Source organism: Lutibacter profundi (assembly GCF_001543325.1).
GTDB classification, from domain to species: Bacteria; Bacteroidota; Bacteroidia; order Flavobacteriales; family Flavobacteriaceae; genus Lutibacter; species Lutibacter profundi.
Map to the genome: position 1 here is coordinate 2812672 of NZ_CP013355.1, position 57671 is coordinate 2870342.

A 57671-nucleotide genomic window follows, 5' to 3' on the forward strand; every position below is an offset into this window, starting at 1 on the left:
TTTAAGGCAACCTTCCGAATGGAAGAACTTCCTTTTCTACCTGTTCCTTCATATAAAAAGCCATTGTGAAAGGCTAAGCCCTGGGTATAGGCGCTTTTATCATGTGGATAGGTGTTTATAATTTTGTAGGTGTAAATTTCTGGCGCTGTATCTGCCATAAAATAAATAGGTTTACTAATTTTTTTAGTTTTATTTTCATAAAAAATAATGGCAGTTATAGTGTGTTTTCCAAGTTTGTAATTATTTACTTTTAAAGAAACAGTATTTTTACTGCTCTGTATTTTTTTTGAATCTATTGAAAATTGAACCGAATCAATTGGCTTACTCCCTTTTTCAGAGATAGAAATTGTTAGTTCTTGACTTGATTGAATTTTTTTAGGAGTATTTAAAACAAATTTATACTCACTTTTGCATGATAGAAGGAATGTAAATATGAATAAACTAAAAAATGACTTATATAACATAATTTTAAAATTGTATTTTATGAATTTTTATGTAAATAAACTAAAATATTTGTTTGAAGTTTCAAAAATATAGTTAAATTTGCAGTCTTAAAAATAAAAATAGCATTAAAACGAGTTTACAATGAGAAAAGGTATACATCCAGAGAATTATAGAATGGTAGCATTTAAAGATATGTCAAACGAAGATGTGTTTTTAACTCGTTCAACAGTAAACACTAAAGAAACGCTTGAAGTAGATGGTGTTGAATACCCTTTAGTCAAATTAGAGATTTCAAGAACTTCACATCCTTTTTACACAGGCAAAACTAAGTTAATAGATACTGCAGGACGTATTGATAAGTTCAAAACTAAATACGCTAAGTTTAAAAAATAGTTATTTAGGTAATAATATTTAAAAACTCTACAATTAATTGTGGAGTTTTTTTATGCAATAGATTTGAAATTTTATTGTAGAATAGGAGTTGTGGTAATTGTTTTGAAAATATAGAAATGTTACAATAAAAAAGCCCATTGTTAACAACGGGCTTTAAATTATACTATAAACTATGTTTATGCTAACATAGTAACCGGATTTTCAATAAATTGCTTTAAGGTTTGTAAAAATGCAGATCCAGTTGCGCCATCAACTGTTCTGTGGTCGCAAGCTAATGTTACTTTCATAGTGTTTCCAACAACAATCTCTCCATTTTTAACAACGGGTTTTTGAATAATTGCACCAACTGATAAAATAGCAGAATTTGGCTGGTTTATAATGGAGGTAAATTCTGAAATACCAAACATACCTAAATTAGAAACTGTAAATGTGCTTCCTTCCATTTCTGCAGGAGTCAATTTTTTTGTTTTAGCTCTTAGAGCCATATCTTTCACTTCATTTCCAATTTGAGTCATACTTTTTTGATCAGTAAAAGGAATCACAGGTACAACTAATCCATCTTCAACAGCAACAGCAACACCAATATTAACATAGTGATTAACACGAGTTCTATCATCAAACCACTGGGAATTTACTTTAGGGTGTTTTTTTAATGCCATTGCACTTGCTTTTACTATAATATCATTGAATGATACTTTGGTGTCAGGGAGTTCGTTTATAGCTTTTCTAGAAGCTATAGCGTTATCCATATCAATATCAATCATTAAATAATAGTGAGGAGCCGTAAATTTTGATTCGGCCAATCTTCTAGCAATAGTTTTACGCATTTGCGAATTAGTGCTTTCTTCAAAACTTTCTTCACCTGCAATTGGCAAATTACTTGTAGCAGTTGTTACAGTAGGAACGTAGTTCTCAATATCACGTTTTATAACTCTACCATTTTCACCAGATCCAGTAATTGAATTTAAATTAATTCCTTTTTCTTTGGCCATTTTTTTTGCCAGTGGTGAAGCAATAATTCTTCCAGAATCACTAATTTCCTCATTATGAGTTGGCTGAGTGCTAATAGAAACCTCTTTCTTAGGTGTGTTAATTTCAGGTTTTGGCTGTTCTTCTTTTACAGGTGTACTTTCTTGTTCAGAAGTTTTAACTTTAAAATCTTCAATTATTTTATTAATATCTTCACCTTCCTCACCTATAATGGCTAATAAAGAGTCTACTGGTGCAGTTTCACCTTCATTTAAACCAATGTATAAAAGTGTACCTTCATTGAAAGATTCAAATTCCATGGTGGCTTTATCTGTTTCAATTTCAGCTAGAATGTCGCCTTCTGAAACTTTGTCACCAACTTTTTTTAACCATTGAGCAACAACTCCTTCAGTCATTGTATCACTTAATCGGGGCATTGTTATAATTTCAGCCATTTATCTATGTTTTAAAAAAGGATAATCTTCTTGCTCGTATACAATATCGTACATTAATTGCTTATCTGGGTATGGAGATTCTTCTGCAAATTTTTGGCATTCAGCCACCTTCTCTTTAACCTCTTTATCCCATTCTTTTATTTCATTTTCAGATGCATATTTTTTCTTCTTGATAACATCTAAAACCTGTGTTATTGGATCAATTTTACGATATTCATCAACTTCATCTTTAGTCCTGTATTTTTGAGCATCACTCATTGAATGACCTCTATAGCGATATGTTTTTATATCTAATAACGTTGGTCCATCACCTCTTCTAGCACGTTCAATTGCTTCTTCCATAGCTTCAGCAACTTTCACAGGATTCATTCCATCAACAGGCCCACAGGGCATTTCATATCCTAAACCTAATTTCCAAATATCTTCATGATTTGCTGTGCGTTCAACAGAAGTCCCCATAGCATAGCCATTATTTTCACAGATGAAAACTACTGGTAATTTCCAGTTAATTGCCATATTGAAAGTTTCGTGTAAAGAACCTTGACGAGCAGCTCCGTCACCAAAATAGGTAAGTGTTACACCATCTCGTTCAAAATATTTATCAGCAAAAGCTAATCCAGCTCCTAATGGTATTTGACCTCCTACAATTCCATGACCACCATAAAAATTATGTTCAGGTGAAAAAATATGCATAGAGCCACCCATACCATGAGAAGTACCAGTATCTTTCCCTAGTAATTCTGCCATAATTCGTTTGGGGTCAACTCCTAAACCAATAGGCTGTACGTGGTTACGATATGCGGTAATCATTTTATCGTTCTTTTTCATAGCGTGTAACGCACCTGCTAATACAGCTTCTTGCCCATTATATAAATGTAGAAATCCTCTAATTTTTTGTTGAATATAAAGAGCTGCTAATTTGTCTTCAAATTTTCTCCAGAAGAGCATATCTTTGTACCAATTAATATAGGTTTCTTTCGTAATTTTTTTCATCTATTATATAATATAAGATTTGTAGAATTGCAAAAGTACTGTTTTGAATTTTAGAATAAAAATAACTAGTATTTTTTTTACTACAATGTTTTCGTAGTGCTAAATGCTGAAAATTAAATTATTATTAATAACTTTATATGTTTTATTAATTTAATTATCATAAATATATTAAAATAGTTGGTTTATTTTAGAAAATATTATTTTAGAAAAGTAAGCCTATAAATAAAAAAATTGAAAATCTATTCAGTTATAATGCTAAAGGTTAAAGCTATACTACCGTTGTGGGGACGACAATTGCTTTAATTGCTTATACCTGATAGTTTTCTGGTTGTTGTTATTTGTAAAAGAATTACAATAATATTATACTACCGTTGTGGGGACGACAAATATTATTACTTTTATTTAATTGCATAATTAGAAAAGAAAAGTCTCGAGATTTATCTCGAGACTTTTCAATTTTAAAAGCTATTTTTTATTTTACTTATAAATAATCTTCAATAGGGTTGCAGGAACATACTAAATTTCTATCTCCAAAAGCATCATCAATTCTTCTGACTGAAGGCCAAAATTTGTTTTCTTTTAAGTAAGGGAGTGGAAAAGCAGCCTTTTGTCTTGTGTATGGGTAGTTCCATTCATTTGAAGTAAGCATCTCTTGCGTATGTGGCGCATTTTTTAGTACTGAGTTTGTGTCTCCACTTTTCATTTCATTTATTTCACTTTTGATAGCAATTAATGCATCGCAAAAACGATCCAATTCATTTTTATTTTCACTTTCTGTTGGTTCAATCATAAGTGTTCCATGCACAGGGAATGAAACTGTTGGTGCATGATATCCAAAGTCCATTAATCTTTTAGAAACGTCTGTCACATCAGCTCCTTTCTCTTTAAATTCCCTAAAATCAACAATCATTTCATGAGCGGCAAATCCATTTTCACCTGTATATAAAATTTTGTAATGTTTTTCTAATCGTGCTTTAATATAGTTAGCATTTAAAATAGCGTACTTGGTTGATTGTTTTAAGCCGTTTGCACCCAACATTCTAATGTAGCTATAAGATATTAGTAATACCAATGCAGACCCCCAAGGAGCAGATGAAATTGCAGTTGTAGCTTTTTCTCCTCCAGTAGGTATTATTGGGTTGGATGGTAAAAAAGGAACCAAATGTTTGGCTACACAAATAGGACCAACACCTGGTCCGCCACCACCATGGGGAATAGCAAATGTTTTATGTAGGTTTAGATGGCAAACATCTGCGCCAATACTAGCAGGATTGGTTAAGCCTACTTGAGCATTCATATTTGCGCCATCCATATAAACTTGCCCGCCAAATTCATGAATAATTTTAGTAATTTCTTTTATTGAACTTTCAAAAACTCCATGAGTTGAAGGGTATGTTACCATTAAAGCGCCTAAACTATCTTTATATAATTCTGCTTTTTCACGTAAATCATCTACGTCAATATTTCCTTTCTCTGTTGATTTTGTTACAACAACTTTAAACCCTGCCATTACAGCAGAAGCGGGGTTTGTTCCATGAGCTGAGGAAGGTATTAAACAAATATTTCTATGTTTATTTCCTTTTGATTCATGAAAAGCTTTGATAACCGTTAAACCAGCGTATTCTCCTTGTGCACCAGAGTTTGGTTGTAATGATGTAGCTGCAAAGCCAGTAATTTCATTGAGATAGGTTTCCAAATCTGTAATAACTTCTTGGTATCCTTGCGCTTGCTCAATTGGTACAAAAGGATGCATATTACCCCAATTTGGCCAACTCAACGGAAGCATTTCGGTTGCTGCGTTTAATTTCATGGTGCAAGAGCCCAAAGAAATCATAGAGTGTGTTAATGATAAATCTTTTAGCTCTAGTCTTTTAATGTAGCGCATCATCTCAGTTTCTGAATGGTACTTTTTGAAAGTGTCATTTTCCATAAAAGGAGATTGCCTTGTTAAATTTTTAGGAATAGAATTTTCAGCTATTGAATTTGAACCTATATATTTTTTATCTTCTGCTTCTGCTAAAACGGAAATAATTTCATGAATGTCTTCTAAATTAGAGGTTTCATTGATTGAGATACTCACCAAATTAGGTGAAGGATAGAAAAAGTTAATTTCTTTTTTTTCTGCTATTTCTTTAAGTTTTACAGTATTAGAAACTTCAATCGTTAAAGTATCAAAAAAGGCAGTATTTAATTGTTTTATATTTAATTGTTTTAATCCTTCGTTTAAGGTGGTAGTTAATTTCTGAATTTTACTTGCAATATAAATTAATCCCTTTGAGCCATGATAAACGCCGTACATACCAGCCATTACAGCCAATAATACCTGTGCAGTGCAAATGTTTGAAGTTGCTTTTTCTCGTTTTATATGCTGCTCACGAGTTTGTAAAGCCATACGTAAAGCACGATTACCATCTTTATCATGTGAAACACCAATAATTCTTCCAGGTATTGCACGTTTGTAAGCTTCTTTAGTAGCAAAATAACCAGCATGAGGCCCGCCGTAACCCATTGGGATACCAAATCGTTGAGTAGTGCCTATTACAACATCAGCACCCCATTCTCCTGGAGGGGTTAATATTGTTAGACTTAATAAATCTGCAGCTACAGCTATTTTTGCATCAACAACTTTTGCTTTGTTAATAAAAGTAGAATAATCATATATTTGACCATTTTTAGAAGGATATTGAATAAGTACTCCAAATACAACTGATGTGAATTCGAAATTTTGGTGGTTACCAAAAACTAATTCAATACCAAGTGGATAAGCTCTTGTTTTTAAAACATCAATGGTTTGTGGTAAAACTTCATTAGAAACAAAAAATTTAGTTGCATTTTCTTTTTTTTGGGCTCTTGTTCTTGAATTGAATAACATTAACATAGCTTCAGCTGCTGCTGTACCTTCATCTAATAAGGAAGCATTTGCTAATTCCATTCCTGTAAGTTCCATTACCATTGTTTGGTAATTTAATAAGGCTTCTAATCTGCCTTGTGAAATTTCAGCTTGGTATGGGGTGTATGAAGTATACCATCCTGGGTTTTCAAGAATATTACGCTGTATTACTCCAGGTAAAATAGTTGGGTGATAACCTAAACCAATGTAATTTTTAAATAACTTATTTTTATTAGAAAGTTTTTGAATATGTGTTATATACTCAAATTCACTAAATGGTTTTGGTAAATTTAAATCGTTAGTTAATCGAATATTGGTAGGAATTGTTTTATTAATTAAATCATCTATTGAATTTACTCCAATGGTTTTTACCATTTCCTTCACCTCATTTTTTTGAGGGCCTATGTGTCTTAAAACAAAAGAATCTGTTTTCATCTATGTAATTTGTATAAATATATTAGTGAGTTCAAAATTACTGAAAATTCCATAATTAAATTGGCATATTTATTATTGAATTCTAATATTTTGTTAACCATAAAATAAGTATATGTTCAAATAACTACATTTGTGAAATGAATTTGTTAAAAAAAATAATTGATTTCTATATTTTTAGTAATATTCATGTTTCTTTAGCTGGATTTTTTTTAACCAAAATTACCCTCGTTAAATTTGGAATTAGTGATAATTTAGTGCCAATATTTGTTGCACTTTCCATTATAGTATCTTATAATTTTATACGTTTTTATGAAATAAAAAATAGCCGACTAAATTGGTTTAGAGATTGGTTTTTTAGTCATCAAAAAGAATTATTAGTAGTAAGCATTTTAGCTATTTTAGGGCTGAGTTATATTATTTTATTTAGCAAATTTAATTTGAAATCACTAATAGTACTTGCGCCATTTGCTCTTATGACTTTTTTTTATGTAATACCGTTATTTAAGGTAGGGAAACTAGAAATTTCCTTTAGAAATTTCCCTTTTATTAAAATATTTAGTATTGCAATTGCCTGGGCGGGAATTGTAGTTCTTTTTCCATTGTATGAAGCTAAGTATACTTTTAATTTCAATGTTTATTTAGAATTTATTCAACGTATTTTATTTGTGATAGTAATATTACTTCCTTTTGATATTAGAGATGCGAAAGTGGATTCAGCAGCGCTAAAAACAATACCTCAAATTTTTGGAATAGTTACTTCAAAAGTGATAGGGTATGTTTTATTAATTGTGTTTATTGGTTTAGAATTTTTAAAAAAAGAAGATTCTTATTTAGATATTCTTATCATACTGTTGATTTCAATGATAACTGCTTTGTTTTTAAGGTTTTCATCTCCAAAAAAAACAAGGTATTACACGAGCTTTTGGGTTGAGCTAATCCCTGTTGTGTGGTTTGGGTTAATGCTGCTATTTTTTGAGAATTAAATAGTTTTATATAGGTAATAAATAGAATAATTTTTTTAAATTTATTTAAAAAATCACCTATAATAGTTTTCTTAAAATGAAATGAAGAGAAGAAGACATATATGTTTTAAAAGAAAATAAACAATTGTTTCCTCTAGTATATTTTATACAAGTAACTAAAAAATAAAAAAGACTGCCTTTTCAGACAGCCTTTTTATAGAATGAGATAAATTATTATTTCAATAATTTATTAATTTTTTCTTTTTCTTCTTCAGCCAAAGCCCCATCAACCAAAATTCTACCACTATGCTCATCAGTAATAATTTTTTTACGACTAGCAATTTCAACTTGTCTTTGAGGAGGTATTGTAAAAAAAGAACCTCCGGAAGCGCCTCTCTCAATAGATACTACTGCTAAACCATTTTTTACACTTGATCTAATTCTATTGTAAGCTTTTAATAAGTGATCGTCAATTAGTTTAGAGTATTCTTTAGATTTTTTAAGTAGTATTTCTTCTTCTTTAATAGTATCTCCCATAATGTCGTTTAATTCATCCGACTTATGTTTCAATAATTCTTCTTGTTTTGCTATATTTTCTTTCGTGGCAGTAATTACTTCTTTTTTTTGCTCAACCTTAGCTTTATATTCTTTAATTCGTTTTTCAGCTAACTCAATTTCAAGTTCTTGATATTCAGTCTCCTTACTTATTGAATTAAACTCTCTGTTATTACGTACATTTTTTTGTTGTTCGGCGTATTTTTTAAGTAAAGATTTAGCCTCTTCAATTACAGATTTTTTATTAGAAATTTCACTTTTTAAGTTTGTTACATCTTCATTTAAATTTGTAAGTCTTTTATTTAAACCCACAATTGCATCTTCTAAATCTTCAATTTCTAATGGGAGTTCACCTCTTACATTTTTAATTTCATCAACTCTTGAATCAATTAATTGTAAGTCGTAAAGAGCTCTTAATTTTTCTTCAACAGTAACTTCTTTCTTTTTAGCCATATTATAAGTAATAAATTGGATTTGTGTTTTTTCGTGATAAAATGATTGCAAAATTAGGAAATTTTTTTGTAAGTATATCAACTAAAAGATTTTTTGTGAACTGTTCGCTTTCATAATGTCCAATATCTGCAATAACAAGTTTGTTTTCGGCTTTGTAAAATTCATGATATTTAATATCAGCAGTAATATATACATCAGCTTTTTTGTGAATTGCATTTTTAATAGCAAAACTACCTGAACCACCTAATACGGCAACTCTCTTAATAGGTTTACCAATTAATTTAGAGTGTCTAATACCTTGTGCATTCATTGTTTTTTTGAGGAATTTAAAAAATTCAATCTCACTTTTTTCTATGGGTAATTCGCCTATCATTCCTATGCCTATTTCTTGATGCAAATTGTCTAAGGAAACAATATCATAGGCAACTTCTTCATAAGGATGCACTTTAAAAAGTGTATTTAAAATTTGTTGTTCTTTGTGTTTTTCAAAGATAACACTTATAAATGTTTCATTTTCTATATGAGTTTCTCCTTTTAAACCAATTGTAGGGTTAGAATCTTCATTTCCTCTGTAAGTTCCATAACCGTCAGTATTAAAGCTACAATTGTCATAATTTCCAATACTGCCAGCTCCTTCTTTGAAAAGAGCCAACCTTACTTCTTCAGCATTTTTGATAGGAACGTATGTAGTTAATTTTTTTATAGTATGTTTTTGAGGAATTAAGATTTTTTTATTTTGCAGGCCTAAAACTTCACAAATTTTAGCATTTACGCCTTGAAAAGAATTGTCTAAGGCAGTATGCATTGAATAAATAGCAATGTTATTTTTAATGGCCTTTATTACAACTCTTTCTACATAATTTGATCCAGTTAATTTTTTTAATCCTGAAAAAATAATAGGATGAAAACTTACAATTAAATTACAATTGTTTACAATAGCTTCATCAACTACATTCTCTAATGTGTCAAGTGTAACCAATACTCCCGTTACTTCGGTACTATAATCACCAACTAATAAGCCAACATTATCAAAGCTTTCAGCATAATTTAGTGGAGCAATTTCTTCAATAGAAGTTGTTATGTCTTTAATTTTTATCATAAAATAAGGTATTCTTAAAGCAAAGGTAAATTTAACAGAGTAAAGTTAAAGTATTTAAATAGAAATTTAATAATTTGTTTTGTATTTTCGCTTTTAGTGAATTTTTTACGACAAATAGCATATCCACTTTCTGTATTGTATGGTATAATTACAAGTTTCCGTAATTTTTTATACAATAAACATATATTTAAGTCTACAGCATTTAAAACTCCAGTAATTGTAGTTGGAAATTTAAGTGTTGGAGGAACAGGTAAAACGCCTCAAATAGAATATTTAATTAGATTATTAAAAAATGAATATAAGATAGCTGTTTTAAGTAGAGGCTATAAAAGAAAAAGTAAAGGATTTATTATTGCAGATAAAAATACTACAGCTGAAATAATTGGAGATGAACCTTACCAATATTATAAAAAATTTGAGGATATAATTGTTGCTGTTGATGTAAATAGAACAAATGGAATACATCTTTTAGAGGAACTAGAAAACCCACCAGATATTATTTTATTAGATGATGCATTTCAGCATAGAAAGGTAAAAGCAGGTTTGAATATTTTATTGACTTCATATAATAATCTGTATGTAGATGATATGTTGTTACCAACAGGGAATTTACGAGAAAAAATCAATGGAGCAAAAAGAGCTCAAATTATTATGGTAACAAAATGTCCTAGTGATATATCAAAAAAAGAACAGTTAAATATTACTAAAAAGTTAAATCCAACCAACCAACAAACACTATTTTTCACAACTATTGAATATAATAATAAATTAAAAGGTTTTTCTACGTTTAACTTGGATGAATTAAAAAATGTTGAATTGCTGTTAATAACAGGAATTGCAAATCCAACACCTTTAATAGATTATTTAGGGAGTAAAAAAATTAAATTTAAGCATTTGAAATACCCAGATCATTATCATTTTAAAAATAAAGATATTGAAGTTATAAATGAGATGTTTCATGCAATTCAGTCAAATAAAAAAATAATTTTAACAACAGAGAAAGATTATGTTCGTATCTTTGCCGAATTGCGAAATTTGGTTTTTATAGAAATAAAAACAAAATTTGTGAATGGAAGTATAGATTTTGATAAAATAATAAAGAATTATGTGGAATAAAGTTCAGGAGACGGTTAAATTCCTTCAAGAGAAAGGAGTTACAAAACCAGATTATGGTATTATATTAGGTACAGGATTAGGAAATTTAGTAGAAAAAATTAACATTGAAATTAGTATACCTTATAGTGAAATACCAAATTTTCCAGTATCAACAGTTGCAGGTCATTCCGGTGAATTAATTTTTGGTAGTATTGGAAGTAAAAAAGTTGTTGCTATGCGAGGTAGATTTCATTATTATGAAGGATGGCGTATTGAACAAACTATTTTTCCGGTACGTGTAATGAAGTTTTTAGGAATAGAAAATTTAATTGTTTCAAATGCTTCTGGAGGTGTAAATCCAGATTTTAAGGTTGGAGATATAATGCTAATTACAGATCATATAAATTTTATGCCAACGCACCCTTTGCATGGTGAAAATGATGAACGTTTTGGACCTAGATTTGTTGATATGCATGAGCCATATAGTAAACAAATGATTGCTAAAATGGAGGAAATAGCTATTAAATTAAATATTCCAATTAAAAAAGGAGTTTATTTAGCATTGCAAGGGCCTACTTTTGAAACTCCTGCTGAATATAAAATGGTTAAAATTTTAGGTGCGGATGCAGTAGGAATGTCTACAGTACCTGAGGTTATTGCTGCAAAACATTTAGGGATGATATGCTTTGGAATATCTGTAATTACAGATTTAGGTGTAGAAGGGAAAGCAGAAGCAGTATCACATGAAGAAGTTCAAAAGGCAGCTAAACTTTCTGAGGGTGCTATTGGTAGATTGGTAGCTGAATTTATAAAGTTTTAAAAACAAATAAATAACATTTTTAAAATCTGCTTTTAGCGGATTTTTTTATTTTATAATTTATTATAATATAAACTTTTAACTATTCCATCTGCAAGTCCAATTTTAGGAACAAATATTTTAGTTGCACCACTCCATTTCATAGCTGATAAGTATATTTTTGTGGCAGGTAAAATTACATCAGCCCTATCAGGATTTAATCCTAATTCTGAAATACGTTGTTCATAGGTCATTTGTTTTAAAAAGTGATAGTGTGCTTTCATATAAATTAACGAAAGTGGTTTCCCCATTGCTTTTCCTGAAAGTTTAAATATTTTATTAATATTCCCCCCAGAGCCAATGAGTGCAAGGTTTTTTAGGTTTTTAGTATTTTCTTTTATCCAAATTTCAATTTCATTCCAAATCTGTTTGGCTTCATTTTTACTGTAATTTAAAATCCTAACAGTCCCAATCTTAAAAGATTTTGAGTTTATAATTTCACCATTTGAAAATAGGGTAAATTCAGTACTTCCACCTCCTACATCAACGTATAAGTACGGTTTGTCTTTTTCAAGAATAGTTGAAATGTCAGTTGAAAATATAATAGCAGCTTCTTCTTTCCCTTCAATAATGTTAATTTTTATAGTAGTTTTTTTGAAAATTTCATTGGCAACTTCAACTCCATTAGATGCTTCTCTCATAGCTGAAGTTGCGCAAGCATAATATTTTTTTACACCATGAACTTCCATTAGTAATTTAAAAGCATCCATTGCTTTTAAGAGCCTATTTTTATTTTCTTCAGAAATTTTTCCTTTAATAAAAGCGTCGACCCCTAACCGAATTGGTACACGTACCAAAGCAGATTTTCTAAAGCTAGGTTTGTTACTATCTTTCTCAGTAATTACATTTGTAATTAATAGTCTAACAGCATTAGAGCCAATATCAATTCCAGCAAGTTTTTCAATTTTCAAAATAATGCTATTTATAATTTTTGGGAAATTCAGTTAAAAATGTTTGTCCAGATTTAATATTTTTCCAATGGTTTGTTTCAAATTTAATTCCTATTACACCGCAGGTTGAAACATGATTTAACAATTTATCTCCAAATTTATTCACAAAATCACTTATGCCATGGTCATGACTAAAAATTATTGCAGAATCAAAACCATCATCTAAGGCTTTTACGGTTTTAATTAAATAACCATCGCTAAAATTATATAGTGATTTACTTATTTTAATATTTGCAAGCGGATAATTAAAGGTATAGCTAAAAATCATGGCTGTATGTAAAGCCCTGTTGGCACAACTAGCTATAAATACATCGGGGCAAGCAATTTTTTTTTGTAAAACTCCTGAAATTAAATAGGCATCGTTAATACCTCTTTTTTTTAAAGGCCTGTCAATATCTTTAATACCTTCATATTCCCAAGAAGATTTTGCGTGTCTAACTATATAGAGTGTTTTCATTTGGTATTAGTTGAGGTTCAAATATAAAGAATTAAGGAGCTAATCGTTCAATTTTCCAGTTAAAATCTTCTTGTAGGGTGTACCTAATTCTATCGTGCATTCTATTTGGGCGCCCCTGCCAAAATTCTATACTTTTTGGCTTTACAATATAACCTCCCCAATGTGGAGGTCTTGGAATTTCTTTATGTTCAAATTGTTTCTCAAATGAAGCTAAACGATTGTCTAAAAATTCACGTGAAGGAACTACTTCACTTTGGTTTGATGCCCAAGCACCTAATTTACTTCCATCGGGTCTAGATTCAAAATAGCCATCAGATAAATTTGCAGCAATCTTTTCAGCTTTTCCTTGAATAATTACTTGTCGTTCTAAATTATTCCAAAAAAAAGATAAACAAACATTAGGATTTTTTTTAATAGATTTTCCTTTGTCACTATTGTAGTTCGTGTAAAAAATGAATCCTTCCCAAGTATATTTTTTTAAAAGTACAACTCTACTTTTGGGTGTTCCAACGCTATCAATTGTTGCAATTGTCATTGCATTTGGTTCAATATTACCTCCAAATTCTTCAACTTCATAAAACCATTTTTGAAATAATTCTATAGGATTTTCTGGAACTTCTTTTTTTGAAAGTTCTTTCTTTTTATAGATTTTTCGATAATTACTTAAATCTTTCTCCATATAACAAAAATAAAAATTATTTGTTGGGTTTTCTAATTAAATACAGTCCAATAAAAGTTAAAAGCCCATTTATTATTAAAAGTTCATATCCAAATATGTAACCATTCAAAAAATTAGTAGAATAAGCATTTGTAAAATAACTTACCATAACAGAGAGCACTGCTACAATCCAAACATATTTATCTTTAATAACATATGTTGTGAAAATTCCAAAAGAAAACAAACCTAAAAGAGGACCATAAGTATAGGAGGCTACTTGCAATAAGCTACTTATAACATTGTCTTGTAAAAGGTATTTAAAAATAATAATTATAATAATTAACAAAATAGAGATTAAAACGTGGGTTTTTTTTCGAATATATTTTTGTTTTGATTTTTCTATATTGTTAATATCTAAAAAATCAATACAAAAAGAGGTTGTTAAGGAAGTTAAGGCGCTATCAGCACTTGAATAGGCTGCAGCAATAAGCCCTAAAATAAACACAATACCAATATGAGTGCTTAAATTATTATTCAAGGCAATTTCAGGAAATAACAAATCGGTTTTAACATTGCCTTCAACAATAGGAATTGAAATATTAAATTTTTGTGCGTATATAAATAATAAAGCGCCTAAAATTAAAAATATGAAATTCACAATTATAAGTATAAAACCAAGTGAAACAACATTCCATTGGGCTTCTTTGGTGTTTTTACAAGTTAAGTTTTTTTGCATCATATCCTGGTCTAAACCAGTCATTGCAATTGCAATAAACATTCCGCCCAGAAATGATTTTAAAATGTATTTTTTGTCTTTAAAATTATCAATAAATAAAATCTTACTGTATTTATGGTATTCTTCAGAGGTAAACATATTAGATACAGACCAGTTTAACTTATTTAAAATGATGTAAATGGTTGCGAAAACAGCAAAAAGCATTAGTGAGGTTTGAAAAACATCTGTCCATACAATTGTTTTAATACCTCCTTTAGAGGTGTAAATCCAAATTAGTAAAACCGAAAAAATAACGGTTATTTCAAAAGGAACATTCCAAAAATCAAATATAAAATATTGTAGTACAGATACCATCAAAAATAATCTGAATGATGCAATTAAAATTCTAGAAATAAAGAAGAAAAAAGCACCTGTTTTATGAGAAGTTGTACCAAACCGTTGTTTTAAAAACTCATAAATTGAAGTAATTTTCAGTTTATAATATATAGGAATTAGTACATAAGCAATTACAAAATAGCCAAACAAATATCCAATAACAATTTGCATATAGCTAAATTGAGAACTTTGTACTAAACCAGGTACTGATATAAATGTTACACCTGAAAGAGAGCCTCCAATCATGCCAAAAGCTACTACATACCAAGGAGATTTTTTATTGGCGTTAAAGAAGGTCTCATTAGTGTCATTTTTACCCGTGAAATAAGATATTAGAAGCAGTATGCAAAAATAAATTGCAACCAAAGAAAGTAAATAAATAGGCTTCATTTATAGTTAAATGTATTTGAAATAACAAAGAAACTAAAATTATTGAGAATATCATTTCCTAATTGTACATTTGCGAAATGAATTTTTCTTCAAAACTACTAGAAAATGCTGTAAATGAAGTATCTCAATTGCCAGGTATAGGTAAAAGAACTGCTTTGCGATTGGTATTACATTTATTAAAACAACCAACTTCACAAACGCATCAATTATCAAAATCATTAATTAACTTGGTTGATGAAATTAAATTGTGTGAAAAATGCCACAATATTTCAGATGTTGCTATATGTGAAATTTGCGTAAATCCATCAAGAAATTCCGAAATTATTTGTGTTGTAGAAGATGTTAGAGATGTAATGGCTATAGAAAATACAGCACAATTTAAAGGGTTGTACCATGTTTTAGGAGGTAAAATATCACCAATAGAAGGGGTAGGGCCTCAAAATTTGACAATAGAAAGCTTGATTGATAAAGTGCAGAATGGTAATGTGAAAGAGGTAATATTTGCTTTAAGTTCTACTATTGAAGGAGATACAACTAATTTTTATATTTTTAAACAATTAGAAAAGTTTGCAATTAAAACGTCAACAATAGCACGTGGTATAGCAGTTGGTGATGAACTTGAATATGCTGATGAAATTACGTTAGGAAGAAGTATTGTAAATAGAATTCCGTTTGAAAAATCTATATAGTTTATGGATTTATCTGTAATTATTGTAAACTATAACGTTCAATATTTTTTGGAGCAATGCTTATTAAGTGTTCAGGCAGCTTCTACAAATTTAGATGTTGAAATTATAGTAGTTGATAATAATTCAACAGATGAAAGCTGTAAATTAGTATCTGAAAAATTTGCAAAAGTTCACCTTATTAAAAATAAAATAAATTTAGGATTTTCTAAGGCAAACAACCAAGGCGTTGAAATAGCAGAGGGCGAATTTATTTTAATTTTGAATCCTGATACTGTGGTAGCAGAAGATACTTTTACACAAATTTTAAGCTTTGCAAAAACAAAACAAAACTTAGGAATTTTAGGTGTTAAATTAATTGATGGATCAGGGAGTTTTTTGCCAGAAAGTAAACGAGGCATACCAACTCCAAGAGTTGCGTTTAACAAACTTTTTGGCATTTCGAGTAAACAAACAGGGAAATACTATGCAACACATTTAAATGAAGATGAAACTGGAGTTGTTGATATTTTGGTTGGTGCATTTATGCTGTTAAAGCGTACAGTTTTTAATGAGGTGAATGGTTTTGATACCGCTTATTTTATGTATGGCGAAGACATAGATTTGAGTTATAAAATTTTAAAAAAAGGATATCAAAACTATTACTTTTCTAAAACGCAAGTAATTCATTATAAAGGCGAGAGCACTAGAAGAGATACAAAATATTTAAGATATTTTTATAGAGCTATGAAAATATTTTACAGTAAACATTTTAAATTGAATCGTATTTATGATTTTGCAATGAGTTTTGGAATTGAATTTTGGTTTTTGCTAAAATATTTGAAATTTATACAATTTAAAGAGGAATCACAGCTAACGTTTAACGTGCTTTATCTTGGAAGAAACAAATTGATAAAAAGTTATTTGGGTAAAAAGTATTTACTAATTAATGAAGAGTTAATGGGTAATTTCAATCAAATAAAAACAATAATTAAACAAAAAAAAATAGATACTATTATTTTTGATAATGAAGTTGTTACTAATAAAAAAATAATTACACATTTTGAAGCTTTAAAAGGTGAAAATGTAATTTTTAAAATACATCCTAAAAGCACTAATTTTTTGATTGGAAGTACAAGTGTTCAAAAAAGAGGGCTTGTAGAAATAATTAAATAATATGCTATTTTTCAATTCTAATTCTTGCGTCTACTGCTAAAATTTCTTTCGAATTTCCTAGTAACGGATTTAAATCTAATTCAACAATTTCTGGTGCAACACTCACTAGGTATGAGACCTTTGTAATTATTTCGGCAAATAAAATTGGATTAACACCTTCTTGGTTTCTAACTCCTTTAATAATTTTATATGATTTTAAGTTTTTAATCATTTCGGTAGCTTCATTTATAGAAACAGGTGCCAATGATGAACTTATATCTTTGATAACCTCAATAAAAATTCCACCTAAACCACATAGAATTAAATGTCCAAAACTGCCTTCTTTTTTAACTCCAATAAATAATTCAATCCCTTTTTTCATAGGTTGAATTAACACAGCTTTGGCACTTCCAATTTTCATAATTTTAGAATAGGAATCTAAGAGTTTATCAATAGAATTTATATTTAAAATAATACCACCAACATCACTTTTGTGAATAGAGCCAACAATTTTCATAACTACGGGTAATCCAAGTTTTTTACTTGCTAAAATGCATTCTTCTTTTGAATTACAAATAACTTCATTTACTACTGGAATTTTAGCTGCAATTAATAACTCTTTAATTTGTTGAGGCGGTAAAAAACCATTGGTTGAATTTTCAATAATCCTTCTAATTGTTTTTAAATTAACTGTAAATGAGTTTACATCTTTAATAGCAGTATTTGTAGGGTTCAATGTTTTAGCTAAAGCATTTCCAAATAAAACCTCATCAGGAAACATTACATTTCCTTTCGAAATGAAATAATCAATTTCTTTTTTTACATTCACAACTGATGGTAAAACTGGAAAAATAGGTTTATTACAAGTCCTCATTTTTTTATGAAGTATATCATAAACATCGTATACTTCAAATAAACCCGGACTACCAAAAATAACCACCATTGCGTCAATTCCTGAAAATTTATTTTCGCAATAATCAATAATGGTTTCTAATTGTTCTGCATTTCCTGTTGCTAAAAAATCTATAGGATTTGATACCGATGAGCCTAAATATAATTTAGAGAGTAGCTCATCGCTATCTTTACCACTAATTTCGGGTACATTTAGTCCGTTTTTCGACAACGTATCAGTGAGCATTACAGCAGGCCCACCAGCATGTGTAATTATGGCTATGTTTTTACCTTTTAATGCAGGAAGCATAAAAATGGAGGCAACTGTAATTAATTCATTTCTACCATAACAACGCACAATACCCGCTTTTTTAAACAAGGCATCAACAGCATTATCAGAATTAGCTAAAGCGCCTGTATGTGAACTTGCGGCTCTACTTCCTGCTGATGAACTCCCTGCTTTTATAGCGGCAATTTTACAACCTTTTTGAATTAAAGATGATGCGTGTTTTAATAATTTTTTAGGGTTTTCAATACTTTCAATATAGAGTAATTTTACTTTAGAACTTTTTATATCATCAAAAGTATTATCTAAATGTTCTAGCACTTCCTCAACACCAATTTGAGCGGAATTACCAACAGAGTAAACACTAGAAAAAGTAAGACCAGTTGACATAGCAGCTTCAATAATAAAAACGGCAGTTGCTCCAGATCCAGAAATAAAATCTACTCCTTTTGAATTTAGTTTTGGTATTGGCCTTGTAAAAACTCCAACATAATTTTGATTTATGAAACCAATATTATTTGGTCCCAAAAGTGTACCTCCAGCATTATTTATTTCGTTGACTATTTCTTGTTCTAATTTTTTTCCCTCCGCATCTTTTTCACTATAACCTGCTGAAAAAATAATAAATCCTTTCGTGTTTTTTGTGTGTGTTAGTATTTTAGTTGTTTCTAACGTAAATTTTGCAGAAATAGCAATTATAGCTAAATCAACTTTAGGAATTTGAGAAACTTCTTGGTAACACTTTATGCCTTGAACCTCAGTTTCTTTAGGATTAACAGCTATCAACTTTCCTTTAAAATTATGTTCAATTAAATTTTTAAGAACACTTCCACCAGGAGTTTGAATATTATTTGATGCTCCAATAACAACAATGCTTTTTGGATTAATTAGGTTTTTGTGTAACATTTATAAAAATACTTGCTAAGATACGGTTTCAGTTGCTATTTCTTTTCCTTTATTAAAAGCGTCTATATTTTTAGTTACAATACGATCTCCTTTGCGCTGAAAAAGGGTTTTAATTGCTTGTTTTAAACTTTCTTCACTTAATGGAATAATTGATGAAGCAGCACCTAATAAAACGATGTTTGTAGCTTTGGAATTACCTAAGTCTTTGGCTATTTTTTTTGCATCAATTAAAATATGATTAGGGTATGATTTTATTTCAGTATATAACTCTTCTAACTCAGGATAATCAGTAATATTTAAAAAAGGATTTGAATCAGTTATCAAATATCCATCTTTTTTTAAGAAGGGTAAATAGCGCAATAATTCCATAGGTTCTACAGAAATTATCATATCTGCTTTTCCTTGTGGAATTAAATCGGAATAAATTTTAGTGTCTGAAATTCGAACATGAGACTGCACTGCTCCACCTCGTTGACTCATACCGTGAACTTCAGATTGTTTTAAATGTAAGTTAGATGCTAATGCAGCTGTGTCTAAAATTGCAGCAATAGTTAAAATTCCTTGTCCTCCAACTCCTGCTAATAATATATTTGTTTTCATTTATTACAGTTAATTTAATGAAACGTTTTTTATTTTTTTTAATTTGTCTTTCTTTTCTTTTGGTAATTGAACACATGGGCGTTGAGAAATAATTACTGAAACACCGTTGTAATTAAGTTCTTCACGAATTAAATCTATATTTTGATCTAAATTTTTATGAAGGGGAGTTATTACTTTCAAGTGATTTTCTTCAACACCTAATCCTCTGCAAATATCAATCAGCCTTCCAGAAGCTGAGGAATCTTGTGCACCTGTCATTGCAATGGCAGAATTGTCTGAAATTATAACCGTTATAGGTGTTTTTTCAATAACAGCGTTTAACAAGCCAGTCATTCCAGAATGAGTGAATGTTGAATCTCCAATAATTGCAATTGAAGGATGTATACCGGCATCCGCAGCGCCTTTTGCCATTGTAATAGAAGCTCCCATTTCTATAAGTGCATCTATGCTGTTATAAGGAGGTAGTGCACCTAAGGCATAGCAGCCAATATCACCAAAAACTTGCTGACTTTCTGTTTCTGTTTTTAATTTATTGATGGCATCAAATAAATCGCGATGGCCACAACCTACACATAATTCAGGAGGTCTTCCTGATACTACTTTTGGAAGATTTTCGTCAATTACAATATCAAATCCCAGTGCATTTGCAATATTGTCTGGGTTTAGCTCTCCAACACGAGGAATAGCTCCACTTAAGCGTCCAATAACATTTCTATTTTCACCTAAAAAATCGGAGATAGCTTCTTCAATAAAAGGATAACCATCTTCTAACACCAATATTTTTTTACAAGTATTGAATAATTTTTTGATTGGTTTTTTAGGAATTGGATATTGTGAAATTTTTAGAATAGGGTAAGGGCATTTACCACTTTCAAAATTTTCCATTAAATAGTTATAAGCTATTCCAGAAGCTATAATTCCTAAAGAAGTATTAGGACCTTTAATAAATTCATTGAAATAGCTATTTTCGGAGTTTTCGAGGATATCAGATTGAATATTAACTAAATAGTTGTACCTATTTCTAGCGTACATTGGGATTAATGAAAATTGAGTTGCATTTTTTGGTAGGTGAATGTTATTTTGTTTTATGCTATTTCCTACGTTAACTCCAGCTCTTGAATGTGATAATCTGGTTACCATTCTCAATAAAACAGGTAAACTATATTTTTCAGATAAATCAAAAGCATATTTTGTAATATCATAAGCTTCTTGTTGGTTAGAAGGTTCTAACATAGGCACCATAGCAAATTTTCCATAAAAACGAGAATCCTGTTCATTTTGTGATGAATGCATAGAAGGATCATCGGCAACTACTACAACTAAGCCACCATTAATGCCGGAAACAGACATATTCATAAACACATCAGCAGCAACATTTAATCCAACATGTTTCATAACAGCCATAGCTCTTTTACCTGCGTATGACATGCCAAGAGCTGATTCCATTGCTGTTTTTTCATTAACAGACCATTGTGAATGAATAGTGAGTTCTTTAGCTAATTTTGAACGTTGAATGTATTCTGTAATTTCTGTTGATGGAGTTCCTGGATACGCATAAACACCTGATAACCCAGCATCAATGGCTCCTTGTGCTAAAGCTTCATTGCCTAATAGAAGTTTTTTCATAAAATTCTAGTTTATATAATTGTCTATATTGTGTTGTAAAATTAATTAAATATTTTCAATTTTTGTATGATTAAAGTCATACATATAACACGTAATATATTGACAAACAGAATATTATATCAGCAATAGAATATGTAAAAAATTATAGATTAGAAAGGTGTTTAAACTTTTTTTGTAGTAAATTAATATTAAAAGTAATAAGTTTTTAAGAATTTGTTATTTGAGAAGTTTTGAGCTTAATTGTTGTCCCAATTATTTTTATTTCTAATATTTTTGTATAATTTAATTCCTAGCATTAATAATATAGAAACACTAACAATACCAATAACTCCAAAAATCCAACCTAATGAATTTTTGAGTATCACTAAAAAAACACAAGCAAATAAAATAATTGTAGCAACTTCATTCCAAATTCTTAAGGCAAATGAAGAGTATTTTAAATATCCTTTTTCAATTTGATTGTACATAATTTGACAAGTCCAGTGGTAGGCAAAAAGTAAAGCAACAAACCCTAATTTAATGAGCATCCAGTTAGTTTGTAACCATGCAGGTTGTAAAATTAATAACCAAATGGCAAAGCCTGTAGCCAAAATAGCAGAAGGCCATGTTATAATATACCAAAGCCTTTTTATCATTAACTTATATTGCTTTAATAATATATTTTTTTCTATTTCAGGTTTTTCTTCAGCTTCTTTATAATAAATAAATAATCTAATAATATAGAATAAACCGGCAAACCAAGTTGTAATAAAAATGATGTGAAGTGATTTTATGTATAAATATGTCATAATTTATTAGGAAAGATATTTAAAGTTCAAAAATACCAATAATTAAGATAAAATAATGCTACGGGTTCAATTTTATAAAAATAGCGTATATTATAGAATCTAACTAAAATTATAACATAACTTTGCAACGTCAACGAGGGAATAACATATTTTAGAAAAGATATGAAATATATTTCGCGTACTGTTTGGGTTTTATCGCTTGTTAGTTTGTTTACTGATACGGCAAGTGAAATGTTGTATCCAGTAATGCCAATTTATTTAAAATCTATTGGTTTTTCAATTGTACTTATAGGAATTCTTGAAGGTTTGGCTGAAGCAGTTGCTGGGTTAAGTAAAGGTTATTTTGGTAAGCTGTCAGATCAATCGGCTAGGAGAGTCCCTTTTGTTCAAATTGGTTACACTTTTAGCGCAATTTCAAAACCTATGATGGCTATTTTTGTGTATCCACTTTGGATTTTCTTTGCAAGAACTTTAGATCGTTTTGGTAAAGGTATAAGAACCGGAGCCAGAGATGCAATTCTTTCAGATGAAGCTACGCTAAAAACCAAAGGGAAAATATTTGGGTTTCATAGATCTATGGATACTTTAGGAGCAGTTTTTGGACCGTTGTTTGCATTACTTTATTTATATTTCTATCCAAATAATTATAAAACACTATTTTACATAGCGTTTATTCCTGGTATTTTAGCTGTGATTTCAACCTCTTTTCTCAAAGAAAAGAAAACGAAACTTCATAAAATAAAAAAAGCAGTATCTTTTTTTTCATTTCTAAACTATTGGAAGGAAAGTCCGGTAGTTTACAGAAAAGTTGTGATAGGGCTTTTATTTTTTACACTATTTAACAGTTCAGATGTGTTTTTGTTGTTAAAAGCAAAGCAAGCTGGTTTAAGTGATACGCAGGTTATAGGTGTTTATATCTTTTATAATTTAATTTATGCATTAAGTGCATTTCCGGCAGGAATTATAGCTGACAAAATTGGTTTAAAAAAGATGTTTATAATAGGTCTTGTATTTTTTGCAGTTGTTTATTTAGGAATGGGATTTAGTACAAATCTATACATTATTATGGGATTGTTTTTGCTATATGGCATCTACGCGTCTGCAACAGAAGGTATTTCAAAAGCTTGGATTAGTAATATTACTTCAAAAAAAGATACTGCTACTGCAATTGGTACTTATGCTGGATTTCAAAGTATTTTTACAATGTTAGCTAGTTCTTTTGCCGGACTTATTTGGTATAAATTTGGAGCAAATACATCTTTTTTTGTAACCAGTTTTGCAACAAGTATAGTTATAATTTATTTTATTTTTTTAAGAGAAATTAAAAGTAAAGGCTCAATATTAAATTAATTTTTAGAATTCCAATTATTTATCCATTTAGATAGTGTTTTCGCCCACTGGTTATTATCATTCAAACAAGGTATTGTAGCAAAGTGTTTCCCACCATTTTGAATGAAAGAATGTTTAGCTTCTATACCAATTTCTTCTAATGTTTCCAAACAATCAGAAACAAATGCTGGAGTAACAACAGCCAAATTTTTAATGCCATTTTTTGCAAACTTATCAATAGTTTGGTCTGTATAAGGTTGTAACCAAGGGTCACGTCCTAATCTAGATTGAAATGAAGTGCTAAAAGTGTTTTCTTTTAAATTTAACTGTTTTGCAACTAGTTTTGTTGTTTCATAACATTGATGTCTGTAACAAAATTTGTGAGCTTCAGAAGGAGTATTACAACAACTATTGTCTATTTTACAATGAGATTTTGTGATATCTGATTTTTTAATATGTCTTTCAGGAACCCCATGGTAAGAAAAAAGTAAGTGTTCAGGTTGTAGAATATCAAGTTCCTTTTTTATACTGTTACTTAAAACTTTAATGTAACTTTCATTATTGTAAAAGGCAGGAAGATGAGTTAGTTTTATATGAGAAAAATGTTTTTCAACAATTTTATTTGCTAAAACAACAATTGTTTCAGTTGTTGCCATAGCAAATTGAGGATATAGAGGAATTAATAAAATCTCCGTAATACCTTGATTTGCTAATTTTTCAATACCATTTTTTATAGATGGATTTCCGTAACGCATGGCTAATTCAACAGGTAAATCAGTTTCTTGCTGTACTTTTTTTAGTAACCTTTCAGAAAGTACTATTAAAGGAGATCCTTCTTTCCACCAAATTTTTTTATAGGCTTCAGCAGATTTTTTTGGACGTGTGTTTAAAATGATGCCTTTAACCAATAGGAAGCGTGAAATATAAGGCAAATCAATCACGCGTTTATCCATTAAAAATTCACCTAAATATTTTTTCACATCTTTAACTGATGTACTATTTGGTGATCCTAAATTTACTAGTAAAACTCCTTTCATTAATATTTATGATTTTGCAAATTGTTTAGGTGTGATTTCAAATTTTCTTTTAAAAGCAGCAATAAAATGACTTGATGTACTATAGCCCAAATATAAAGCTATTTCATTAACGTTCAATTGTCTTTCTAGTAATAATTTTTTTGCTAATTCCATTTTGTAATTAAGTAAAAAAGTAAATACAGGAACTCCATAAAACTCCTTAAATTCAGTTTTTAACTTTTTAATATTTAAACCAACTTCCTTTGCTAATTGAGGTAGAGAAGGAGGGTTATTCATTTTCTTAATAATAAGTTGTTTAGCGTGTTTAATTTTACTGGCAGTTTCTTCATTGGCAATATACGGACAAGATTCGTTTTCACTTTCAGAAGTTGAGGAGAAATAATAACTTAACAGTTCAAATACTTTTCCTTTTATATAAATTAATTTAAGTAATTCAGGTGATTGTTTAAGGGTTAGCTGACTTAAAATTAATTTAATAACAGAACTTATTTTTTTTGGTTCTATAATTGGATTTCCAGTTTTAAAGCTACTAAAGTTAAAAAGAAAATTTCCTTCAATTGAAAATAAAGAATGGAAATATTCGATAGAAATTAAAATTACAATTAATTCAGAGTCAGGAGGTAAATTAAAAAAAACATTCATTTCATTGTCTTTAAAGTATACCATACTTGAATTACCTGAGTCTAAATTTATAGCGCAGTGTTCTAAGTTAAAAGCTATTCTACATGTTTTGTTGTTGCAGAAAAATAATTGAATGTAATTATTCTTTAATTGTATCGTAAACAAATCGTTAGATAAAGATAAGTTATTGAATTTTAACACCTTAAAGGTTTCTTCTTCATTGAAAATACAGTGTGTACTTTTGTCGATGTTTTTGTAATTGTTTAAACTTGTCTCCATAGGTTGTTTTTGTTAAAAAAGAGCATTTGTTGTCTGTGTAAAAGTAATGAATAAAAGTTAATACATAAAAGATTATTAATAATTAATGATATTTGTCATATTAATTAATCCTTTATACAGTGTAAGTTTATTTGAGTTTTTAGAAATTATTTAGATTTACAATTGTTTAAAATACACAATACAAACTTATGGCGACAATAAAAGTACTTTTGTCGATATTATGTCTCTAAATATAGTTGTACTTTTGTCGATACTTATTGGTAACAACATTTTATTATGAGTCATGAAAACATGCCTACAAAATTATACAACGTAGGGTTAAGTTATAAAAAAGCAGATGTAAAAGTTCGCGGCGAATTTAGTATTACAAAAGAGAATCAAAAATTATTATTAGAAGATGCAAAAGAAAAGGGTATTGATGGCATTTTTGTATTGTCTACGTGTAATAGAACAGAGATAACAGGCTTTGCAAAACATCCGTTCGAGTTAATTAGTCTTTTAATAAAATATTCAAAAGGTAATGTTGAAGAATTTATTAAGGTTTCAAATGTTTATAAAAATAAAGACGCTGTAAAACATTTGTTCAATATTGGAACAGGATTAGATAGTCAAATTTTAGGTGATTATGAAATAGTAGGCCAGTTAAAAGAAGCTTTTAAATTAGCAAAAAAAATAGGCACTATAAATGCTTATTTAGAGCGGTTGATGAATTTAATTTTGCAAGCCAGCAAAGATGTAAAAAATAATACTAAATTAAGTTCAGGAACAACTTCAGTTGCCTATGCTGCAATTCAATACATTATTGATAATGTAGCGAATTATAATACTAAAAATATCCTTATCTATGGTTTGGGTAAAATAGGTAAAAACACCTTCAAAAATTTAATTGAATACACCTCTAATAATCATATTACACTTATAAATAGAACCCTAGAAAAGGCAGTTGAATATGCTAAATTGTATCCTGAAATTGAGATTGCAAATTATAGTGAATTAAGTGAGCAAATTCATAAAACGGACATTCTAATTGTATCTACAGGGTCTGATATTCCTACAATAACAAAAAAACATTTAAAAGAAGGGAAGCAATTAGTAATATTAGATTTGTCAATGCCTGAAAATGTAGAAGTTTCAGTAAAAGAAAACCCAGAGATTACCCTAGTTAATGTTGATGAGCTATCAAAGATTACACATAAAACAATTGAAACTCGCAAAAGTGAAATTCCTATTGCAGAACAAATAATTGAAAAATATAAAGAAGAATTTAACAGTTGGATATCACTTCGTAAATTTGTACCAGCAGTTAATGCTTTAAAAGAATCTCTTCAGGCTATTCAGCATGATGAAATTGATTTTCATACAAAAAAAGTTAAAAACTTTAATGTGGAACAAGCAGAAATGATTACATCAAGAATTATTCAAAAAATAACAACGCAATTTGTTAAGCATTTGAAAGACGAAGAAACTTCTGTTGATCAAAGTATTAGTGTTATAAGTAAAATGTTTCATATTAATGAACTAAGTTTAAATGAGAACGATTAGAATTGGGACTCGCTCGAGTCAATTAGCACTATGGCAAGCAAATACAGTAGCAAAACAATTAGAACATTTAGGGCATACCATAGAAATAGTAAAAATAGATTCTATTGGAGATAAAGTTTTAGATAAACCACTGTATGAGTTAGGAATAACAGGTGTGTTTACTAAAAATTTGGATATAGCCCTTTTGAATGAAAAAATAGATATTTCTGTAAATTCTTTTAAAGATGTTCCAACAAAATTACCAGAGGGGATAGTACAGGCTGCAGTTTTAAAAAGAGGGGATTTTAATGATGTATTGATTTTAAAGGAAGATGAAAATTTTTTCACAAAAAAATCGGCAATAATTGCTACAGGAAGTTTACGAAGAAAAGCGCAATGGTTGTATAGATATCCAAATCATACCATTACAGGTTTGAGAGGAAACGTAAATACACGTTTGCAAAAATTAGAAGATAATAATTGGGATGGAGCTATTTTTGCAATGGCCGGATTGAAAAGGCTTAAGCTACTACCTTCAAATGAGAAACATATTAAATTAGATTGGATGATACCTGCACCTGCACAAGGAGCAGTTATGATTTCAACTTTAGCAAAAGATGAAGAGTTACTTGAGATTTGCAGTGAATTAAATGATGAAAAAACAGCCATTTGTGTTAAAATTGAACGTAAATTTTTAGAAGTTTTAGAAGGAGGTTGTACAGCTCCAATTGGCGCTTTAGCTATGATTTGGGATGATGTTATAAAGTTTAAAGGCGTTTTATTTAGTCCAGATGGAAAAAATAAAATTGAATTTTATAAAGAAGTTGAGGTAGATAACGCAACTGATTTAGGAGAATATGCTGCTAATTATATATTGGAAAGAGGAGGTAAAAAATTAATGCGCAAAATTATTGTTATAGATAAGGACATTAATGTGTATTCTACCAAAAACTTGTCTCTTAATCAACAAAAAAGTTTATCGCCTAAAATAGGAGTTTCTATGAGTGACTTTATTGTCACTAGAAGCAATAGGTTAAAATCTGTTATTGTTAAAAAAACCATTGAAAATGTAATAATTACAAGTCAAAATGCTGTTGATGCTTTATTGGATAGCTTTATACCAACAGAATTAAATTTTAAAAATATTTATTGTGTAGGTAAAAGGACAAAACGGCTAATTGAAAGAAAAATAGGGAAAGTAACCCATGTTGAAAATTCGGCAGAGAAACTAGCAAACTATTTAGTGAAAAATGTAGAAGAAAAAGAAATAACTTATTTTTGTGGTAATAAAAGAAGAACGGAGTTGCCAACTATTTTATCTGGGAGTAATATAACTCTACATGAAATAGAGTGTTATCAAACGCAATTAACACCTAGAAAAGTAGAAGATAAATACGATGGGATTCTTTTTTATAGCCCAACAGGAATTGAAAGCTATTTAAAAAAGAATACATCAAATAAAAGTGTAGCATTTTGTATTGGAGATACAACAGCTTCGTATGCAAAAAAACATTTCGAAAAAGTAGTGGTTGCAAAAATTCCATCAGTTGAAAGTTTACTTAAGTCTGTTAATGAATATTTTCAATAAAAATATTCCTATTATATTTAATGAAAGCTTAGTTGGAATGTAATAAAATGAAATAAATAAAATTATGAATAGAACAAGACGTCTTCGTAAAACAGAAAATATTCGTCGTTTAGTAAGAGAAAACAAACTTACAATAGACGATTTAATTTATCCTTTATTTATAGAGGAAGGAGTTGGTATTGAAACTGAAATAGTCTCTATGCCAGGAATTAAACGTTTTTCGTTAGACAGAATTTCTAAAGAATTAGATGAAGTTGTAGCTCTAGATATTCCGGCAGTATTACTTTTTGGAATCCCAGCTAAAAAAGATGAAATTGGCTCTGAAACTTGGAATGACGATGGTATAATGCAGCAAGCCGTTCGATTTATTAAGAAAAATTACCCAGGTTTATATGTTATTACAGATGTTTGTTTTTGTGAATATACAAGCCATGGGCATTGTGGTATAATTCACGATAATGATGTTGATAATGATGCTACTCTAGTTAATATAGCAAAACAAGTAATTTCCCATGCAAAAGCAGGTGTTGATATGGTGGCGCCTTCAGGAATGATGGATGGAATGATTGAAAGTATTCGTGAGGCTTTGGATAATACCGGTTTTTCAAATCTTCCTATAATGTCTTATGCTGTAAAATATTCTTCAGCTTTTTATGGCCCATTTAGAGATGCAGCAGATTCAGCTCCAACATTTGGAGACAGAAGAACCTACCAAATGGATCCTTCAAATAGAGATGAAGGTATGCGTGAAGCAACTTTTGACGATCAAGAAGGAGCAGATATATTAATGGTAAAACCAGCCTTATCATACTTAGATATTATAAGAGATTTAAAAAATAATTTTGATAAACCAATAGCCTGCTATAATGTAAGTGGTGAGTATGCAATGATAAAAGCAGCCGCAGAAAAAGGATGGATTGATGGTGAACGTGTAATGATGGAAAGCTTATTATCTATGAAAAGAGCTGGAGCAGATATTATTATTACCTATTTTGCCAAAGAAGCTGCTAAATTATTGTTGAAATAATAGTAGCTTATAGAGTTTGTTTAAAGTTGATCACTGAGCGGAGTCGAAGTGATTATTGTTATAGAAGTTAATCTCGGCTCCGCTCAATCACCAAAAATAAAAAAATGAAATTAGAAAAATCGATAGAATTATATACCAAAGGAAAAAAGCACTTGGTAGGTGCTGTAAATTCACCTGTAAGAGCATTTAAATCGGTTGGAGGAGTACCCTTGTTTATTGACAGGGCAAAGGGTAGTAAAATTATTGATGTTGATGGGAATGAATACGTAGATATGGTTTTATCGTATGGGCCAATGATTTTAGGTCATAGAAATAGTGTTGTTGAAAAAACAATCAAAAAATACTTAAAAAAAGGCTACTCTTTTGGAGCTTCAACCAGAGGCGAAATTATTTTAGCAGGAATGGTTTGTGATGCTTTTCCGGGAATGGATAAAGTTCGTTTTGTAAATTCTGGAACTGAAGCTGTTTTAAGTGCAATTCGTTTGGCAAGAGCATTTACAGGAAAAAATAAAATTATAAAATTTGCTGGTTGTTATCATGGTCATTCAGATGCTTTATTGGTTGCTGCGGGTTCTGGTTTAGCAACATTAAGTATACCTGGAAGTAAAGGTGTGCCTGAAGATGCCGTTAAAAATACATTAATAGCTGAATTTAATAATATTGACAGTGTAGAACGTCATTTGGCTGAAAACAAAGATATTGCAGCAGTAATTTTTGAGCCAATTGCTGGAAATATGGGGGTTGTTTTGCCAACTCAAGAGTTTATTGAAGAGTTAAGAGAGTTAACTAAAGCAAGTGGCGTTTTGTTAATTGCCGATGAGGTAATGACAGGCTTTCGTTCAAAATTTGGAGGCGCCCAAGAATTGTTAGGTATAGAGGCAGACATAACATGTTTAGGTAAAGTTGTAGGAGGAGGTTTTCCTGTTGGTGCTTATGGAGCAAGGAATGAAATTATGGAAATGGTTTCACCTTTAGGAGAGATGTATCAGGCAGGAACTTTATCGGGTAACCCAATAGCCATGTCTTGTGGTATAGCGACATTGAAAGAGTTAAAAAAGAGAAATCCTTACGAAGATTTTGAGAAAACTGCTGCTTTTTTAGAGCGTGTTTTATTAGATGCAGCTAATGAAAACGGAGTTGACCTTCAGGTAAATAGATTTGGATCTATGATTAATCCTTTTTTTACAAAAGAAAAAGTTGTTGACTTTAAATCGGCTCAGACGAGTGATGTTAAAAAGTTTAAAACATTTTTTTGGAAAATGATTGAAAATGGCGTGTTTTTACCACCATCACAGTTCGAGTCTTGGTTTCTGGCAACAGCAATGAGTAAAAGAGATATATATAAAGTGAAATCGGCAATACAAATTGCAATGAAAGCAGTTGCTAAAAAATTTAAAAAATAAGATGTCAAAAATAAAAAACGATTTATTTTTAAGAGCCTTAAAAGGTGAAACGGTTGAGCGACCTCCAGTATGGATGATGCGTCAAGCAGGAAGATACTTGCCAGAATTTATAGCTATTCGTGAGAAGTATGATTTTTTTACACGTTGTAGAACTCCTGAATTAGCTTCAGAAATAACAGTACAACCAATTCGAAGATTTGGAATGGATGCTGCAATATTATTTTCTGATATTTTGGTGATTCCACAAGCCATGAATATTGAAGTTCAAATGAAGGAAGGAATAGGTCCTTGGCTACCAAACCCTATTCGTTCTCAAAAAGATGTAGATAATGTTATTGTTCCTGATGTAACGGTTGAATTGAAATATGTGATGGATGCCATTAAAGTAACAAAGCAAATGTTGGATAATGAGGTGCCACTAATTGGGTTTGCGGGTTCTCCTTGGACAATCTTATGTTATTGTGTGCAGGGACAAGGTTCAAAAACCTTTGATAAGGCAAAAGAATTTTGTTTTACACAGCCAATAGCAGCACACCGTTTATTGCAAAAAATAACCGATACAACCATTGCTTATTTAAAAGAAAAAGTAAAAGCAGGCGTAGATGTTGTTCAACTATTTGATTCTTGGGGAGGAATGTTATCTCCAGTAGATTATCAAGAATTTTCTTGGAAATATATCAATCAAATCATCGAAGCATTAAAAGATGATGCTCCAGTAATAGCATTTGGAAAAGGCTGTTGGTTTGCATTAGAAGAAATGTCTAAATCAAATGCTGCTGCTTTAGGTGTTGATTGGACAATTACTCCACAAATGGCACGTAAATTAACCGGGAATAAAATCACTTTACAAGGTAATTTTGATCCAGTACGTTTATTATCACCTCCAAAAGTGATTAAACAAATGGTTAAAGAAATGATAGATGATTTTGGAAAAGATAAATATATTGTAAATTTAGGACATGGTATTTTACCCCATGTGCCTTTAGAAAATGCAAAGGCATTTATTGATGCCGTTAAGGAATACAACCAATAAAAATGAATACTACTAGCTTAATTCAAAAATACAATATACCGGGGCCAAGATATACAAGTTATCCAACTGTACCTTTTTGGGATAAGGAAGGAATTGCATTAGAAGATTGGAAAAAAACAGTGAAAAAATCTTTCGATGAAAGTAATGAGACAGAAGGGATAAGCCTGTATATTCACCTTCCATTTTGTGAGAGTTTATGTACATTTTGTGCATGTCATAAGAAAATTACCAAGCGTCATGAAGTAGAACAACCATACATTGAAACTGTTTTAAAAGAATGGGATTTATATTGTGATTTATTGGAAGAAAGACCAAAAATTAGAGAAATTCACTTAGGAGGAGGTACACCTACCTATTTTTCTTCAGAAAATTTAAAAAAACTTATTGATGGGGTTTTTAAAAGGGCCGATAAGTTTACAGAATTTGATTTTAGTTATGAGGCTCATCCAAATCTAACTTCTGAAAAACAACTACAAACATTGTATGATTTAGGCTCAAGAAGAAATAGTTTTGGTATCCAAGATTATGATCCTATCGTTCAAAAAGCCATACATAGACTTCAAAGTTTTGAACAAGTAAAAAAGGTGAATGACTTATCTCGTAAAATAGGTTATGAATCTATCAGTCACGATTTAATTTTTGGATTGCCATTTCAAACTGAAGAAAGTATTAGAAACACCATTAAAAATACAATTGCACTAAAGCCAGATAGAATAGCATATTACAGTTATGCTCATGTGCCATGGATTAAAGGTGTTGGGCAACGTGGTTTTGATGAAAATGACTTACCAAAAGATAATGAAAAGCGTTATTTATATGAATTGGGCAAGCAATTATTTTTTGACAATGGTTATGTTGAAATTGGAATGGATCATTTTGCATTGCCATCAGACTCACTACATAAGGCGATGGAAAGCAGAAAGTTACATCGTAATTTCATGGGGTACACTGCTGGTAAAACGGAATTGATGATTGGTTTAGGAATGTCATCAATAAGTGATTCATGGTATGCTTTTGCTCAAAATGAAAAAACAATAGAGAATTATACGGAAAAAGTAAATCAAGGAATTATCCCTATTTTTAAAGGTCATTTATTAACAGAGAAAGATTTAATTATTAGAAAACACATATTAAACCTAATGTGTAATTTAGAGACTGAATGGAAGATAGGATTAGAAGCGAAAGTGAAAAATGAAATTGTTAATCGTTTAAAACCAATTATAGATGATGGTTTGGTTGAGGTTACCGAAAACAAAGTGTTTGTAAATGAAAAGGGAAGAATGTTTGTACGGAATATATGTATGGCTTTTGACCTTAGGTTGATTGAAAATAAACCAGAGACTAGAATTTTTTCAATGACGATTTAAAATATTTTAAGTTTAATGTAAAAAAGATTAATTTTTTTAATTCTAGTTAAAAAAACGAGGCTATCTGAAAAGCAATTATACTTGTCATTTTGAACAAAGTGAAAAATCTCAACATCTTGATATATAAGTGTTTAATTTCAAGGAGATTCTTTATTTACATTTAGAATGACACTTTTTAGACAGCCTCGTTTTTTATAGTTAGGCATTTATTGATTTTTTGAATAATTTTTCCTTTATTCCTGCTGCAATTATTAAAACTAGCAACGAAAAAATTAGTATCCAAGCCCATATCGGAAATATAGGTGTTTCCCCACTAGCATAACTATGCATTCCTTTAGAAAGGTAATAGTTTACACCAAAAAATGTCATAAGTACACTAGCAAAACTCACAACTGCACCTACATTAAAAATATATAAGCTTTTCATTTTAGGAACCAATCTAAAATGTAGTACAATAGAATAAGTTAGAACAATAACTAAAGCCCAGGTTTCTTTAGCATCCCAGCCCCAATATCTTCCCCAAGATTCATTTGCCCAAATACCCCCAAGAAAAGTTCCAACTGTTGCTAAAAAAAGTCCAACTGTCAAATTCATTTCATTGATATGTGTTAATTCGGCAATTATTAAGTCAATTTTTTTATAATTTTTAACATTCTTAATAAGGTATAATATTAAGTTCATCAACCCTAAAATAAAGCCTAAACCTAAAAACCCATAACTAATGGTGAGGGTGGCAACATGAATGATTAGCCAATATGATTTAAGTACAGGTTGTAAATTTGTTAATTGAGGGTCGTAACTACTGTGGCTGGCAGTCATTAGGGTGAAAAAAGCTAATAAAGCTGTTGCAGCCAGTGTAATTTTAGAATAACGTACAAAACTAAATCCGGCTAATAAACTACCCCAAGCAATTAAAATTAATGCTTCATATCCATTGCTCCAAGGAGCATGACCAGATAGGTACCATCTTAGGCCCATTCCATAAGTGTGGTATATAAATGCAATGGCTAAAATTCCAATAAATACATTCAATGTTGTAGTTAATATTTTACTTTTCTTAGACTTTAAATTATCTATAAAAGCGAGAACCAGTAAGACAACACTTAATAAGGCATATATGTTTTTTAAATTGATAAATATTTTTGACTTATTATAACTAATTTCCGTGGTTATTTTAGATTCAGATGGTAACAAGTCTCCAGCACTACTTTGTTTTTGAATGTTTTTAAAGTAGCCTAGTATTCTATTGGGTCTTGAGTAATCACCAGATCTTGTTGCATTAAACACATCGGTTAAATAAAGCATCATTAAATTTTTATAGTTGAGTTCCTTCAAATTTAAATCTTGATTTAATGCTTTTATTGCACCTTTGAGAGGCTTGGTAGCAAGAGGGTCATTCCAATGAATCCATTTATTATTAACTGAATTTTGTAATGGAAATATTTTTAATAAATTTCCTTGAAACGCCATCATAAAAATTTCTACACGTTCATTTACTTTAATAATTTCTTTATCAAAAGTATTTTGTTCTGAAGGTGAATTTCGAAAGGCAGTTTCAGCAACATTTTTAAGTTTATATGATCCATCTTCATTAAAGAAGTTATTAAAAGAAGCTCTTTTCCCTTCTGCACCAATAATACCCATTACTGATTTTTCTCTTACATAAATTATTTTTTGTTGTTTCCAAAACTCAGCATTTACAGGTAAATCAATAAATACCTGCATGGCATTCATTTTTCCATATTTAGGCACATCAAACTTATCTTTTCTTGAGATTTTATGTAAAACGTCGTAAGCTAAAGTGTTAACAGGTTTAAACCGTCCCTCATAGGTTTGTACAATAAGACGACCAAATTTTTCAGCATGTTGTACGCTTACAGGATTAGGGTTTGCCTCATGAATATGGTTTGAAGTCTCCTGCGAATATGAAGAAGTTACTAATAAAAAAGCAAAAATGAGTAGAGAAGCTATTTTTTTTCTTTTTTTACGTTTATTTTTAATTTTATGAATAAGATCTCTATATCTTGAATTTTTATTAAGAAGGGTTAATATAAATCCAAGTGTTAGTAAAAAATAGCCAAAATAGGAAATCCAAGTACCATAAAAATCATGATTTACAGATAAAATAGTTCCTTTTTCGTCTTGATCATAGGATGATTGAAAAAACCTAAATCCATCATAATTTAATACGTGATTCATGTAAATTCTATAATTTTCAGAGAAGCCTTTATTTTTATCAATTAAAGTTACTTCACTTGCGTATGAGGAAGGGCTGTCAGAGCCAGCATACCTTTCTAAAATAAATTTATTCAAGTGAAGATAAAAAGGTAATTTTAACGTTTTTATGCCATAACTCATTTGTAAGTTTAAACCATCTAGCGTAACTTTTTGGTAATTATCAACGTATCCTTGGCCACCTAATATGGTAACGTCTTTGCTTTTTCCATTAAAAGATACGTTTACTAATAATGCATCAGGCCCGTCATTTTCGGAATCACCTGCTATATAACGAACTTTTGCATTTCTATAATGTTTAGTTAAAATTAAGTTAATACCAGAGTCTTCTGGTTCGTATAATTGTTTTGCTTTAAGCTCTCCAATAGAATCTTTGGAGATTTCAGTAACTAACATTTCTGGCATTTTAGTTATTTTTATTGCTTCTGGATAACTGAGAAATAACCTATTGTTATCATTAATTATTTTTAAAGCATCTTCTATTTCATTATTGTTAAAAGAAATAACAAACCCATGAGTTTCTTTAAATTCTCCATCCTTTATAAGTACAACATCTTTATGCCCTTGAACAGTTAATGTTAATTCGATAAGGTTAATTCCTTCTCCATCGGTTTCTTCATAGATTTCCTGTGCATTTTTTATATAATTTTTATATTTAACTTCAACTTGCCCTTTTCCTTTAATGTCCATATTAATATCAAATGAATTTTTTATAAATTCACTCAAAACTAGTGGCTCAACAGTAGAATAATTTTGATTGTTATCTGTAGTTTTTATAGTTAAAAAAGTTTCTGAAGTATAAATAAAATTTGATGATTCTCCTTGGCGTATGTGCATACTTCCTTCAAATCCAATATATCTAGTAACACCAGCTCCTATAATTATTACAATAAAAGCAACGTGGAATAAAAACCCGGGTAATTTACCTTTGCTTAATAGATGATATCTTTTTATACTTCCAATAAAATTTATAACTAACAGTAATAATAAAAACTCGAACCATTTAGCATTGTAAACAAGTAATTTTGCAGTTATTGTATCGTATTTATCTTCAATAAATGTTGCACTAGCAATTGCAATAGTGAAAATAATTAATAGAACAAGTGTTGTTCTTGATGAGATTATAAGGGCTATTAGTTTTTTCATGGATTTTAATTTATTTGTTAAATTTAACAGTAATGTAACAAAAGTAACATTTAAACTCTTCATTTATATTGACAATTATCACGATTTTAAATCTTTTTTTTGTATAAATTTACCCAGTATTTAATAGAAATTTAAAAATAAATAACATGAAATTTTATATAAGTTTAATAGTATCTATTGTTTTGTTATCAGCATGTAAAACAGACAAAAAAGAATCGGAGAAAAATAAATCTGGTGTTCATGAGGTGGTAGCTCAAGAAGTACTACAAGTAAAGGATTATACGTACATACGAGCATTAGAAGACGGAAAAGAAAAATGGCTTGCTGTACCTTCATTTCAAGCTGAAGTAGGTAAAACTTATTATTTTAAAAATGGTATGGAAATGCCTAATTTTGAGAGTAGGGAATTGAAGAGAACATTTCCAACAATTTATTTTGTTGAAGGAGTAAGCACAGACCCAAATGTAAGTACAATTCTAAATAGTGTTAATACTAATACAATAGATACTAATACAATAAATCTATCACCAAAATCAAAACCGAAGTTAGAAAAGAAAGCGGTTAAAATTAAGCCTATTACTGGATCAGTTACAATAGAACAATTGTATAAAAATGCGAAACAATACGAGGGTAAAATTGTAAAAGTTAAAGGTAAAGTCACAAAATTTAACCCAGCAATTATGAATAAAAATTGGATTCATATTCAAGATGGAACAGAATACAATGGGAAATTTGATCTAACCTTGGTTACAGATGCACAGGGCAATGTAGGTGATGTTATTGTTATAGAAGGGAAAGTTTCCTTAAATAAAGATTTTGGTTATGGCTACTTTTATGAATTAATTGTAGAGAATGCCGTATTGGTAGAATAAATAGTTTAAAATAGAAAGATGAGAGGATTAAAAATATTTTTGACCTTAGTTTTAATAATAACTTTTTTTGTAAATAGTTATAGCCAGCAATCTAAATCTACGGTGCATAAAGTTGAAGTTGTTGAAGTACTTCAGGTAAATTCTTATACTTATTTACGTGTAAAAGAAAATAATGATGTTAAATGGTTAGCTGTTCCAACGGTTAATGCAAACAAGGGAGATATTTATTTTTACAAAGGAGGTATGGAAATGCCAAATTTTGAAAGTAAAGAATTAAATAGAACTTTTAAATCAGTTATTTTTTTGGGGGCAATTAGCAAAAACCCTACAGGTAAAGATAACATATCGTTTAAACATACTAAAGTAACAAAAGAAAAAGAAATTAATTTAGAAAATGAATTACCAATTAATATAAAGCCCATTGAAGGAGGTGTTACAATCTCCGAACTATTTAAAAATAAAAAATATTATCAAGGTAAAAGAGTTAAAATTAGGGGTAAAGTAATCAAATTTAATTCTCAAGTTATGAGTAAAAATTGGATACACCTACAAGATGGAACAGCTAATAATGATAATTTTGATATTACAATAACATCAAATGCGAATGTGAATGTGGGTGATATAGTTACTTTAGAAGGCTTAGTTTCATTAGATAAAGATTTTGGTTATGGTTATTTCTATAAATTAATTATTGAAAATGCTGTATTGATTGATTAAATGTTTTAAACACTTGAAAAACTATTCTAGAAAAAAAGAGGTGCTAATTTTAATAAAAAGCACCTCTTTTTTATGAAATATTTTTGAATAGAATTAAGTTTACTTTTTATGACAGGTGAAACATAGAGCACTACCGTCATTAGATTTCCACAGCGATAGAGTTTTAGTCACAATACCATTACTCCCATGCATATTATGACATCCAGAACACCCTTGAGTATTTCTTGAAATATGTACATCGTGGCACGAGGTACATTCTAATTTATTATTTTCTAATAAATCATCTTCAATTGTACCTCCAAGTCCTGAAAGTGTTGTACTTGGGTCATACAATCCTCCATCAGCCAAAGCGAGAGCCGTATCGTAGGTTATAGAAATAGGATGATCATTTTTTAAATCAGATGTTAAATTTCCAAAATTTGTAAATATTGTTCCATTTGTATTTCCACTATGGCTATCTATGGCAACAGTTCCATCATGACAGGAAAGACAAAGTTTTGTATTTCCTGCGGGTTGCTCAGATACACCATCTATAGTTGGGCTTGAGTACATTTCAAATATAGCATTTGTTAATTGATGATTCCATAAAGGAGATTTTAGAATTTCTGTATTAGCATTATGGGGCGTATGGCACGGTTTACAATATTCATTTCCACTCCAAGAAGCCCCACTAAATCATGGTGGCTTTGTTTAAGGCCTTGACCATTAATTGTGTTGCAAAATAATAATATAAGCATATAAGTAATAGTATTTATAATTTTTAACTCTTGAATTATGAATTTCATTAGATGAAAGGATTAAATTAGATAGAGGTCAGTAGATAACTACATCTAAATTTGAAATGGTAAAACACTGAATATAAAAAGTGTAATGCAAAATAATTTGTCTGTTCGAGCGCAGTCGAGAACTATATCACACATAAATAGGTCTCGACTGCGCTCGACCTGACACAAACAAATAGAATTTATTAAATTAATCGTATGAAACTATCTACTGACCTCTAAAATTAGATATTTAATATAATAACTCAATTAAGTGTTTTGTTGTAAATTATCTTTTATATGTTAATGCTTTATGGCAGCCAGTACATGTACCTCCATTTTCATTTTCACTAAATTTTAAAGGCATACTCCAACGTCCAAATTTTCTAGTTTTTGCAATTAATTTGGTGTTGTTTGCAGAATGAACATCATGACAATTTGTGCAAGTTCTTCCTTTATCCTTATTTAAATGAAGAAAGTGTAAATTACGATCTCCATCTCTAAATTCAGTAGCGGTGGTGGTGTTCTTTAAATTTAGTAGGTCAGTATCGTGACAATTGAAACAAAGGGTGTAATTATCTTCCAAACCTTTGGCGTAATTTCCTAGAGGATATGTTTCTTTTAATAATTGTTTGTTTTTATTTGAAAAGTGAGCATTATGACATGAAGTACATCGTTTTTTTAGAGCTTTGTGTATATGGCTACTTTCATCTAACTGTTTACCGATGTTTGCAATTTCACGATCATTTTCAGTAATAGTCTTATTGTGGCAATTTAAACATAACTGTTTACTATTTTCAACTAATAATCTTTTTTGGTTTGAGGCATGAGGTGTATGGCAAATCATACAAGATTTACCATCAAAAGATGGTTTATGTATGCTTATTGCTGTTTCCTCTGCTTTTTCGAAATCTTCATGACAGGTAAAACATAGAGCAGGAGACTGTTCAAGTATAAAGTTTTTATTGTTTGAGCTGTGTACATCATGACATTCAGTACATTTTCCTTTTTTAACGGGCTTATGAATATATTTTTTTTTGAATTCGGCTTGTGTTTCTTCATGACAGGAATAACAAAGGTTTGCTCCTTCTTCGAGAAATTTAAAACCAGTTACATTTTCTAAAGGGTGTTTTGCTCCATTTGATACGTGGCAAACGGTACAATCAGTTGCTGTTGGACCATGAAGGATATCTTTTTTAACAGTATTCTTGTGACATTCAATACAAGTTTTTTCACCTTTTTTAGTTTGACTGAAAACATTTACTTGTGTTAGTAATAAACAAACAAATAAAATTATTCCAGAAAACTTTAGGGTATTAAAGTTTAATTTTTTGACTGATTGTTTTTTAGATATTTTCATTTGAATTCGTTTTTATTAATATTTTTAAAATTTTCTTGATAAGCGGATTGTAAACCTGTTAAAATCCATTTTCTCATTAAACAATTTGCTCTTATATAATTCAACTCCAGTTGATAAAAATAATTGACGAATACGAGTTGTAAATGTTAACCTGCTGGTTAATAAGTTTAAGTCAACACCTTCACCTTCTTGTTTAATATAACTTCCTTCTATATTGAGTTTTGTTTTTTGGTTGATATTGTAGGAAATATTTCCTGAAATATTGGAGTATTTTTGTTTAATTCCTTCTTCAACAATCATTTGATAATCTCGTACATCTCCATTAAATGTGAAAAATAATTTTTCTTTTATGTTACCTTGTAAAATTAAATAGTACTTTGTAAGTCTATATGGTATTATAGTGCTTTTATAATTGTCTTTTTCAATTCCTCCACTAATAAAATTAAAATTAAAACGAGTTCCATATACATTTTGATTAAAATAATCGAGTGTTAAAAAAGCGATGTTGACAGGATTAACAAAATCTTGGTTAGCTGATTTGTAATAAAAAGTGATCTTATTTCTAAATAAAGAAACAGATGCATTAAAGTAATTAATAACAGCTCTGTATTTATATGAACTAGGTTGTATTGCTATATAATTAATATAAACAATTTCGTTATTTGCTATTTGGCCTCCTGGTATACGTTGAATTTCTAAGAGTTCATTTCTTTTAATTAATAAATAGTCAAAATTTAATCTATATATAATTGTTCCTGAAGCATCATTTACTTCAACTGTGGAGGCATTAATATTTTGATTTTTTAATAATACTATTCGATTATCAGAAAGTGTTTGTTCTTCTCTTTCAATAGCAAAAAACAAGTCATCACTTACTCTTTCTTGTTGATTTGTGTTTAAACTATAATTTAAAGATAATGTACCTTTTAAAGGTGTTTTTTTTGTATAATTAATATTTAACCCTTTTCTGTTTATTATTTCTTTATATTGTTTATCACTAATATTGTTATATTCAAAAGATATATTTGTCCTCAAACTTTTATACAATTGGTGAGATAGTGTACTTCTTATATCGTGTTGTTTTAAATTTTGAATACCTCCTTTTATATCAAAAAAGTTATAGTTGCCAGCGTAGTTAAATTTATAAGGAAGTTTAAAGAAGAGATTTTCAGATATTTCAAATCGTTTGTAATTAAAATTGCCTTGTTGGTTGTAGTTTGAGACTCTAGAATTGAAATTATAGTTCTTTTTTGAATCTAAGAAAATACGGTTGTTCATACTCCATATAGTAATATCGTTTTTTATGAAGGTATTCACTAAATCGCTCTCTGAAACAGAAAAAGTAGTATTGTACGTATATTTATTGTGAGAATAAACAATTTGATTAAAATCATTAGCTCCAATAGATTTTTCAGATCTCATTTCTAAATTATTATGCTCTGTAATAAAACTCCTATCTGTTTGTAACTCTATCTGTTCTCCCTTACCTTTATTATATGAAATTTTAATAGGAATATATTTATTAGTATATGAAAATACACTACCATAATTTCTGTAGTTTGATTTTAAATTTGTTAAATTTTCTCTATTGTTATATCCTTCATTTATATTCATAAATACATTTAAGTTTAATGAATTTTGTTTAAATATATAAGCTCTTACATTTAATTTTTTAAGCGTATTTATTTCATTTCGGTCAGGGCTTACTAGAGATAAATATTGTCCTGTTTCTGGGCTATACCCAACATCGAGGTCTAATGATAAAAAATTGGGATGCCAAAAATAACTTTGAGAATTTAAAAACAATCCTCCCGATAAAAACGAACTTTGTAAACGTTCATTTACATTGCTTCTAGTTGTTTTTTGATCCCAAAAGAAACTGTTTAAATTTAGTTCACCATTTAATGACGTTAGTTTCCAAAATCTAGTTTCTATTTGTGAGCTTTGAGAAAAACTACAAATTGTAAATAAAAATATAAAATATAATAAACTTAATTTTTTCATAAACTAGTTATTGCTTATTTAAAAGAAATTTATCATTTTTTCCTCCGTGTGGATTGTGACATTCAATACATTTGTTATTTTTAATATCTATATGATATTCCGTTTTTGTAATATCTATAGAATTATGGCAGCTCAAGCATAAATTATCTCCAGTATTTATTAAAAGTTTTGGAGCTTTGTTAGTATGCGTTCCATGACACTGGAAACAGTTTCCTGAATCTACAGGACCATGTAAAAATTGGTATTCTTTTTTATAATTGTCGTGGCATTTGTAACAGCTCTCAGGCTGAAGACTCATTCTATTATTTCCTCCATGTGGGTTGTGACATTCAATACAACTTGTTTTTTTAATATCCTTATGTATTATGTTTTCTGAAACTTGTTTTGAATTATGACAACTAAGACAGAGTTTTTTATCAGATTCTACCAACAAATTTTTTAATTTTGATTGGTGTGGCGCATGGCACTGTATGCAATCATTTGAGGCAACAGGCCCGTGTAAAATCTCAAATTTCTGACTAAAATCTGTATGGCATTGATTGCATAACTCTGGTATAGGAAGTTTAGTTTTTCCCATATCATCTCTGTTGTGACAACTAGCACAATCTCTCTCTCTGTACGGAGGGTGAAGATTGAATTCACTTTTTTTAACAATTGACACCAAAGTTTTTTTAGTATCAATATCAATGGTTTGTAAGGAATCGTTAATAGTAGTAAATTCAGTTTTATAAGGTGAAGGAACTCCATCAAACAAAAAAGATTTAACGCCATAACTTAATTCGGGAGAACAAGTCCAAAAGAATGAAATAGCTACTATAAATAATAGATAATTAATAAATTTGTATTTGCCTAAATTCATACTTTTTTAGTCTGAAATAATTAAAAATTCAGTATTGAAAATTATTGAATCATCTAAAATAATTATCAGTTTTTCAACTTTTAATGGGATATATTAGACTTATTACTCTTTCTTTTTGGGTGTTATACGACCATAAATACTCACTTTATCTGGCCCATATTGGTTTGCAACAAAAATTAAATATTTTAAATCAAATTTCTGGTCAACATATTTTTCAAAATATTTTAAATTATCATAATCAATCATAACTTTTGTTGGTAGCCACATATCTCCTTTGGATTTGTAATGGCCTCCAAAAAAGAGTAATAACTCTCCTTTCTTGTTAAAAATTTGCACATTCTCAAAGCTCGCATCTACAACATATATATTTTCTTCTTTATCTACGGCAATGCCTTTAGGGCGAACTAAATCACCAATATTTTTTCCGTATTTAGAAATTGTTTTTAAATACACTCCTTTAAGAGTAAAAATTTTAATATCACCACTACCCATATCACTTACAAAAACCTTATTATTTGTTATAGTTAGGTTGGCAGGTTTGTATAAATAATTAGCATCTCCACTTTCTGATTTTGGGAAATAGTACTCAAATTTGTATGTTTCTTTGTTGTAAACGTTTATTCTGTTGTTGCCAGAGTCTGCAACAAATATATTTTGGCTATTTACAAACACATCGGAGGGTTTTATGTTTTTATCTTTTCCGAATGAAGTTATATAGGTTCCATCACCATCGAAAACAAAGACTTTTTGTAGTGCAATATCTGTAATATATAGTTTGTTATTTTTATCAACGTAGCAGTTGAGAGGCAGTTTTAACCGATATTGACCTTCGGGAATAAAATAATTAAATTTATTTGTCTCAAAATCAATAATTTCTAGTCCTCCACCTAAAGAAACATCACAAATATATAATTTTCCATTACGCATAAATAAACCATAAGGTTTATAAATTGGGAGGGTTTGATTTTCACCAACAATAGATTTAGTAAAAGCAGATTGTTTTTTTGCAATATCTAATGAGCTACTAATACTTGTTAAATATTGAATTCTAGGAGTTGCAGGTGCCGCCGGATATGTTACTTTTTTTGCAGTACTAGCTTTATTAATATGTGGAGAACACGAGTTGAAAATAAGTGTTATACTTAAAAGATAAAAAAAATATATTTTGAAGTCCATTTTTTAATTAGTTTTATATATTATTCTAATAGCAGTGTTTCTAGGTGAATTTAGGTATAATAATGGTGTTATACTATGATTAAAATCAGTTTTTAGGTATGAGTAAAAGGAGTGTGTAGAGTTTAATTTTTAAATAATATTTCAATAGAAATAACATTGTTAACATTATTTTTTGAGAGGTTTTTGAAAATTAATTACAATAAATAGAGGGCTAATTACAGCCCCCTATTTGTTTACTTAAAATTTTAGATTGTAGATTCTATTTGTTATGGCAAGTTAAACAAAGTGCACTACTTGCATTTGATTTAACCAATAATTTTGCGACACCAGAGCCATTGTGGACGTCATGGCAAGAAGAACATTGTACTTTTCCTGCAAGTAATAAATCTGCATTAATAGTACCCCCAACTCCTGAACTAGTAGTAATAGGATCAAACAATCCGCCATCTGTTGTGGCTAATGCAGCATCATACGTAAATGAAACAGGATGTTCACTACTTAAGTCTGTTCCTACAAGATCATTTCCGCTAATGAATTTTGTACCACCTGTTTGTCCACCAAAGTTATCCATAGCAACTGTACCGTCATGGCAACTCAAGCATAATTTTGAAGAACCATCTGGTTGACCAGTAGTTGCATCAAGCGATGCACTGGTATACAATGTAAAAGTAGTTGTAGTTACTTCGTGGTTCCATAATGGAGCGGTTAAACCTGTTACAGCACCGTGAGGAGTATGACATACTACACAAACTTCCCCTCCAGGATTCCATGTTTTTCCTGAGAAATCATGTGCAGATCCAGCAATGTTTTGTCCAAAACTTACAATACTCATAAATAAGGACAAACCTAACGTTAACAATATTTTTGTTGTTTTCATAATAATAGTTTTAATATATTTTAGTAAAAATTATGTTTAATATCTAGAACAAATTTAAGGGTAATAATGAGTAAAAAAGATGATTTTTATCACATTATGTAACATTAGTTACAGTTTTATTTATTTTTTTTACTTAAAAAGTATCGTCATGTTAATTCAAACTTATTTAAGTTACTTAAAATATAGAAGCTAAAAGGTTTTTGCTTATTTTAAAATAAATAATGAGAAATATTCTATAATATTAATATGATTCAGGTCTATGATTTTCACCATGACATCTTAAATAGCAACGACCTCTATTTGTTCCAGTATCTTCATATTTTAACCTACCATTACTAGATGGTGTTACTACATCTGTCCTAAAATTGATAAGGTTAGAGTTATTGGTGCTATTACCCTGTGTACTACTAATACCATGTGCATCATGACATACACTACAAGGCGTGTTCTCCTCAACAATATGTAACCTATGCTCTTTAAAAGTATTTATATCATTTATAATATTATTTCTGTTGTGACAACTATAACAAAGCGCATACGCTTGAGCAGACTCTACAGTGTAGTCTGCAGTTTCATATTGTAATTTTAAAATTTGAGGATATATTGAACCGTGTGGTCCTGCAGGGCCATTTGAATTGTTGCTAGCATGACAGCTAGTACAGTACAATACGGTACTTGCAGTATTAGGAGAGATAAGGTTACTTGTTATCTCCGAGTTGTTTCTAGGACCTGCAATGGGGTGGAAAGAAGGATTTGAAGGTTCAAATTCTAATCTAACATTGTTTTGAACAATTAGCCTAGGAAGTGATGGTGATGGTGACCAAGAGTTACCGGCATGACATTTGTAGCATATCTCATAGGTGTTTGTAGCTGGATTTACAGGGTTTCCCGCTTGATTAATACCACTTACACCTTTGTTGAAACCATTTACAGAAGGGGCAGTTGCAATAGTTGAATTTGAAGCGTGAGGATTATGGCAATCTTGACATTCTACATGTTTAGTTGTTACAGAAGTTGATTCTGTAGGGTCATGAACTATTGAGTAATTATAGACATCGTGTTTATAAGTTTTAGAAAGTTCAGCCTGTATGTTTTTGTTAGCAATATTTCCGTTATGGCAATCAAGACAATTATTTTCTTCGAGGTTTGATTTTAGTAATCGTAGCTTACCATCTGCATTGTGAGGATTGTGACAATTAGCACATGCGTTTTGAGAAACCGTAGCGTAAGCTGACTCTAGATGAGCCCAAGGATTAGTTCCAGATCCATTCCAAGTTTTAGTAGAAGTTTTATGAGTACTATTATTCCAATAAGTTCGGTCGTGACACAGAAAACACAAATCAGAAAATTCAATAGAAGCTCTAAGGAATTTAGGATTGATTTCTTTATGTGGGTCATGGCAAGATGTACATTGTAATTTAGAGTTATAATCAAGTATTGCCATGGAATTTAAAGGAGGTGTTTTCAGCTGTCCATCTACTGCCGCTAATGCTGCATCGTAGGTAAAAGAAATAGGGTGGTCGTTAGATAAATCAGTAGTAAGGTTACTTTTTGAAGGCATTACACCAGTCATATCTATAGGGGTGGTTCTGCTAATAACTTCACCTAAAGCAATTGTTCCATCATGACAAGAAAGACAAAGAATTGAACTTCCGTCAGGCTGTCCGGGTACAGCATCTAAAGTAGAACTATTGTATAAGATGTAGGTTGTTCCAGAGCTATTTTTATTCCATAGAGGAGCTCTTGGGCTACTGTTATGTGGTGTGTGACAAAAAATACAAATTTCAGACTCTGATGTAGCTTTTATTGTTCCAGTACTACTAACAGATAAATTGTGTTTGGTAGTTATTATAGATTGTGCATTTAAAAATGCATAAAAACTGAATAAAATGTATAATATTAAAATAGAAATATTTTTCATTTTTATCTTTTAAGGAGTTTAAATATTTGAATTCTAGAGTTGTAGCTGTCAGTAATATAAATAAAATCTTTATTGTCTATATATATACCTGATGGCATCCAAAATTCACCTTGTTTTCTACCTTGTTTGCCAAACTGGTATAAAAAATTACCTGAAATATCAAAAACCTGTACTGTATGGAATAAGGCGTCACTAATATAAATATTTCCATGTGAATCTGTTGCAATGCCTTTTGGTCGCGAAAAATAACCAGTAGCATTTCCAACTTCACCAAAAACGGAAATTACTTTACCATTTTTATCAAATACCTGAACTCTAAAATTCATGGCATCAATAATATAGGCGTTACCAAGTTGATCAATCCAAATTGATGTAGGGAAATTAAATTCTCCCGGTTTGGTACCTCTTTTACCTATTGTTTTAATTAATTTACCTTGCTCATTTAGTATTGAAATTTTATGAGCTTTAGTTTCAATAACCCAAATTTTATTTGAAACCTTAGAGTAAGCTATTCCTGTTGGCTGTTCAAGTAAGAGAGAATCGTTAAAGATAGTTAATGTTTTCTGCTTCTCATTCATACGATATATGTTGTTTAAGCGAGAATCAGTAAAAAGTATTTCATTTGAAGGAAGTTTGCATAAACTCACTAAAGAAGGAAATTTTTCTTTTTCTTTTTTAATATTTTAGGAACTCTTAATTTATTGTCATTTATATTGAAAATGGTACCAGTTCCTTGATCTAAAATTATAAAGCTTGTAGAATCTAAAGCAATAATAGCAAGTGGCTTTGTAATTTTAGGAATGTTTTTTCTTCCAAATAAAAAAGTAAAAAGCCAATTTTTTTTTGAAGAGTCCTTCTTATTAGTTGCTTTTGGAAATTGGCTAACCCATTTAACTTGATACCTTTCTGTTGTGTTGTTTTTTATTGAAGTTATTTTTTGTGCATTACTTTGAAAATAAAGGATAAATAAAATAAAACTTATTACAAATTTAATATTTCTAACACGGGGGTTCATAATTATAATATTTATAAAATAAAGTAACTATTGTTACACAGCATCTCACAAATTTATAGATTAATATTTTATTAAGAAGTGATTTATATCATGTTTTTGGATGAGATAGTAGTTGTTGATATTACATATAAAAAGAGGCTGTCTGAAAAGCAATTATACTTGTCATTTTGAACAAAGTGAAAAATCTCAACATCTTGATATATAAGTGTTTAATTTCAAGGAGATTCTTCATTTACATTCAGAATGACACTTTTTAGACAGCCTCTTTAAGATAAATATTTATTTAAAATATTTAATTACTCGGCTAAAGTTCTCATATAGTTAATAATTAACCATCTATCTTCATCGTCTGGCAATTTTTTAGTAAACTCGGGCATATCATCTCTACCAATAGTTGTTTTATAGAATAAAGCACCATCACTTTGTGCTTGGAATTCTTCAGAAGAAAAATCTCCTAATTCACCATCAAGATCCTCAGCTTTTGGCCCATCTCCATAACCTTCGACACCATGGCAAGATTTACAATGCTTGTTATATAATGATTTTCCAATTGCTGTATCTGTACCTGCATCAACAGGATTTTTCATTGTCTCGTATTTTTCAGGAACTTTCCATTCTTCTTGCGTTAATGATGTAAAAGAGTATAATACAAATGTTACAACTCCAATAATTGTTAAAATTTTTACTGTTTTCATGTTTTTAGATTTTAGATTTAGAAATTTTAAATAGATTAGTTATTAAATATATAATTAAACCCCATATTCCAAATATTAATAAATTGGGAAATATAAGTAAGAATAAAGGTGTTTTATTTCTAGGTGACCACATTGTTCTTTCGTTAAAAGTTGATTCATCAACTATTGGTACTCCAATTGGCGCATTAACAATTGCCTTTACGGTTCCAAAATCATCACTTTCATTAAGAACTACTTCAATAGCTATATTCCCATCCATACCAGGAATTCCATTATCAATAGGTATAAAGATGGCGCCATTTTCATTGGTATAGTTAAATTCATTTCCAATTTTTAAAGGTTTAAATAACCTTTGTACTTGAATATTTAATGATTCACCTGTTATAGGAGTGTTTGTAGCTGTATTTATTAGAGTTGCTGATATGTAATTGACACTATCTTTTGTAATAAGTTTGGCTCTAATGTCAACATCTTTAAAAACAATATTTTTTTTAGCTTTCTTAAAAGTATCATTTCCTTTAAACGATATTAGAAGGTTATACGTACCTGTTGAATCTGGTTTAATAGCATTCAAGCTTTTAAATATAAACTTACTTTCACCATCAATATTGGTAGTGGTTTCTCCAACTTTAATTTTTTGTTATGTACCTTGTTGTAAATAGTTAGATTAATGTTTGAAACTTTAATATTTTTTCTTTTAACTCTAGCAGTTACTTTAATGTTTAAATAGATTTCTCCATCCATTATCTTTATATACTGAGCCTTTAATCTGACTTTTACTTTTTTTACTTTTTGAGCATATACATCTTGTGAACCAGTAGAAAGTAGTAACATACTTAAAATAGCAAGAAAAATAAAGCGAAATTTTAATTGATTTTTCATTATTCAGCGTTTTTAGTATTTTTTAATAATTCTTCTTGCTCATCAGCTGTTCTTTGAATAGGTATTATAGGTAAATAGCGTACCAATAGTGTAATTATTAATAGTGCCATTGCCAATGTTGCAATAGTAATTAGCCATTCGTGTATACTTGGAAAATAATGGTGCCAAGATTCGGGCACACCTTGTATAGGTAAAAATGGATGTAATAAGGTTGGCGTAACAATAAGATACCGTTTCCACCAAGAAGCAATAACTACAACTAAACCAATTATAAACATTGGAAGTGGTTTTCTTCCTTTTTTAAATAATAAAACTATAATAGGTATTATTAAACCACCTATAATTACAAACCAAAACAAAGGCGCATACTGTCCAGAAATTAGAGTGTTTAAATGTATTTCTTCTTCTTTTGAGGCTGTAAATGTGGGTATTAAGTACTCATTGATATTAAAATACAAATAAGTTAAACAAGCCAATACTAAAAATTTTCCAAGCTTGTCAAAGTGATTATCAGTAATAAAATGCTCTAATTTATAGGCTCTTCTAACAACGTAAATAACAGTTATAAGTGCACCTACACCAGCAACAAAAGCACCTGAAATAAAATAAGCTCCCATGTTAGTGCTATCCCAACCAATTCTATAAGTTGTTGAGAATAGCCATGCATCAATAGTTTGTAAAATTAATCCAACAGGTATAATCATTAAAGCAATAATTTGGATAGATTTTGTTTGAATTGCTTTTTGAGCTTTACTGCCTGTCCAGTTTAAAGATAGTTTTCCATACCATTTACTTAATTTGGGACTTTTATCTTTAAAATACTCTTTAAGTATTTTAAAATCAGGAAGTAATGGAAAGTATAATAATAACAAACTTAAAACAATGTATGTTGGAATTATTATAACATCCCAAGTAATAGGTGACTGCAACCTTGCGTGAATGAACAAATTTAGGAGTCTATCAGGTCTGGCCATATCAATCATAATGGTTATTCCTGCCATTACAATTGCAGCCAAAGAAATAATTTCAGCAATTCTAACGACTGGAGTTCTCCAATTATTTTTAGTTAATCTTAAAACGGCAACAGTAACTGAACCTACAAAACTTGTAGCTACAAAAAAAACAAAATTTGAAATGTAAATTCCCCATAATGTATAATCTCTCATATTAGTTACAACTTGTCCTTTAATAAGTTGATCTATATAAGCAATAATTCCAATAATAATAATAACGATTAATGAAATTGTCCAAATAGTACCTAGCTTTCCAAATTTTTTGGGAGCCAAATCATTTAATAGTTTATCGTATTTTTTCATAATTATTTGGATTTTTCAACAGATTGAAATTCTGTATAATTCTCTAAGCCTTTTTCAAAATCAACTAATCTATCAACAGGAGGTAGGTAATAAACACTAGGTTCGGTGCCTAAGCCTTCCATAATTCTATATCCAGATTTATCTTTTAGTAGTTTACTAAATCTTAATGTTTCATCACCGTTTGTAACGGTATCTTCATATTTGTCTCCAAAATAGAAAACTCCGTTTGGACAAGCAGTAACACAATGGGGCAGTTTTCCTTCTTGTATTGCATGAGGACAAAAGTCACATTTGTCTACAGTTCCTTTTATACTTGGAACTCCAGCATGTTCTGGTGAAGATTTCTGGTGGTCATGCATTTTAAGATCTTTAGCTAAAGTGATTTCACCCTGATTGGGGTCACTCCAATTAAAGACTCTTGTTGAATATGGGCAGGCAGCCATACAGAAGCGACAGCCTATACAGCGTTTATTGTCAATTAAAACTAAACCATCTCTTCTTTTAAAAGTTGCATCTACGGGGCAAACAGTTACACATGCAGGGTGGTCACAATGTTGGCAGGTAGTTGGCATCCAGTAAGGGGCTGTATCTTTGGATTCTTGCATTTTATAAACTTTAAGCCAAGCATTATCACCTGTTATATAGTGATATTTATTACAGGCACTTTGACATTTTAAAGCATTTTTACATTTTGCCAAATCTACAACCATAACAAATTTTCGATTTGGCATTCCTTCTCTTACATTGTACTCTTTGTGCTTTTTAGAATTATCCATTTCCATAACTTCTGAAGAATCTACTTGAATTATAGTTCCTTCAGTGGTCATTAATTCTATTTTTCCAGTTGAATTACTAGTTGGTTTTGCACTTAATTTTGAGGCAAGTTTTGTTAAACCAATTCCACCAATAGCTGTTAAAAGACTTAATTTTATTCCTTTATCAATAAATTTACGTCTTGAGTTAGTTTTGTTATTTTTCATAATTAGAGTTTTCTGCCTAGCCAGTTTAGAAACGATTTATTTGAAATATTTTGCTTAATAATTTTAGCTTTTTTTAAAGAGCTAACCTTAATTTTTACAATTGTTCCATCAGGTTTTAATAAAGTTTGATATTTTTCATCATCTTCAGAAATAGTTATTTTATCAGATACTGATTTTCCAAACCCTAGAAAAGGTAGTAGTAAAGTACTTCCTAAAATAGGTAAAATGCCTCTTCTTGAAATTTGTCTTTTTTTTCGTAACTCTTGTTTCATCTTGAAATGTTATTTAATGCTAAAACGAATAGCTAATTATTGTCCTAAAAGATATTTATTTAGGTATTTAATTCACATTCATTTACGAATTTAAGAACTATTAAATCTTAAATTTATGATTTAAATCATTATTTAAAAATATATAAATAATTGATAATCAATAATATAAACCTTATTTAGAATTGTTTTAATTAATTTTTATAAAATTTTAAGCAACTTTTGTTACAAATAGAAGTAATTTTTGTTACAAACAAATTTTAAGATTAGTGTATGTGCCAGAAATTTGTAAGAAAATATTATTTAACGTATTAAAAATACTAATGATTTTATGTGCATATAATAACATTATGGCATGATAAAGTAATTTAAACAATAAGTAAGACAAAATATAAAGATTAATTAATATGTTGCCTTACTGTTGAGTTTCGTTTATCTATTTTATAGTTTAAAAATTGTAGTTCCTCGTAATATTAAATCCAATTAAAAATTGACCTCCACCTTTTCCAAAAGGAGAATCTGTTCCAAATCCGTCATTTTGGTTAAACATATAATTTTGTTGTGGTACAATACCATTGTAGTTTGTTGCAAAAATTTGAAATGCGTGAGCAGAAGTAGAAAATTCAACGCCAAAGCTAATACCAGGAGAAGGGTTATCTAACATAAAACTAGTTAAAGGTTGGCTATAATCTATCATTATTGAAGTTTGGTCGCTTATTTTATAGCGCCCTCCAAATGCAATTGCCACCATATCATTTCTCATGGTATTTTTTACCACGTTATAATGCGAAACACTTGGAGCAATTTGTAAAGAAAGTTTTGGGTTAAACCTACGAGCTATAATTAATTGATTGAAATTAGAATATCTATCTGATAAATACCTGAAATTCTCTTTTTTGCGTGCGTCTATTGTGAAATTACCATAGTAAGTAACACTTACGGGCATTTTGTTTGATCGTGTTTGTTGTAATAAGGCAACTTTCCAATTAAATTCTTGTAAACGATTAAATTTAGTAGTTCCAAAACCAATAGTAACTCTATCATGTACAGCATAGGAAAGTCCAATTCTAATATTTGATGGAGCACAAATACCTATTAAGTCATTTGCTCCGCCATTGTTCATTAATCCAAATCTGTGTTGTATCTACTGCAGGCGTACCCGTTGTCGAATTTAATAAAGGTCTGGCTTCATTCCAAACCTCATCAATATCTCCATCAAATATTGGTACTGTTGAGAATTTTTTCACTAATAATTCATCAGTAATAGATTCAATTCCTTTTCAACTACAGGGGCTAGAGGTGCATTACCATGTGTATAATTTACTAATGTAATTAGGGCTATTACAGCTAGTGCTAAACTAAATTTTTGTTTTAAAATTTATAGTTATTATAAAAAGAATTATATGATTTAAGTCATTTAAAAAAATAGTATACTTATTTTCAAGGGGTTATGTGATTTTAAAATCCCTTTATTTTTATTACTGTTTTAATTCTTAAGCTAGGTTAGAGAATCAAAACATTTTACATTATTCTATATGAAATATCTTAAAAAATAAAAACTGTTAAAATTTTTAGATGTTATTATATGTATAATTACGAATATGATAATTTAAGGAGAAAATATATTTTTTAGATTAAAGAGTTTTTATTATTTGTAAACTAGATTTTTTGTAAATTTGCACTTCTAAAAAAATAATAATGGCAAGATTTGAAGTGAAACTTCCAAAAATGGGTGAAAGTGTTGCAGAAGCAACCATAATTTCTTGGTTAAAAAATGTAGGTGATACCGTTGAGTTGGATGAGGCAATTGTTGAAATAGCAACTGATAAAGTAGACTCTGAAGTTCCAAGTGAGGTAGAAGGAACAATTACAGAACTATTATTTGATGAGAATGATGTTGTAAATGTTGGAGAAACTATTGCTATTATTGAAACTTTAGGAGAACCTAATAAAAGCGATGATGATTTAATTTCATTAGAAGATGTAAAGGAAGAGGTGTCAGCTATTGAGGAGCAAGTTGAAAAAACTACTGAACCAACAGCAATTGAAAAAAATTCAACTTCAGGTAAATTTTATTCGCCGTTAGTTCGAAATATAGCTGAGACAGAAGGTGTTTCTATGGAAGAATTAGAAACAATTATTGGAACGGGAAAAGATAGCAGAGTTACTAAAAATGATATTTTAGCCTATGTTAAAAGTGGAAGAAGCAGTACTGAAAATCACACTAAAAATATTGAAGCAATACAAACCAATCAATCTAAAATAAAAAAAGAAGTATCTTCAAATACTGCAATGCCAGTTTCTGTTAATGGTGAAGACGAAATTGTTGAGATGTCTCGTATGGGGAAATTAATAGCTCATCACATGGTAGCATCTGTACAAACGTCAGCACATGTACAATCGTTTATTGAAGTTGATGTTACTAATATTGTGAAGTGGAGAAATAAAATTAAAGATCAGTTCTTTGCTCGAGAAGGAGAAAAAATTACCTACACACCAATTTTTATGCAAGCCGTTGCAAAAGCAATTAAAGATTTTCCTATGATTAATATTGCAGTTGATGGCGATAAAATAATAAAGAGAGGTAATATTAATTTAGGTATGGCAGCGGCGTTGGCAGATGGTAATTTAATTGTTCCTGTTATAAAAAATGCAGATCAATTAAATTTAATTGGCATGACAAAAGCAGTAAATGATTTGGCAAATAAAGCTAGAAAAGGGCAATTAAAGCCTAATGATATTCAAGGAGGAACATACACAGTTACAAATGTTGGAAGTTTTGGTAGCGTTTTTGGCACACCAATAATTAATCAACCTCAAGTTGCTATTTTAGCATTGGGAGCTGTTAGAAAAGTTCCAGCAGTAATTGAAACTTCAGAAGGTGATTTTATAGGAATTCGACACAAAATGTTCATATCACATTCTTATGACCATAGAGTTGTAAACGGAGCTTTAGGGGGCATGTTTATAAAATCAATAAAAGAAAATTTAGAAGCTTGGGATATAAATACTGAGTTTTAAAAAGAAACTACAAATAATTAGAAATACTATTTTATTTTTTAATAAGTTACAACTATAATGAAAGACCTTAAAATTCAAATTAATGTAAGTTCTGATACTTTTATTAGAGATCCTAACAGCTCAGAACTTGGTCGAAGAATAATTTTTAATGGTATTAATTTAATAGATGAATTAGGTTTTGAAAGTTTTACATTTAAAAAATTAGGTGAAAAAATAGGCTCTCCAGAAAGTTCTATTTATAGGTACTTTGAAAGTAAACATATGCTGTTGGTTTATTTAACAAATTGGTATTGGAGTTGGATTGAATATAAATTAGTTTTTTCAACTATTAACTTAAGTTCATCAAAGGAAAAACTTGAGAAAGCAATAAAAATTTTAACAGAAACTATTAAAACAGATGATTTGTTTTCTTACGTTAATGAAACTACGTTAGATAGGATTATTATGAATGAGGGAGGTAAGGTATATCATATTAAAGACGTTGATAAAGAAAATAAAAAAGGTTATTTCAAAGTTTATATGCAGGTAGTACAAAGGGTTAGTGAAATTGTTTTAGAACTCAATCCTAAATATAAATTTTCTCATATGCTTATATCAACAATAATTGAAGGAGCATACCAACAAAGGTTTTTTGCAGAGCATATACCGGCACTTACAGATATTGATAAAAAAAATGAAAAGACTATTACAGAATTTTACACAAAATTAGTATTTAATGCAATTAAATAATACTTTTAAAGTGTACTATTTTATATATAACTTTAAGAAATTCAACACAAATATAAAGATTACACTTTCTAAAGTATAGGGAAAAATAACATTCCTAATATTTATGTAAATTTGTAGGCAAGAGTATTGAAAATTTTTAACAAACTTTTGTTTTAACGCTAGTTAGGATATTAAATAACAATTATTAAATTATGAAGAATAAACTATTTAATTTTAAACACTTAAAAGGTGATTTGTTTGGTGGTATTACTGCTGGTATTGTTGCTTTACCATTGGCATTAGCTTTTGGGGTAAGCTCAGGATTAGGTCCAAGTGCAGGTCTTTATGGAGCTATTTTTGTAGGTTTTTTTGCCGCTCTATTTGGAGGAACAAATACTCAAATTTCTGGACCAACAGCTCCAATGACCGCAGTAAGTATGGTTGTTATTGCTGGGATTGTGGCAGCCTTTGATGGAGATGTTTCAAAAGCCTTGCCCGCTATATTAACAGTATTTTTGTTGGCAGGTATAATGCAAATAGGGTTAGGGTTTATTGGATTAGGAAAATATATCAAATATATACCATATCCTGTAGTTTCAGGGTTTATGACTGCAATAGGGGTTATTATTTTGGTTACACAAATATTACCTTCGGTAGGATATTACCCTAAGGAAGATGTTGAATTTGTAAATGAATTCAAACCTTATGCAGAAGAGATTATTTTAGAAAATATTTTAAAGGATGAAGCAGGAGAAGGTATTTTGGTGTTAGAAGACTTTAAAGAAACAGTTAGCAGAGCAAAAAATATAACAGCATCTCAAATATTGAAAGAGTCGCAAACTCTTGCAGCCAAAGAGGCTTCAGGAGTATTAGGAACATTAAAAGTATTGCCGAAAGCTTTGAGTAATATTAATTGGTTAGAGTTAATTTTAGCTTTAGGAACAATTATTATAATTTATGGATTTAAACGAATTACTACAGCTGTACCAAGTACATTAGTAGCTTTACTTGTTATGTCTGGAATTGCCACAGGTTTTAAGCTGAATTATAGACCTATTGAAGAAATACCAAGTGGATTACCTTTACCAAATTTAGAAATTTTCACTAATTTTAATATTGGGAGTATTAGCCCTTATATTTTTACAGCCCTAACTTTGGCTCTATTAGGAGCAATAGATTCTTTATTAACTTCAGTGGTAGCTGATAATATGACTAAAACAAAACACAAGCCAAATAAGGAGTTGATAGGGCAGGGAATAGGAAATAGTATTGCCGCACTATTTGGTGGTATACCAGGAGCTGGAGCAACAATTAGAACGGTTGTTAACATTAATGCAGGAGGGAAAACTAGACTGTCAGGTATGGTGGCAGCTATTTTACTCTTAATTATTTTATTGGCCTTAGGACCTATAGCATCTCAAATTCCTGCAGCTGTGTTAGCAGGGATATTAATTACCGTAGGTATTGGAGTAATGGATTATAAAGGCTTAAAAGCTATACCATATATGCCAAAACCAGAGGTGGTTATAATGTTGGTTGTTTTAGTGTTATCATCTGTTTGGAACTTGGT

51 protein-coding genes (2 of these 51 only partly in view) are annotated in these 57671 nt (G+C 29.8%); 18 read left to right on the top strand and 33 right to left on the bottom strand.

Annotation, left to right across the window (positions count from 1 at the left end; translation table 11 throughout):
* Positions 1-464 carry the start of a glutaminyl-peptide cyclotransferase gene (locus Lupro_RS12375; RefSeq protein WP_068210883.1) on the bottom strand. Its footprint begins 571 nt before the window's first position, so only the first 464 of its 1035 coding nucleotides appear in the window; it begins with the start codon at positions 462-464; its stop codon lies beyond the left edge, outside the window.
* 121 nt (positions 465-585) lie between these two features.
* On the opposite strand from Lupro_RS12375, the gene Lupro_RS12380 reads away from it, so the two are divergent.
* Entirely contained in the window at positions 586-837 is a 252-nt protein-coding gene (locus Lupro_RS12380; RefSeq protein WP_068210885.1) for a type B 50S ribosomal protein L31, read from the top strand.
* Between the two features lie 176 nt (positions 838-1013).
* Here the strand turns inward: Lupro_RS12380 and Lupro_RS12385 are convergent, their stop codons facing one another.
* The 3 genes from Lupro_RS12385 to gcvP form a co-directional block, all read right to left on the bottom strand.
* Positions 1014-2261 (bottom strand): pyruvate dehydrogenase complex dihydrolipoamide acetyltransferase, encoded by a 1248-nt coding sequence (locus Lupro_RS12385; RefSeq protein ID WP_068210888.1) that lies wholly within the window; start codon positions 2259-2261, stop codon positions 1014-1016.
* Positions 2262-3254 carry a pyruvate dehydrogenase (acetyl-transferring) E1 component subunit alpha gene (gene pdhA / locus Lupro_RS12390; protein ID WP_068210890.1) on the bottom strand — a complete coding sequence of 331 codons (993 nt, stop codon included), beginning with the start codon at positions 3252-3254 and terminating at the stop codon, positions 2262-2264.
* A 481-nt stretch (positions 3255-3735) separates the two neighbouring features.
* A complete protein-coding gene (gene gcvP / locus Lupro_RS12395; protein ID WP_068210892.1) occupies positions 3736-6579 on the bottom strand; it encodes an aminomethyl-transferring glycine dehydrogenase in 2844 nt (947 codons plus the stop codon).
* Between the two features lie 137 nt (positions 6580-6716).
* On the opposite strand from gcvP, the gene Lupro_RS12400 reads away from it, so the two are divergent.
* Positions 6717-7562: a UbiA prenyltransferase family protein gene (locus Lupro_RS12400; protein WP_068210894.1), complete on the top strand. Its 846-nt coding sequence runs from the start codon at positions 6717-6719 to the stop codon at positions 7560-7562.
* Positions 7563-7775: 213 nt separating this feature from the next.
* Here the strand turns inward: Lupro_RS12400 and Lupro_RS12405 are convergent, their stop codons facing one another.
* Positions 7776-8549: a zinc ribbon domain-containing protein gene (locus Lupro_RS12405; protein WP_068211665.1), complete on the bottom strand. Its 774-nt coding sequence runs from the start codon at positions 8547-8549 to the stop codon at positions 7776-7778.
* Position 8550: 1 nt separating this feature from the next.
* Positions 8551-9645: a Nif3-like dinuclear metal center hexameric protein gene (locus tag Lupro_RS12410; protein WP_068211669.1), complete on the bottom strand. Its 1095-nt coding sequence runs from the start codon at positions 9643-9645 to the stop codon at positions 8551-8553.
* Between the two features lie 99 nt (positions 9646-9744).
* On the opposite strand from Lupro_RS12410, the gene lpxK reads away from it, so the two are divergent.
* Positions 9745-10764: a tetraacyldisaccharide 4'-kinase gene (gene lpxK, locus Lupro_RS12415; RefSeq protein WP_068210896.1), complete on the top strand. Its 1020-nt coding sequence runs from the start codon at positions 9745-9747 to the stop codon at positions 10762-10764.
* Complete coding sequence (locus Lupro_RS12420; protein WP_068210898.1) at positions 10754-11563, top strand: purine-nucleoside phosphorylase; 810 nt, start codon at positions 10754-10756, stop codon at positions 11561-11563. Before lpxK ends, Lupro_RS12420 begins: the two co-directional genes overlap by 11 nt.
* A gap of 50 nt (positions 11564-11613) precedes the next feature.
* Here Lupro_RS12420 and Lupro_RS12425 read toward each other — a convergent pair whose 3' ends face one another.
* From Lupro_RS12425 to Lupro_RS12440, 4 genes are read right to left on the bottom strand one after another with little or no spacing between them, the layout of a single operon-like run.
* Positions 11614-12513, bottom strand: coding sequence for a Ppx/GppA phosphatase family protein (locus Lupro_RS12425; protein ID WP_068210901.1), 900 nt, complete (start codon positions 12511-12513; stop codon positions 11614-11616).
* Positions 12514-12517: 4 nt separating this feature from the next.
* A complete protein-coding gene (locus tag Lupro_RS12430) occupies positions 12518-13006 on the bottom strand; it encodes a SixA phosphatase family protein (RefSeq protein WP_068210904.1) in 489 nt (162 codons plus the stop codon).
* 31 nt (positions 13007-13037) lie between these two features.
* A complete protein-coding gene (gene pdxH / locus Lupro_RS12435) occupies positions 13038-13685 on the bottom strand; it encodes a pyridoxamine 5'-phosphate oxidase (RefSeq protein ID WP_068210907.1) in 648 nt (215 codons plus the stop codon).
* 16 nt (positions 13686-13701) lie between these two features.
* Positions 13702-15165, bottom strand: coding sequence for a sodium:solute symporter (locus Lupro_RS12440; protein ID WP_068210910.1), 1464 nt, complete (start codon positions 15163-15165; stop codon positions 13702-13704).
* A 77-nt stretch (positions 15166-15242) separates the two neighbouring features.
* On the opposite strand from Lupro_RS12440, the gene recR reads away from it, so the two are divergent.
* Both recR and Lupro_RS12450 read left to right on the top strand, forming a co-directional pair.
* Entirely contained in the window at positions 15243-15854 is a 612-nt protein-coding gene (gene recR / locus Lupro_RS12445; protein ID WP_068210913.1) for a recombination mediator RecR, read from the top strand.
* 3 nt (positions 15855-15857) lie between these two features.
* Positions 15858-17006, top strand: a complete 1149-nt coding sequence (locus Lupro_RS12450; RefSeq protein WP_068210916.1) for a glycosyltransferase family 2 protein — start codon at positions 15858-15860, stop codon at positions 17004-17006.
* A 4-nt stretch (positions 17007-17010) separates the two neighbouring features.
* On the opposite strand, the gene Lupro_RS12455 is transcribed toward Lupro_RS12450, so the two are convergent.
* The 4 genes from Lupro_RS12455 to Lupro_RS12470 all read right to left on the bottom strand — a co-directional run bounded on the left by Lupro_RS12455 (position 17011) and on the right by Lupro_RS12470 (position 22082).
* Entirely contained in the window at positions 17011-19068 is a 2058-nt protein-coding gene (locus tag Lupro_RS12455) for an acetate--CoA ligase family protein (protein ID WP_068210919.1), read from the bottom strand.
* A gap of 15 nt (positions 19069-19083) precedes the next feature.
* On the bottom strand, positions 19084-19668 hold the full coding sequence (locus Lupro_RS12460; protein WP_068210921.1) for an indolepyruvate oxidoreductase subunit beta: 585 nt from the start codon (positions 19666-19668) through the stop codon (positions 19084-19086).
* 9 nt (positions 19669-19677) lie between these two features.
* On the bottom strand, positions 19678-21294 hold the full coding sequence (locus Lupro_RS12465; protein ID WP_068210924.1) for a thiamine pyrophosphate-dependent enzyme: 1617 nt from the start codon (positions 21292-21294) through the stop codon (positions 19678-19680).
* A 236-nt stretch (positions 21295-21530) separates the two neighbouring features.
* Entirely contained in the window at positions 21531-22082 is a 552-nt protein-coding gene (locus Lupro_RS12470) for a CopD family protein (RefSeq protein WP_068210928.1), read from the bottom strand.
* Between the two features lie 162 nt (positions 22083-22244).
* Between Lupro_RS12470 and Lupro_RS12475 the strand changes: the two genes are divergently transcribed.
* Positions 22245-23432: an MFS transporter gene (locus tag Lupro_RS12475; protein WP_068210931.1), complete on the top strand. Its 1188-nt coding sequence runs from the start codon at positions 22245-22247 to the stop codon at positions 23430-23432.
* Here Lupro_RS12475 and hemH read toward each other — a convergent pair.
* Complete coding sequence (gene hemH, locus Lupro_RS12480; RefSeq protein ID WP_068210935.1) at positions 23429-24448, bottom strand: ferrochelatase; 1020 nt, start codon at positions 24446-24448, stop codon at positions 23429-23431. The genes Lupro_RS12475 and hemH overlap by 4 nt on opposite strands.
* 6 nt (positions 24449-24454) lie before the next feature.
* Complete coding sequence (locus Lupro_RS12485; protein ID WP_082703916.1) at positions 24455-25348, bottom strand: helix-turn-helix transcriptional regulator; 894 nt, start codon at positions 25346-25348, stop codon at positions 24455-24457.
* A gap of 276 nt (positions 25349-25624) precedes the next feature.
* Here Lupro_RS12485 and hemA point away from each other — a divergent pair, with 276 nt between their 5' ends.
* The 6 genes from hemA (at position 25625) to hemN (ending at position 33287) form a co-directional block, all read left to right on the top strand.
* Positions 25625-26890, top strand: a complete 1266-nt coding sequence (gene hemA / locus Lupro_RS12490) for a glutamyl-tRNA reductase (protein WP_068210941.1) — start codon at positions 25625-25627, stop codon at positions 26888-26890.
* On the top strand, positions 26877-28457 hold the full coding sequence (gene hemC / locus Lupro_RS12495; RefSeq protein WP_068210945.1) for a hydroxymethylbilane synthase: 1581 nt from the start codon (positions 26877-26879) through the stop codon (positions 28455-28457). Before hemA ends, hemC begins: the two co-directional genes overlap by 14 nt.
* A gap of 64 nt (positions 28458-28521) precedes the next feature.
* On the top strand, positions 28522-29484 hold the full coding sequence (gene hemB / locus Lupro_RS12500) for a porphobilinogen synthase (protein ID WP_068210947.1): 963 nt from the start codon (positions 28522-28524) through the stop codon (positions 29482-29484).
* Between the two features lie 104 nt (positions 29485-29588).
* Complete coding sequence (hemL, locus tag Lupro_RS12505) at positions 29589-30887, top strand: glutamate-1-semialdehyde 2,1-aminomutase (protein WP_068210950.1); 1299 nt, start codon at positions 29589-29591, stop codon at positions 30885-30887.
* A gap of 1 nt (position 30888) precedes the next feature.
* On the top strand, positions 30889-31920 hold the full coding sequence (hemE, locus tag Lupro_RS12510; RefSeq protein ID WP_068211671.1) for a uroporphyrinogen decarboxylase: 1032 nt from the start codon (positions 30889-30891) through the stop codon (positions 31918-31920).
* A gap of 2 nt (positions 31921-31922) precedes the next feature.
* Positions 31923-33287 (top strand): oxygen-independent coproporphyrinogen III oxidase, encoded by a 1365-nt coding sequence (gene hemN, locus Lupro_RS12515; protein WP_068210955.1) that lies wholly within the window; start codon positions 31923-31925, stop codon positions 33285-33287.
* 198 nt (positions 33288-33485) lie between these two features.
* Here the strand turns inward: hemN and Lupro_RS12520 are convergent, their stop codons facing one another.
* Positions 33486-36668: a cytochrome c biogenesis protein CcsA gene (locus Lupro_RS12520; RefSeq protein WP_158499574.1), complete on the bottom strand. Its 3183-nt coding sequence runs from the start codon at positions 36666-36668 to the stop codon at positions 33486-33488.
* A gap of 146 nt (positions 36669-36814) precedes the next feature.
* On the opposite strand from Lupro_RS12520, the gene Lupro_RS12525 reads away from it, so the two are divergent.
* Together Lupro_RS12525 and Lupro_RS12530 are read left to right on the top strand one after the other, a co-directional pair.
* Entirely contained in the window at positions 36815-37540 is a 726-nt protein-coding gene (locus Lupro_RS12525; RefSeq protein ID WP_068210961.1) for a hypothetical protein, read from the top strand.
* Positions 37541-37558: 18 nt separating this feature from the next.
* Positions 37559-38257: a hypothetical protein gene (locus Lupro_RS12530; RefSeq protein ID WP_068210963.1), complete on the top strand. Its 699-nt coding sequence runs from the start codon at positions 37559-37561 to the stop codon at positions 38255-38257.
* A gap of 99 nt (positions 38258-38356) precedes the next feature.
* On the opposite strand, the gene Lupro_RS12535 is transcribed toward Lupro_RS12530, so the two are convergent.
* From Lupro_RS12535 to Lupro_RS12610, 16 genes are all read right to left on the bottom strand, one after another.
* A complete protein-coding gene (locus tag Lupro_RS12535; protein WP_068210966.1) occupies positions 38357-38809 on the bottom strand; it encodes a cytochrome c3 family protein in 453 nt (150 codons plus the stop codon).
* A gap of 498 nt (positions 38810-39307) precedes the next feature.
* Entirely contained in the window at positions 39308-40378 is a 1071-nt protein-coding gene (locus tag Lupro_RS12540) for a cytochrome c3 family protein (protein ID WP_068210969.1), read from the bottom strand.
* Positions 40379-40402: 24 nt separating this feature from the next.
* Positions 40403-42382, bottom strand: a complete 1980-nt coding sequence (locus Lupro_RS12545) for a hypothetical protein (RefSeq protein WP_068210971.1) — start codon at positions 42380-42382, stop codon at positions 40403-40405.
* Positions 42383-42389: 7 nt separating this feature from the next.
* Positions 42390-43241: a cytochrome c3 family protein gene (locus Lupro_RS12550; RefSeq protein ID WP_068210973.1), complete on the bottom strand. Its 852-nt coding sequence runs from the start codon at positions 43239-43241 to the stop codon at positions 42390-42392.
* 102 nt (positions 43242-43343) lie between these two features.
* Positions 43344-44417, bottom strand: coding sequence for a 6-bladed beta-propeller (locus Lupro_RS12555; protein WP_068210976.1), 1074 nt, complete (start codon positions 44415-44417; stop codon positions 43344-43346).
* A 259-nt stretch (positions 44418-44676) separates the two neighbouring features.
* Positions 44677-45294: a cytochrome c3 family protein gene (locus Lupro_RS12560; protein WP_068210979.1), complete on the bottom strand. Its 618-nt coding sequence runs from the start codon at positions 45292-45294 to the stop codon at positions 44677-44679.
* A gap of 241 nt (positions 45295-45535) precedes the next feature.
* Positions 45536-47215: a cytochrome c3 family protein gene (locus Lupro_RS12565; protein ID WP_068210982.1), complete on the bottom strand. Its 1680-nt coding sequence runs from the start codon at positions 47213-47215 to the stop codon at positions 45536-45538.
* Between the two features lie 2 nt (positions 47216-47217).
* Positions 47218-47793: a 6-bladed beta-propeller gene (locus Lupro_RS12570; RefSeq protein WP_068210985.1), complete on the bottom strand. Its 576-nt coding sequence runs from the start codon at positions 47791-47793 to the stop codon at positions 47218-47220.
* Positions 47794-47861: 68 nt separating this feature from the next.
* Positions 47862-48230, bottom strand: a complete 369-nt coding sequence (locus Lupro_RS12575; protein WP_068210988.1) for a hypothetical protein — start codon at positions 48228-48230, stop codon at positions 47862-47864.
* Positions 48231-48526: 296 nt separating this feature from the next.
* Entirely contained in the window at positions 48527-48925 is a 399-nt protein-coding gene (locus Lupro_RS12580) for a c-type cytochrome (RefSeq protein ID WP_068210991.1), read from the bottom strand.
* 4 nt (positions 48926-48929) lie between these two features.
* Positions 48930-49499 (bottom strand): hypothetical protein, encoded by a 570-nt coding sequence (locus Lupro_RS12585; RefSeq protein WP_068210994.1) that lies wholly within the window; start codon positions 49497-49499, stop codon positions 48930-48932.
* Complete coding sequence (locus Lupro_RS12590; RefSeq protein WP_068210998.1) at positions 49496-49807, bottom strand: hypothetical protein; 312 nt, start codon at positions 49805-49807, stop codon at positions 49496-49498. Before Lupro_RS12590 ends, Lupro_RS12585 begins: the two co-directional genes overlap by 4 nt.
* Positions 49807-51123 (bottom strand): NrfD/PsrC family molybdoenzyme membrane anchor subunit, encoded by a 1317-nt coding sequence (gene nrfD / locus Lupro_RS12595; RefSeq protein WP_068211002.1) that lies wholly within the window; start codon positions 51121-51123, stop codon positions 49807-49809. The genes Lupro_RS12590 and nrfD overlap by 1 nt, the downstream gene beginning before the upstream one ends.
* Positions 51124-51125: 2 nt before the next feature.
* On the bottom strand, positions 51126-52103 hold the full coding sequence (locus Lupro_RS12600; protein WP_068211005.1) for a 4Fe-4S dicluster domain-containing protein: 978 nt from the start codon (positions 52101-52103) through the stop codon (positions 51126-51128).
* A gap of 2 nt (positions 52104-52105) precedes the next feature.
* The gene (locus Lupro_RS12605) at positions 52106-52375 is read right to left on the bottom strand and encodes a hypothetical protein (protein WP_068211009.1); all 270 of its coding nucleotides are present in this window, start codon (positions 52373-52375) and stop codon (positions 52106-52108) included.
* A 445-nt stretch (positions 52376-52820) separates the two neighbouring features.
* Positions 52821-53516 (bottom strand): DUF5777 family beta-barrel protein, encoded by a 696-nt coding sequence (locus Lupro_RS12610; protein ID WP_227807506.1) that lies wholly within the window; start codon positions 53514-53516, stop codon positions 52821-52823.
* A 554-nt stretch (positions 53517-54070) separates the two neighbouring features.
* On the opposite strand from Lupro_RS12610, the gene Lupro_RS12615 reads away from it, so the two are divergent.
* From Lupro_RS12615 to Lupro_RS12625, 3 genes are all read left to right on the top strand, one after another.
* Positions 54071-55393, top strand: coding sequence for a dihydrolipoamide acetyltransferase family protein (locus Lupro_RS12615; protein ID WP_068211015.1), 1323 nt, complete (start codon positions 54071-54073; stop codon positions 55391-55393).
* 57 nt (positions 55394-55450) lie between these two features.
* Entirely contained in the window at positions 55451-56122 is a 672-nt protein-coding gene (locus Lupro_RS12620; protein WP_068211017.1) for a TetR/AcrR family transcriptional regulator, read from the top strand.
* A 191-nt stretch (positions 56123-56313) separates the two neighbouring features.
* A protein-coding gene (locus Lupro_RS12625; RefSeq protein ID WP_068211020.1) for a SulP family inorganic anion transporter crosses the window boundary here: on the top strand, positions 56314-57671 show its 5' portion. 496 nt of this gene lie beyond the right edge of the window; only the first 1358 of its 1854 coding nucleotides appear in the window; the start codon lies at positions 56314-56316; its stop codon lies beyond the right edge, outside the window.

Bases quoted from the DNA above. Each gene is read 5' to 3' on its own strand.
- hemB (WP_068210947.1), top strand. From the start codon at position 28,522: ATGAATAGAACAAGACGTCTTCGTAAAACAGAAAATATTCGTCGTTTA.
- Lupro_RS12440 (WP_068210910.1), bottom strand. From the start codon at position 15,165: ATGAAGCCTATTTATTTACTTTCTTTGGTTGCAATTTATTTTTGCATA.
- Lupro_RS12380 (WP_068210885.1), top strand. From the start codon at position 586: ATGAGAAAAGGTATACATCCAGAGAATTATAGAATGGTAGCATTTAAA.
- Lupro_RS12520 (WP_158499574.1), bottom strand. From the start codon at position 36,668: ATGAAAAAACTAATAGCCCTTATAATCTCATCAAGAACAACACTTGTT.
- Lupro_RS12560 (WP_068210979.1), bottom strand. From the start codon at position 45,294: ATGAAAACAACAAAAATATTGTTAACGTTAGGTTTGTCCTTATTTATG.
- hemE (WP_068211671.1), top strand. From the start codon at position 30,889: ATGTCAAAAATAAAAAACGATTTATTTTTAAGAGCCTTAAAAGGTGAA.
- Lupro_RS12590 (WP_068210998.1), bottom strand. From the start codon at position 49,807: ATGAAAAATCAATTAAAATTTCGCTTTATTTTTCTTGCTATTTTAAGT.
- Lupro_RS12475 (WP_068210931.1), top strand. From the start codon at position 22,245: ATGAAATATATTTCGCGTACTGTTTGGGTTTTATCGCTTGTTAGTTTG.
- hemL (WP_068210950.1), top strand. From the start codon at position 29,589: ATGAAATTAGAAAAATCGATAGAATTATATACCAAAGGAAAAAAGCAC.
- gcvP (WP_068210892.1), bottom strand. From the start codon at position 6,579: ATGAAAACAGATTCTTTTGTTTTAAGACACATAGGCCCTCAAAAAAAT.
- Lupro_RS12535 (WP_068210966.1), bottom strand. From the start codon at position 38,809: ATGTACTCAAGCCCAACTATAGATGGTGTATCTGAGCAACCCGCAGGA.
- Lupro_RS12575 (WP_068210988.1), bottom strand. From the start codon at position 48,230: ATGAACCCCCGTGTTAGAAATATTAAATTTGTAATAAGTTTTATTTTA.
- nrfD (WP_068211002.1), bottom strand. From the start codon at position 51,123: ATGAAAAAATACGATAAACTATTAAATGATTTGGCTCCCAAAAAATTT.
- hemC (WP_068210945.1), top strand. From the start codon at position 26,877: ATGAGAACGATTAGAATTGGGACTCGCTCGAGTCAATTAGCACTATGG.
- Lupro_RS12470 (WP_068210928.1), bottom strand. From the start codon at position 22,082: ATGACATATTTATACATAAAATCACTTCACATCATTTTTATTACAACT.
- Lupro_RS12530 (WP_068210963.1), top strand. From the start codon at position 37,559: ATGAGAGGATTAAAAATATTTTTGACCTTAGTTTTAATAATAACTTTT.
- Lupro_RS12600 (WP_068211005.1), bottom strand. From the start codon at position 52,103: ATGAAAAATAACAAAACTAACTCAAGACGTAAATTTATTGATAAAGGA.
- Lupro_RS12550 (WP_068210973.1), bottom strand. From the start codon at position 43,241: ATGAATTTAGGCAAATACAAATTTATTAATTATCTATTATTTATAGTA.
- pdhA (WP_068210890.1), bottom strand. From the start codon at position 3,254: ATGAAAAAAATTACGAAAGAAACCTATATTAATTGGTACAAAGATATG.
- Lupro_RS12460 (WP_068210921.1), bottom strand. From the start codon at position 19,668: ATGAAAACAAATATATTATTAGCAGGAGTTGGAGGACAAGGAATTTTA.
- Lupro_RS12465 (WP_068210924.1), bottom strand. From the start codon at position 21,294: ATGAAAAAACTTCTATTAGGCAATGAAGCTTTAGCACAAGGAGCCATT.
- Lupro_RS12420 (WP_068210898.1), top strand. From the start codon at position 10,754: ATGTGGAATAAAGTTCAGGAGACGGTTAAATTCCTTCAAGAGAAAGGA.
- Lupro_RS12525 (WP_068210961.1), top strand. From the start codon at position 36,815: ATGAAATTTTATATAAGTTTAATAGTATCTATTGTTTTGTTATCAGCA.
- hemA (WP_068210941.1), top strand. From the start codon at position 25,625: ATGAGTCATGAAAACATGCCTACAAAATTATACAACGTAGGGTTAAGT.
- Lupro_RS12455 (WP_068210919.1), bottom strand. From the start codon at position 19,068: ATGTTACACAAAAACCTAATTAATCCAAAAAGCATTGTTGTTATTGGA.
- pdxH (WP_068210907.1), bottom strand. From the start codon at position 13,685: ATGGAGAAAGATTTAAGTAATTATCGAAAAATCTATAAAAAGAAAGAA.
- Lupro_RS12400 (WP_068210894.1), top strand. From the start codon at position 6,717: ATGAATTTGTTAAAAAAAATAATTGATTTCTATATTTTTAGTAATATT.
- hemN (WP_068210955.1), top strand. From the start codon at position 31,923: ATGAATACTACTAGCTTAATTCAAAAATACAATATACCGGGGCCAAGA.
- Lupro_RS12485 (WP_082703916.1), bottom strand. From the start codon at position 25,348: ATGGAGACAAGTTTAAACAATTACAAAAACATCGACAAAAGTACACAC.
- Lupro_RS12605 (WP_068211009.1), bottom strand. From the start codon at position 52,375: ATGAAACAAGAGTTACGAAAAAAAAGACAAATTTCAAGAAGAGGCATT.
- Lupro_RS12540 (WP_068210969.1), bottom strand. From the start codon at position 40,378: ATGAAAATATCTAAAAAACAATCAGTCAAAAAATTAAACTTTAATACC.
- Lupro_RS12385 (WP_068210888.1), bottom strand. From the start codon at position 2,261: ATGGCTGAAATTATAACAATGCCCCGATTAAGTGATACAATGACTGAA.
- Lupro_RS12570 (WP_068210985.1), bottom strand. From the start codon at position 47,793: ATGAATGAGAAGCAGAAAACATTAACTATCTTTAACGATTCTCTCTTA.
- Lupro_RS12580 (WP_068210991.1), bottom strand. From the start codon at position 48,925: ATGAAAACAGTAAAAATTTTAACAATTATTGGAGTTGTAACATTTGTA.
- Lupro_RS12545 (WP_068210971.1), bottom strand. From the start codon at position 42,382: ATGAAAAAATTAAGTTTATTATATTTTATATTTTTATTTACAATTTGT.
- Lupro_RS12620 (WP_068211017.1), top strand. From the start codon at position 55,451: ATGAAAGACCTTAAAATTCAAATTAATGTAAGTTCTGATACTTTTATT.
- Lupro_RS12430 (WP_068210904.1), bottom strand. From the start codon at position 13,006: ATGAAAACACTCTATATAGTTAGACACGCAAAATCTTCTTGGGAATAT.
- Lupro_RS12450 (WP_068210916.1), top strand. From the start codon at position 15,858: ATGGATTTATCTGTAATTATTGTAAACTATAACGTTCAATATTTTTTG.
- hemH (WP_068210935.1), bottom strand. From the start codon at position 24,448: ATGAAAGGAGTTTTACTAGTAAATTTAGGATCACCAAATAGTACATCA.
- Lupro_RS12615 (WP_068211015.1), top strand. From the start codon at position 54,071: ATGGCAAGATTTGAAGTGAAACTTCCAAAAATGGGTGAAAGTGTTGCA.
- Lupro_RS12565 (WP_068210982.1), bottom strand. From the start codon at position 47,215: ATGAAAAATATTTCTATTTTAATATTATACATTTTATTCAGTTTTTAT.
- Lupro_RS12555 (WP_068210976.1), bottom strand. From the start codon at position 44,417: ATGGACTTCAAAATATATTTTTTTTATCTTTTAAGTATAACACTTATT.
- Lupro_RS12405 (WP_068211665.1), bottom strand. From the start codon at position 8,549: ATGGCTAAAAAGAAAGAAGTTACTGTTGAAGAAAAATTAAGAGCTCTT.
- recR (WP_068210913.1), top strand. From the start codon at position 15,243: ATGAATTTTTCTTCAAAACTACTAGAAAATGCTGTAAATGAAGTATCT.